The following is a 57,671-nucleotide window of genomic DNA, read 5'->3' as shown; positions in this document are numbered from 1 at the left end:
TATCATGAAATTACCGACCATAAAGATGCACTCATCCCAAGTTATGCAGTAACAGCACAACAATTCAGCGAGCACATCGATTGGTTACAAAATAATGGCTATCACTTTATCAATGTCGATCAACTGATTAAAGCACATCAGGGCAAATATACTTTACCCACTAAACCTGTGTTATTGACAGTAGATGATGGTTATCAGTCTTTTTATCAAAATGCTTATCCAATTGTACGTGCGAAAAAAATTCCAGTTGTATTAGCAGTTGTCGGTTCTTGGTTAGAGCCAAAAGCTAATCAGAAAGTGGACTTTGGTGGGGAAGAGATTACGCGCAATAAAATTTTGAGTTGGAATGAACTCAAAGAAATGCAAAATAGTGGTTTTGTTGAAATTGCGAGCCATAGCTATCATTTGCATCGAGGAGTAAACGCAAACCCTCAAGGTAATTCAGAACCAGCAGCGATTACTCGAATCTATGATTCAAATACGAAAACCTATGAAAGCGATGCAAATTATCAAGCACGTGTTTATCAAGATTTAAAGAAAAATAATGAATTATTGCAGGCACATGGTTTGCGTTCACCACGTGTTATGGTTTGGCCTTATGGTCGCTACAATATGCAATTAGTTCAAATTTCTAAACAATTGGGTATGCCGATTACCATTACTTTGGATGATGGTGCTGATCATGCCAAACAATCGATCCAAAATATGGGGCGTATTTTAATTCAAGGAAATATGTCAACCAATGCCTTGGCACAAGAAATTAAGAACCGCGAACTGAATTTGAACGATAATAATCGTCCGCAAAAGATCATGCATGTGGATTTAGATTACATCTATGATCCAGACCCACAACAACAGGAACGCAATTTAGGTAATCTGTTAGATCGTATCAATGCAATGGGAGTCAAGACTGTTTATTTACAAGCATTTTCTGATCCTGATGCAAATGGTTCTGCTGATATGGTGTATTTCCCAAATCGTCATATTCCAATGCGTACGGATTTATTTAACCGAGTAGCTTGGCAAATTCAAACACGTACGCCAGTACAGCGTTTGTATGCTTGGATGCCTTTACTTGCATGGGAATTACCTAAATCAGACCCAGTGTCAAAGGATTTAGTTGTCACGCAACAAGCAAAAGCAGGCGAGCATTTGAATATGGGGTATATCCGCTTAAGCCCATATTCACCAAAAGCAAGACAAACCATTAAAGAGATTTATCAAGATCTTGCAAAATCAACGCCATTTGATGGCCTGTTATTTCATGATGATGTGACATTATCTGATTATGAAGATGCAAGCCCTCAAGCACTAGCAGCCTATGCGAAACAAGGTTTGCCAACGGATCTGGCCAAAATACGAAATAATGACGACAAGTTACAGAAATGGACTGCTTATAAAACGCGTACCCTAGATGATTTTGCAATGGAGCTCGCAGGTGAGGTGCGTCAATATCAGCCTTATTTGATGACTGCACGTAATTTGTATGCGCAAGTTGCCCTTAACCCGTACGCCGAAAATTGGTATGCACAGTCTTTAGAAGAGTCATTAAGACGTTATGATTTCACTGCAATAATGGCAATGCCGTATATGGAGCAATCGGATCATCCCGAAAAATTTTATACGGATATTATGAATCGGGTGAAACAATATCCCAACGGGATTAAAAAGACAGTGATGGAGTTACAAGCGATTAACTGGCGTAATGATCAGAAGATTCCTTCTGAAGAAATGGCAGCAACAATTAAGTCACTTTATCAACAAGGTGCGATGCACATTGCATATTATCCTGACGATCCGATTAAAGAACACCCAGATGTGGAAACGATGCGTAAGGCTTTTGCTTTAAAATCATCACAATTAGTACCATAACGGAGTAATGTGTCGATGAGTATAATTGCTTTATTATGGGCTTATGCCATTAAGTTTGTTTTCTATTATCCATTATTTATGTCGTATTTATGGATGGTTGGGGCAATTATTTTTTATTGGAAAGAACGCCAAGATCCTCCATATCAGCAGCCAGCAACTTTGCCTGAATATCCTAAAGTTGCTGTACTCGTTCCTTGTTTTAACGAGGGAGATAACGCAGAAGAAACCATTAGTCATGCTTTGCAATTAGATTATCCAAACTTTGAAGTGATTGCGATTAATGATGGTAGTTCTGATAACACGGGCGAAGTGCTGGATCGTCTCGCGATGCAGCATGAAAAATTACGTGTGGTACATCTTGCTCAAAACCAAGGTAAAGCTATGGGACTGCAAGCGGGCAGTTTAATGACTGATGCTGAGTTCTTGATTGGTATTGATGGTGATGCGTTACTAGATCCTCATGCTGCTAAATGGATGATGCGTCATTTTCTAGAAGACTCAACAGTTGCAGCAGTCACAGGTAATCCACGTATTCGTACACGTTCAACTTTATTGGGACGTATACAGGTCGGTGAGTTCTCTTCAATTGTTGGCATGATTAAACGTGCACAACGTACTTTTGGCCGTTTATTCACAGTCTCAGGTGTGATTACTGCATTTCGTAAAAGTGCCGTACATCAAGTTGATTATTGGTCTCCAAATATGTTGACTGAAGATATTGATATCACTTGGAAATTACAACGCGCAGGTTGGGATGTTCGTTTTGAACCAAATGCTTTGGTTTGGATTTTGATGCCAGAGACTTTTAATGGTTTATGGAAGCAACGTTTGCGTTGGGCGATGGGTGGGGCACAAGTTCTGATTAAGAATATTGATGTGTTCTTTAAACCAAAACTTAATTTTCTTTGGCCTTTAATGTTGGAGCTTTGCTTAACATTAGTATGGTCATATTTGATGTTGATTATGGCTGTCATGTGGCTGTTACATTTTGTATTTACAATCCCAGCCCTTGCTATCGTTAGTTCACCATTTTTACCATACGGTAGTGGAATTTTATTAGGTGCGACCTGTTTAATTCAGTTTGCTTTAAGCAAATGGATGGATAGTCGTTATGAGCCAAGCCTAGGGAAAAATTATTATTGGATGATTTGGTACCCATTTGTGTTTTGGTTAATTACGATTACTGCTACAATCGTCGCCTTTCCAAAGGTACTGTTGCGTGGTGATGAAAAACGCGCCCGTTGGATTAGCCCAGATCGTGGAATTCGCTGAGTCGCAAGATTCATTTTGCTGAGACTAGAAATGAAAGCAAATAGTTTGATTATCGATGTTCGTCGCCAACTCCCATGGCATAAGCGTTATTTTTCTACGACCACAACAGCAATGATGTGGGCAGGTTGGCTGCTATTATGGCGACCATTTATTTTGGTTTGGGTGTTAATTGAACTGCAAAAAACGCATCTTGCACAACGTTTAATGGCTGCATTCAGTCAAGGTCTTGAGCACGGAATTACAGCACTTTTCATGTGTGCGGTAGCATTATTATTATGGGGGCTTTTACCTTCAAAACGCGTACATAAAAAACATGCAATTGAAAAAGCACTACCTGATTATGCACGTTATTTTGAGTTGCCTGAACAAGAAATTCAAGCTGGTCGCCAACAAAAAGTAACCACGCTGCATCATGATGAAAATGGTAAGATTATTAGAGTTGAATAAAATTTATTCGATTGAGAAGTATAAATGCCTTAATTTTAATTAAGGCATTTTTTTATGCTTGTCTTAAATTTTAGACATAAAAAAACCAGCTTAGGCTGGATTTTTATTTGCACCATATTTCACTAGTTGAAAAATGGTGCCCGAGGCCAGACTCGAACTGGCACGCTTTGTGGGCGGGGGATTTTAAATCCCCTGTGTCTACCGATTTCACCACTCGGGCATGTGCGCAATAATAGAGGAGACTTTAAAACTTGGCAAGAGTAAAAAGTATTAATTGCTTTCTTTTCAATCAATTCATGTGTTTATCAGATAAAAATTAAGCATTGTCATATAATTTTCATGATTATTTCATCAAACTGAGATCAAACTTTCATTTAAGCAACTTAGTTTTAATTATTTAAAGTAATAAAATTAAGGTAGCTATCCAAATGACAGCAAAAATTTCACGACGGGAACTCATTCAAAAAAGTTTATTCGGTTTTGGGGCATTCTCTTTATCTGCGGGATTTACAGGATGTAATGACAGTTCAGATCAAGAAACAGCGACATTACAAGTTAATTTTGAACATGGCGTTGCCAGCGGTGATCCACTACAGGATCGCGTGATTTTGTGGACACGCTTAACACCAAGTGATAGCAGTGCACGGTTGCAAGTCACTTGGGAAATTGCGTTAGATCAGCAATTCAAGCAAATTATTAAAACCGATAAAGTCACTACCGCTGCTGCACAAGACTTTACTGTAAAGGTAGATGCAATTGGATTAAAACCAAATCAAACCTATTTTTATCGTTTTGTTTTCGGTGATAAAATTTCGCCAGTAGGTCAGACTAAAACCTTGCCGACCAGTACATCAAAGGTTAGTTTTGCTGTGTGCTCGTGTTCTAATTATCCAGCAGGCTATTTTTATGTTTACCGTGAAATGGCAAGACAAAATGTAGATGTCGTGATTCATCTAGGCGATTATATTTATGAATATGGCGCTGATGGTTATGCGACAGAAGATGCAGCGAAATTAGGGCGTACGCTTCCTGCGAATAATGATAAAGAAATTATTAAACTGGATGACTATCGCAAACGCTATGCTTTATATCGTAAAGATAAAGACTTACAAGCTTTACATCATCGCCATCCTTTTATTGTGATTTGGGATGATCATGAATTAGCAAATGATGCATGGCGAGAAGGTGCTGAAAATCATACTGAAGAAACAGCAAATGCAAAAAATGAAGGTAAATTCTCTGAAAGAAAATTAGCAGCATTGCAAGCTTATTTTGAATGGATGCCGATTCGTCCAATTGATGATCAGCATATCAAGATTTATCGACAGTTTGATTTTGGTAATCTCGTTCAGCTTACTATGTTGGATACACGTATTATCGCGCGTGATCAGCAATTAGATTATGTAGATTATATGACCGCAAATGGTTTGAATGCTGCAAAATTCCAAGCGGACTTAACCAACCCTGCACGTACTTTAATGGGATATACCCAACGGGATTGGCTACTCGGAAAACTTCAACAATCTAATGCAACATGGAATGTTTTAGGTCAACAAATATTAATGGCGAAAATGCTGATTCCTGCTGAGTTGTTACTTTCTTTGGCTGAAATAACTTCAGGCAATCCAACTGCCGACACCTTAAATAAAATGAATACGCAAATTACTGAGCTAGTCACCTTAAAGATGCGTTTAAAGCAAGGTGATCCGAGCTTAACCAGTCAGGAAAAAGCTCGTATCCTCACCGTTGCACCTTATAACTTAGATGCCTGGGATGGTTATTTTGCTGAACGTGAGATTCTGTATGGCACTTTGGCACAATTAAAGAAAAAAGTTGTTGTACTTGCAGGCGATACCCATAATGCATGGTCTTCTAATTTATATAGTAAAGATGGTGCATTTGTAGGTGTGGAATTGGCAACCAGTTCAGTTTCTTCACCAGGTCTGGAAAAATATTTAAATATTCCATTGGCTCAGCTACAGCAGTTTGAATTTGCATTTACCACCTTGATTGATGAGCTGAACTATTGCAACTTAAACCAACGAGGTTATCTCATGGTTCAGTTTGATGAAACTCAGGTACAGTCACAGTGGGTTTATCTGGATTCAATCAAAAAATCTGAATATAGCATTGATACAGCCAGACAATATCAGCTCAGTTTTGATAAGAATTTGTTGCCAGTGAAAGCAGGGCAGCAAGTAGCGTAAACGATTGATATATCGAGCCAAACGTTAATGTTTGGCTTTTTATTCTTAAATTTCAAACATAAAAAAACCAGCTTACGCTGGATTTTTATTTGCACCAAATTTCATTAGTTGAAAAATGGTGCCCGAGGCCAGACTCGAACTGGCACGCTTTGTGGGCGGGGGATTTTAAATCCCCTGTGTCTACCGATTTCACCACTCGGGCTTTAAAACCAAATTTGGAGGCGGGGGTCGGAATCGAACCGGCGTACACGGAGTTGCAGTCCGCTGCATGACCATTCTGCCACCCCGCCATCATTTGGTGATGCACATATTAGCAACCTTTAGAAAAAAAACAATAGTGTTTGCCGTGAATATGCACATAAAAACAACATCTAAAAGAATATTGGTCAAATTATCATGTATTATTTACGCAATTGATTCATACCCACTTTGGAGATGCGCTGTGGCATTGGTTTTAGACGGTCGTGCGTTGGCAACACAAATCGAAGCTGATTTGTTGGTTCGTGTAGAAGCATTAAAAGCAAAAACGGGACGTACCCCAATTTTGGCAACAATTTTGGTTGGTGATGATGGTGCATCGGCAACGTATGTGCGTATGAAAGGCAACGCTTGCCGCCGTGTCGGTATGGATTCATTGAAAGTTGAGCTTTCTAAAGAAACAACTACAGAACAATTGCTTGCTGAAATTCAAAAATTAAATGCGAATCCTGATGTACACGGTATTTTGTTGCAGCACCCAGTGCCTGAACAAATTGATGAAAGAGCATGTTTTGATGCCATTTCATTAGCTAAAGATGTGGATGGCGTGACTTGTCTAGGTTTTGGTCGTATGGCTATGGGGGAAGCGGCCTATGGTTCTGCGACACCTGCGGGTATTATGACAATCTTGCAAGAAAACAAGATTGAGATCGCGGGTAAACATGCAGTTGTGGTCGGTCGCTCAGCGATTTTAGGCAAACCAATGGCAATGATGTTATTACAGGCGAATGCGACAGTGACCATTTGCCACTCGCGTACTCAGAATTTAGCTGAGTTGGTAAAACAAGCAGATATTATTGTCGGTGCGGTAGGTAAAGCTGAGTTGATTCAAAAAGACTGGATCAAGCAAGGTGCAGTTGTTGTAGATGCAGGTTTCCACCCGCGTGATGGCGGTGGTGTCGGTGATATTCAATTAATGGGAATTGAAGAGATTGCTTCTGCTTATACACCAGTTCCAGGTGGTGTGGGGCCAATGACGATTACGACTTTGATTCGTCAAACTGTTGAAGCCGCTGAAAAAGCCTTAGTTTAAAGATTAATAGCCCCTCGATAAGAGGGGTTTTTTAGAATTAAAGATATATGAGTTGTACATTTCAATTTGCGAAAGCCCCTGAACAATTGCTTCAAGCATTACATGAAGTCATCCCTAATACGGATCTACTAGCACAGCAGCTTCCTGAAACACCTATATCGTTATGGTTGATTCCACCAGTTTTTCCAACGGATCGTTTGGATGATGAGGTGATTCGTCGTATTTGGAATGAGACACCGTATTGGATTTTCTGTTGGGCATCTGGTTTAGCGATGGCACAGTGGTTACTCGCTGAGCCACATCATGTTAAAGATAAAGTGGTCTTGGATTTTGGTGCAGGTTCGGGCGTAGTTGCAATTGCTGCAAAAATGGCAGGTGCGAAACGTGTGATCTGTTGTGATATTGATCCAATAAGTCTTGCGTCATGTCGTGAAAATGCTTTGTTGAATGATGTTGAACTTGAATATTTGGATGATTTATATAAAGCCGAGCAGGTGGATGTATTGCTCGCTGCGGACGTGCTGTATGACCAATGCAATCGTTTCTTCTTAGATGAGTTTCTTAAGTTCTCACCTGAAGTTTGGGTTGCCGATAGCCGAGTTAAAAACTTTAGTCACCCTCAATATATGAAAATTGATGAACGTAGTGCAACGACTTGGCCTGATTTGGATGAATCCAAAGAGTTTAGAAATGTGAGTTTCTACTGCACAAAATAAATAATGTTTAATCTAAAAATAATCAGTGTTGAGACTATCAAATCTCAACACTATTTCCTTCTTACTCATGCTAAAACATTCAGTTGAAATAGAAATAATCTTCAAAAGGAAAGAAAATGAATATTCAACAGGTTGATGATAATAAACATGGAATATTTAAGCTGTTTAACGGTGAAACAGTAGCTGGTGAAATGGCTTACACATGGGCTGGGATACTTGTTAATTATTGATCATACTGATGTGAATGATCAATTTCGAGGGCAAGGATTAGGTCGAAAACTTTTAAATGAGTTAGTTACTTTTGCAAGAGGTCGCAACATTAAAGTCATTCCTTTATGCCCATTTGCAAAGTCGGTTTTCGATAAAGACCTATCAATTCTTGATGTCTTGCAGATATAAAATATATAGGATGTATAAACCTAAAGAAAAACTTATACATCCATGATTATTATTTATTCAGAACAAGTATAGCGAATGACTTTAAGTGTAGTCGGGCGTGCTTCAAGTGCTTGGCGTGTTGCATATCCTTCACTGTTATTGAAATCAGGTGAATTAGAAAGTCCAAAAGTTGCACGACTATTTCCAAGTTTTACGCCGTATTGTTCTTGTTGTGTAGGATTCATAATTTCATTCACACTGAGTATTGAAATTTTATAAGTTTTTCCTACGCCTAAAACTTGGTTGCATGCATGTTGTAATTTCTTTTGATCTAAATCTTGATTGGTACGTGCTGCAAGGGTGTAAGCAATCGTGGCTGAAGTTGTTGTTTTATTTTCTATTTGATAGCCCGTCACGCCGTTAAATTTGTGTGGTGTACTTTGACATGCAGTGATCACAAGTGCACTTGTAACGATAATGAATAAATTGGTTTTTTTCATATCTATGATCCTATTATTTCCACAATTAGTATGGCATAAAATAAGGTTGTTATTGTGAGTAATCTTTGAAATTGGCGCTATTCATCGTATTGAGGTTCAAAGCTAAAGAAAGAATTTTCGTTTTCGAACAATTTTGCATATAATCTGCCAAGTTTTTTATTTAATACAGAAGTCGTTGCTTTATTGCAGTATTTTTGCCCGTTTTAACGGGCATTTAGTTTACTGGTCTGCTATAAGGCAAGTCTGGATAGGTGTGTCATGATCTCTACAGATAGTCAAAAAAAATATGTGGTTGCGTTTGACCAAGGTACAACAAGTTCACGAGCAATCGTGTTGGATCATGATGCAAATGTTATTAGTATTGCTCAGCGCGAGTTCACGCAAATCTACCCACAACCAGGTTGGGTTGAGCATGATCCTATGGAAATATGGGCAACTCAAAGTGCAGTTTGGGTTGAGGCGCTAGCACAAGCGGGTATTTCAAGTGACCAAATTGCTGCAATCGGGATTACTAACCAACGTGAAACCACGATCATTTGGGATAAGAAAACTGGTAAGCCGATTTATAATGCTATTGTTTGGCAAAGCCGTCAAAGCAATGAAATTTGTAATCAGTTACATCAAGATGGTTGGGATGATTATGTTCGAAAAGTAACGGGCCTAGTCATCGATCCATATTTTTCAGCAACAAAAATAAAATGGATTCTTGATCGTGTTGAAGGAAGTCGTGAGCGTGCAGAGCGCGGTGAGCTTTTGTTTGGTACGGTGGATACGTGGTTGATTTGGAAATTGACCAATGGTCAAGTTCATGTGACTGACTATACCAATGCTTCACGTACCATGCTGTTTAATATAGAAACCTTAGAATGGGATGATAAGTTACTTCAAGCTTTAAACATTCCAAAAGTAATGTTACCAACTGTGCGTAGCTCATCTGAGGTCTATGGATACACACATACCATTAGCGGTCAGGAAGTTGGAATTCCAATTGCAGGTATTGCGGGGGATCAACAAGCTGCATTATTTGGACAAATGTGTGTAGAAGTCGGGCAGGCCAAGAATACCTATGGGACAGGTTGTTTCTTATTGATGAATACAGGGAAGCGTATAGTTCAATCTGAACATGGTTTGTTGACTACCATTGCATGTGGTGCAAAAGGTGAAGTGAATTATGCTCTAGAAGGTGCTGTGTTTAATGGTGGATCATGTGTGCAATGGTTGCGTGATGAACTCAAAGCGATTAATGATTCGTATGATTCTGAATATTACGCCACCAAAGTGAAAGATAGTAATGGCGTATATGTTGTTCCTGCATTTACAGGTTTGGGTGCGCCGTATTGGGACCCAACCGCACGTGGTGCGATCTTGGGTATTACACGTGGTGTGAGTATTGAGCATATTATTCGTGCGACCTTAGAGTCAATTGCTTATCAAACACGCGATGTATTAGATGCAATGCAACAAGACTCTGGCGAAAAGTTGCGGACACTCCGCGTAGATGGTGGTGTAACAGCGAATAACTTCTTGATGCAATTCCAAGCGGATATTCTTTCGACTTCAGTTGAACGTCCAGCAATGAAAGAAACGACAGGGATGGGAGCCGCATTTTTGGCTGGTTTAGCTGTCGGTTTCTGGTCTGATTTAAATGAATTGAAGAGTAGAATGTCGATCGAACGAACCTTTATACCTGAATGCAGTCAGGATCAAACTGAAAAATTGTATAAAGGTTGGTTAAAAGCTGTCGGACGTACTCGAGATTGGGCAGAAGATTAAGCTAAAATAGCTGGATATAATATGCCGTAAATAACACAGGATTGATGAGCATGAGCTTGATACTACGCCAACAAAAAACCCTCGAATTAGTACGAGAGCGTGGTTATATTAGTATTGAAGAACTTGCTCAACATTTCGATGTTACACCTCAAACGATTCGTCGTGATATTAATCAATTAGCGGATGAAGGGCTTTTGCGCCGTTATCATGGCGGCGCTGCGCATGATTCAAGTGTTGAAAATACAGAATATACGATGCGTGTCGGGCATATGCTTGAGCAAAAAAGAACAATTGCTGAAGCTGTTGCTGCTGCCGTTCCAAATCACGCTTCTTTATTTATTAATATTGGCACCACAACCGAAGCGATTGCTCATGCACTACTGAATCACACGGGCTTAAAAGTCATTACTAATAACCTGAATGTTGCAAAGACCCTGAGCACAAAAGAGGATTTTGAAGTTCTGATTGCCAGTGGTCGTGTTCGTCCAGATGGTGGTGTCATTGGTCAAGCAACCGCTGATTTTTTCAAACAGTTTAAAGCAGATTATGCGCTTATCGGGATTAGTGGAATTGAAGAAGATGGCACATTGCTTGATTTTGATTTTCAGGAAGTGTGTGTCTCTCAAGAAATTCTTTCAAGTGCACGCCAAGTTTTTTTAGCCGCGGATAGCAGTAAATTTGGGCGTAATGCGATGATTCGATTAGGTTCACTTAAGCAAGTGGATTGTATTTTTACTGATCAACAGCCAAATGAGCAATTTATAAAAACCATCCGAGAGTTAGATGTTGGTTTGATTGTTGCAAAATAAATATTCATTTTCGAAAAATTGTTACTTTTCTTGAGTTAATCAATTTAACTCAAGATATATTCAATAAAAATTATATTTTTCTTATAAATAAATGCGGTTACCGTGTTTCTGAACTGTTAGTTTCTCCATCGAATTTTACCATTTATCTAAAAGTGTCGAAAGATTGGCATTTTTTGATCTATCTTTTATTGTTTATTTTCGATTTATATGTTTAAATTTTCATTATCGAAAAATAATGAAAAATTTGTGGTGATCTATGCAAACTTCTCCTCAGACAAATGAAAAAATCTATGACCTTGCGGTCATTGGTGGTGGTATCAATGGTGTTGGTATTGCGGCTGATGCTTCAGGACGCGGTTTATCGGTATTCTTGTGTGAAAAAGATGATTTAGCCAGTCATACTTCGTCTGCAAGCAGTAAGCTCATTCATGGTGGTTTACGGTATTTAGAACACAAAGAATTTCGTTTAGTACGTGAAGCGTTAGCTGAGCGTGAAGTGCTATTGGCTAAAGCTCCACATATTATTCGCCCAATGCGTTTTATTATGCCGCATCGCCCACATCTTCGCCCTGCATGGTTGATTCGCACGGGTTTGTTCTTCTATGACCATTTAGGTAAGCGTGAGAAATTATTGGGTTCAAATAATGTCTATTTTAAAGAAGATAGCCCTTTAAACTCTGCGATAACACGTGGTTTTGAATATTCTGACTGTGCTGTTGATGATGCTCGTTTGGTTGTACTCAATGCGATGCATGCCCGTGAAAAGGGTGCTGATATTGTAACTCGTACTCGTTGTTTGTCTGCACGAAGAGATGGGCAGTATTGGATTGTTGATTTAGAAAATGAAAATTGTCAATTCCAAATTAAAGCAAAGGCACTGGTCAATGCTGCTGGCCCTTGGGTCGCAAAATTCATCAAACAAGATTTAGAGCTCAAATCACCTTACGGTATTCGCTTGATTCAAGGTAGTCATATTGTTGTGCCAAAACTCTATGAAGGTGATAAAGCCTTTATTATGCAAAATGATGACCGCCGTATTGTGTTCGCAATTCCGTATTTAGATCAATACACCATGATTGGCACCACAGACCGTGAATATCAAGGTGATCCTGCGCAAGTGCAAATTACTCAAGCAGAAACAGATTATTTGCTTGAAGTGAGCAATGCACATTTCAAAAAACAGCTTACTCAAGCGGATGTTATTTGGACATTTGCTGGGGTACGTCCACTCTGTGATGATGAATCAGATAATCCTTCTGCAATTACGCGTGACTATACTTTAGCTTTATCTAAAGAGAACGACGAACAAGCTCCATTGCTTTCAGTATTTGGTGGAAAGTTAACGACTTATCGAAAATTAGCTGAGTCGGCTATGCAGCAGTTAAAAGCATTCTTCCCTGAAATGAAGGGGAGTTGGACTGCAACAGAAGCTTTACCTGGTGGCGAAAATATGGAGTCTGTTGAACAGTTGATGCGAGAAATTCGTGCACAAGTCACCGATGCGTCTGAAGCATTGGCAAAACGTTGGGCTACTGCTTACGGTTCACGTATTTGGAATATTTTAGGCGAGAAAAGTTCGGTTGAGCAACTTGGGCAGCATTTCGGTCAAGGCTTATATGCCAAAGAAGTCGATTATTTATGTCAGGTTGAATGGGCGACGACCAGCCAAGATATTTTATGGCGCCGTTCCAAATTGGGCTTGAGTTTTACACAAATTGAAATGAATCAATTGGATACTTATTTAGTATCCAAACAGCAAGAGCCGCATGCCGCTTAAAAAATCGTATAGCCGGACTGTTTTTAAAAAGCTTTTTATCTAACGCCTGAGTTAAGCCGCGAAGCGGCTTGGGCTTGAATGAATTGTTAGGCTACGTCTCGCCCGTGCGACCAATGTAAACCTCTTGGCCAATACTGTATTGAGATATACGTCTAGCCCATTCTCATGCCGAAGATATTTGAGACTCTTATCACTGTGCTCTATTGGCGCGAAGCCATACGAGTGAGTCAGGGAGCCGTCAAATTTCCACGTAGGTGGAGTGACCACTTGCATGGAGTTGCTCCCAACAAGGCGACAGACCGCGATGCGTTGTTTTGGGTTGTTGCCGAGATTTGCATGGCCAAACTCAAGCCATGAACAGTGCGAGGCTAAGCCGTGAATTTGATCTGCAACCGCCAAGTCAATGGCGTGCCCATCTTGGAGGTGTGTGAGGCCAGAGTGGGTAAGTAGCTTGACGAATGATTCCGTATCTTGCAGCGACATGAAGCCAACGCGCACGATCTCGTTGTCAGCGCACATGGTTTCGTTTGGAAGATGTGACTTGAAGCCGTCCCATCCGCCGGGGAATTTGCGGAGCAATGAATCTGCGCGAATAACCACAGAAATTGCTTCTATCAAAACAGCCATAGACTCCCCTTAGTAGCCTAACGCTTGGGCTCAGGAGTCCGCAGCGAAGCGGAGCGTCGCTTGGAGTCCATTGTTAGGGGATGTTTATTCCTTATCATCTTGTTCTGCGACTTTGCGTAATGGTGATACTAAGGTATCAAAGAAATCACCCGTGGCTATTTTAAATCCGATGATCCCGCCACCGATTAACCCTAACCAAACCCCAATACTGTCTTTTCCCATAATTTGCGCGCCAATATATGCACCTAAAACTGGAAACCCTACTATAAACACCAGCATTAAAAGGTACACAAGCAACATACCAAGTGCTGTGAACGGTGAAACGATTAAACCGAACCCAAGTAAAAATCCCCAAATGGGGCTATCAAGACCTCGGTAATCACCACCTATGTGCATTAGCTGAAAAATAATGACAATTACGCCAAGAATTGGCAGTAGAGCTCGAAATTGGTTTCTCATCATTCTCCCTAACTACTCTTATGCGGCAGAGGTGACACATAAGAGGCTAAAACTTGCTGCATAAGACGCCTATTTAATGAAGTATTAAACAAAATAATATTGATTTATTTTGACTTAAAACCATCATTAAATCATAAAAATAACAAGGATAATAAAATACCAGTTCATTAGCCTAAATTATTTGATTTAGTTAGGCAGCATATCCGTTATAAGCATATTAGTTATAGGGTTGGGTGGGTCTGTTATTGAAGATATCTCTAGCCGTTGTGAAACCAAGGTTTTCGATTTTCGACGTGTCACTACGTTGATGGTTTGTGGCGTTTCTTTGGTTGGGGTGTTTAATTTTGCACCACAATTGTTTTGGTAACTACTTATAAATGTGTTGCACATCGTTACTTGATTAGCCAAATAAAAAGGCCACCGAAGTGACCTTTTAAATCTCCCTGAACCCCTCTTTAATCAAGAGGGAAACTAGAGTGATTAAGCAGATTTAACAGCTGCTAATAATTCATTTTGACGATCTTTAAGTGCTTGTGGTAAGCGGTCACCAAGTTTAGTGAATAACTCAGTATGGCTTTCAAGCTCTTTGATCCATTGGTCTTTGTCTTGTGCTGTAACAGTTTCGAATTGTTCTTTAGAGAAGTCGATACCTGTCCAGTTCAACTGTTCGTATGTTGGAACATAACCGATTGGTGTTTCAGTCGCTTCAGCACGACCTTCACAACGATCAATAATCCACTCAAGAACACGCATGTTTTGACCGAAACCAGGCCACACGAAGTTGCCTTCAGCATCGCGACGGAACCAGTTTACATTGAAGATTTTTGGTAATTTGTTACCAGCAGCTTCTGCTTTAGCGCCAACTTCTTGACCAAGTTGTAACCAGTGACCGAAGTAATCAGCCATGTTATAACCAGCGAAAGGAAGCATTGCAAATGGGTCACGGCGAACAATACCTTGTTGACCAACAGCAGCAGCAGTTGTTTCTGAACCCATTGTTGCAGCTTTATAAACGCCATCAACCCAGTCAAAAGCTTCAGTTACTAAAGGTACTGTATCTGCACGACGACCACCGAAGATGAATGCAGAGATTGGTACACCTGCTGGATTTTCCCAGTCAGCATCGATAGAAGGGCATTGACCAGCTGAAACTGTAAAGCGAGCATTTGGATGAGCCGCTTTTTCACCTTCAACGTGGGGCTGACCTTTCCAGTTGGTTAAGTTTGCTGGAACTTCTTTAGAAAGACCTTCCCACCAAATTTCACCGTTATCTGTTACAGCAACGTTCGTATAGATAACATCTTTAGTTAATGTCGCCATACAGTTAGGGTTGGTTTTGGTATTTGTACCAGGTGCAACACCGAAGAAACCCGCTTCTGGATTGATTGCATATAAACGACCATCTTCACCTGGTTTGATCCAAGCAATATCGTCACCTACAGTTTCAATCTTCCAACCTTCATAACCTGCTGGTGGAATCAACATAGCAAAGTTGGTTTTACCACACGCAGAAGGGAATGCCGCAGCGATGTAGTGTTTCTCACCTTGTGGATTGGTTACGCCTAAAATAAGCATGTGCTCAGCTAACCAACCTTGCTCACGACCCATTGCAGAAGCAATACGTAAAGCTAGGCATTTTTTACCAAGTAAAGCATTACCACCATAACCAGAACCGTAAGACCAGATTTCACGAGTTTCTGGGTAATGCACGATATATTTTTCATTGTTACATGGCCAAGCGACATCTTTTTGACCATCTTTCAATGGAGCAGCAACCGTATGAACACATGGGATAAACTCACCATCTGTACCTAATACGTCATAAACTGCTTTACCCATACGCGCCATTTTTGTCATGCTGACAGCAACGTAAGGTGAATCTGTTAATTCGATACCGATGTGTGCAATATGGCTTCCTAAAGGACCCATAGAGAAAGGAACGACGTACATGGTACGACCTTCCATTGCGCCATCAAATAAGCCGTTTAATTTCGCACGCATTTCAGCAGGCGCAACCCAGTTGTTTGTTGCACCAGCATCTTCTTGATTTTCAGAGCAGATATATGTGCGATCTTCAACACGAGCAACATCAGAAGGGTCAGAATTTGCAAGATAAGAACCAGGATGTTTTTCTTGGTTAAGTTGTTGCATGGTGCCGTTAGCGATCATCAAGTCGATCAGACGTTGATATTCTTCCGCGCTTCCGTCACACCATTCGATTTTTGCTGGTTTGGTTAATTTTGCAATTTCTTCCACCCATGCAATAAGCTTAGGGTGACGAACGAATTCTGGTGCGTTCACTTGGGTCATGGTGATGCCTTTTTAAAGTGTGTACGACGTACAATTCTATTCATTGGATGACAATGAAAATAGATGAAGTAAAAAAAGTGGCTGTATTAAAGCATAAAATCGTAAAAAAAATAAGACTACCGTGCTTAATAGAGTCTTAATCTAAGAGTGTATATTTATGGGTAACGTATTGTTTTTGCGTAAATTGAGTATTTTTTAGTTCTATATGTAATTTTTTTATGTGTATTATTTTTATTTTAAATTATTATTAAAAACAATTAGATAGATTTGTTTATTTTTTTTGAGAATTATTATTGATAAATTGAATAATGCTCATCCAAAATTTACATAAACAAACTTTTAATTGTTGATTTTATAAACAAAAATACTGGTGATTTATCTTTAAGGCTGTTAGGTATGATTCAGAATTTACGGCCCTTGTCCATAATTTACAATCAAAAATCTGGCTTTCATGCAGCACAGCAAGAAGACCAGTATGAAGCTCTTATGGCTTTTTGGAGTCAGAAAGGATTTGAAATTCAGGTGTTTGAATTAAATTCGCACATGAATTTTGATGAAATGATGAATAATGTTTTATCTCGACATCAACAGGAACATGCGCGTGGGGTAGTTGTTGCTGCAGGTGGTGATGGTACATTACATGCCGTAGCAAAAAAGTTAATGCATACCAATATTCCAATGGGAATAATGCCCTTAGGTACGTTTAATTATGTTGCCCGCGCCCTGAATATCCCCATTGATCTTGGTCTGGCTGCCGAGGTGATTGCCACAGGCATTGAACATAAGGTTCATGTGGCCACCCTGAATAACCAGATTTACCTGAATAATGCCAGTCTGGGTTTATATCCTTTATTTATAAAAAAACGTGAATTATATAACCAGCATTTTGGCCGCTTCCCACTGAATGCCTATACATCAGCTTTGGATGTGCTGCTACGTGAACATAAATCACTAAAACTGGCGGTCACTGTAGATGGCCAAAAATATCCTGTTGCTACGCCGCTGGTTTTCTTTGGCAATAACCAGCTTCAACTTAGCGACATGAAGCTGAGGATTGCAGAATGTGCTGCCAATGGAAAGCTGGCAGGGGTAGTGGTGGCTAAAAGTGATCGGCTAAGCTTGCTGAAAATGTTATGGAAACTGATTCAGGGGAAAATTGATCAGGCTTCCGATGTTTATTCATTCTGTGCTGAACAGATTCAGGTGGAGTGTAAAAAGAAAAAGCTCACTGTGGCGGTGGATGGTGAACTGATGGAAATACAGACACCGCTAAAATTTTCAGTTGAAAAATCTGCCTTGAAAGTGATGGTTCCAAATGTTGTTACACCTATCTGATCTACATTTTGGTACTGAACGTGAAGAATGTATTCAAGCGATACGACTGTTTTGCCAACAAAAACGCCCAGAGGCAATTGTAATCAGTGGCGATTTAACCCAGCGTGCGCGTTTCAAGCAATTTTATGATTGCCGTCAATTTTTAGATTCTTTACATATCCCATATCTTGTTGTGCCGGGTAATCATGATATTCCGCTTTATCATGTCTGGAATCGCTTCTTCTCTCCATTTGTACGTTACCAAGCATTTTTTGGCCGTTTAGAGTCCACTTTAGAAACGGAGCATTTTTATATTGTTGGCATGAATAGTATTCGTCGGAGATACCATACCCGAGGGCATATTTCCCTTGAGCAAATTCATGAAACGGATACCAAGCTAAAAAATGCACCCAAAAATAAAATAAAATTGGTCACTTTCCATCAGCCTTTTTATACCTTCCCAAATGAGCATGGAGATAAGGATTGTCCTGTGCTTGCTAAAATTGCATTAGAACGTTGGGGTGAGACAGGGTTGTTTGGTTTATTACATGGGCATCTACACAAAGTTGCTGTTCATGATTTAAATCAAATTTTTCAATTGGGATTTAACCATCCTATTTTTGATATTCATGCTGGAACAGCAACTTCAAATCGTTTGCGTTTTGGGTTTTCAAATAGTTTTAACGTGATTTTAGATGACGGAACAATTGAGCATTACTGGTTTGATGAAAAACAGAAAATCTTTCTTCGAGCATGAAATGCTGCTTAATTCGGCAAGATCATGTGATTGTGTTGAAAAAAACATCTTTAAATAGATTTTTTTTTAATTTCCCCCTTGAAGCCATTTTTTTTAACCCCACAAAAGTGGCATATCAAAATTTTATATGTGTTGCCATGAACTGGCGACACACATTAATCAATAAGACTAAGTCTGATGGAGTTAAATATGAGCAACATTCGTCCATTACATGATCGTGTTGTGATTCGTCGCGTAGAAGAAGAAACTAAAACGGCTGGTGGTATTTTACTTCCAGGTTCTGCTGCTGAGAAACCTTCTCAAGGTGAAATCATTGCAGTGGGTAATGGTCAGATCACTGACAATGGCGTTCGTGCTTTAGACGTTAAAGTTGGTGACAAAGTATTGTTCGGTACTTATGCAGGTACAACAGTAAAAGTAAGTGGTGAAGAACTCTTAATTATGAAAGAGTCGGACATCTTAGCTGTGCTTGAAGGCTAACTCGACACATAACTCAAATTTATTTTCAGATTCAGTATTTAAAAAGATTCGGAGTTTAACATGTCAGCTAAAGACGTAAAATTTGGTGATTCAGCTCGCTCAAAAATGATCGCAGGCGTTAACGTGCTTGCAGATGCAGTAAAAGTAACTTTAGGTCCTAAAGGCCGTAATGTTGTCATCGACCGTTCTTTCGGTGCACCACACATTACTAAAGATGGTGTAACAGTTGCGAAAGAAATTTCTTTAAAAGACAAGTTTGAAAACATGGGTGCTCAACTTGTTCGTGAAGTTTCTTCTAAAACCAACGACATCGCGGGTGACGGTACAACAACGGCAACTGTACTTGCTCAAGCAATTTTAAATGAAGGGATCAAATCTGTAACTGCAGGTATGAACCCAATGGATTTAAAACGTGGTATCGATATCGCAGTAAAAACGGTTGTTGAAAATATCCGCACCAATGCAAAACCTGCTGATGATTTCAAAGCAATTGAACAAGTGGGTTCAATCTCTGCAAACTCTGACACCACTGTGGGTAAATTGATTGCACAAGCAATGGAAAAAGTGGGTAAAGAAGGTGTTATCACTGTAGAAGAAGGTTCTGGCTTCGAAGATGCTTTAGACGTTGTAGAAGGTATGCAGTTCGACCGTGGTTATATCTCTCCATACTTCGCGAACAAGCAAGATACTTTAACTGCTGAACTTGAAAATCCGTTCATTCTTCTTGTTGATAAAAAAATCAGCAACATCCGTGAATTGATTTCTGTTTTAGAAGCAGTTGCTAAAACTGGTAAACCTCTTCTTATCATCGCGGAAGATGTTGAAGGCGAAGCGCTTGCAACTCTTGTTGTGAACAACATGCGCGGTATTATCAAAGTATGTGCAGTTAAAGCACCTGGTTTTGGTGATCGTCGTAAAGCGATGCTTCAAGATATCGCAATCTTGACTGGCGCAACTGTAATCTCTGAAGAAGTAGGCATGTCTTTAGAACAAGCTTCTCTTCAAGATTTAGGTACTGCTCATAAAATCACAGTGTCTAAAGAAAATACAGTGATTGTTGATGGTGCGGGTAATGCTGCACAAATCGCGGAACGTGTTCAACAGATCCGTGCGCAAATCGAAGAATCTACTTCTGAATATGACAAAGAAAAACTTCAAGAACGCGTTGCTAAATTAGCTGGCGGTGTTGCAGTTATCAAAATTGGTGCAGCAACTGAAGTTGAAATGAAAGAGAAGAAAGATCGTGTTGACGATGCACTTCATGCAACTCGTGCAGCAGTTGAAGAAGGTGTTGTAGCAGGTGGTGGTGTTGCACTGGTACGTGCTGTAAACGTATTGGATGGCTTAAAAGGTGCAAACGAAGATCAAACTGCGGGTATCAACATTTTACGCCGTGCGATTGAAGCGCCACTTCGTCAAATCGTTTCGAATGCTGGTGATGAGCCATCAGTTGTCATCAATGCAGTTAAAGCGGGTGAAGGTAACTTCGGTTATAACGCTGCAACTGGTGAATATGGCGATATGTTAGAAATGGGTATTCTTGACCCTGCTAAAGTAACGCGTTCTGCACTTGAGCACGCAGCTTCTGTTGCTGGTTTAATGTTGACAACTGAATGCATGATTACTGACATTCCAGAAGACAAACCAGCTGGTCCAGATATGGGCGGTATGGGTGGTATGGGCGGAATGATGTAATTACATCTTCTTCCTAGATTAAAAAAAATCCCTGCTAATGCAGGGATTTTTATTTCTTAATAATAAAATGACATTTTTTGACATACCTCATTTGGGGTATAGAAATTTTTACAAAAAAGTATAATAATCTACACATTATTTTATTCACGAGAAATTTTAACTATTTTGAAATAAAAGTAAAACTTCTATTTGTATTCATAGAGTTGTAAAGTTGTTAAACAAGGAGGAGTATCTTGTTAAAAACTAAATTAAAAAATGAAAATATAGGTTACGCACTTTATCCAGTAAAAGAAGTGCAAAACCTTTATTCTTGTAAAATTAGATATGAATCTTTACTAAAAGAATTGGAGCAATTGCAAAAGGAAAATTGGCATTTAAAACAATTACTATTAAGAACGAGTAAATAAATTTTTACTCGTTCTGTGATAAAAATTCATTTACGATTTCATAAATTATTTGTTTTTGCTTTGGACATAATAATCCAATTTTTTTAGGTAGATCATCTAAGTAAAACTGAATTTTTTTATGATCATTTTTTGTGCATTTTTTTGAGGTAGGACTTACTTCTCCGAAACGTAACCATTGCGTGGAAATGTCTAGCCACGCAGCCAAAATTTGTAATTTATCTTGGTTAGGTATTGCTGTACCTGATAACCAGTTACTCGCAGTTTGCACACTAATAGAATGACCGTTATAGCGTATGTTGAACTCTCGAGCCAACCAAGTTGGGCTGTTAACAGGCCAGTTCTGCTCTAAAAGCTGTTGTTTCAGTCGTTGACTAAAAGCCTTTTTCTCGTTGATTTCCTGCATCTTAAGAGCTTTTCTCACCATAACGTATTGATAAATTATCATATCATTTTATGAATCAAATTTTGATTTATAAAATTAACCCAATGATAAATTTTATATGGATATTTTGTCCTAATCGTAATTTTTTATTACTTTGATTTAATTATTAGTAAAAAGTATGAAGAAAAATGAAATTTTAAATCAAATATTGATTGATAAAAATTTAAAGTGAAATTAGAATCCGAGACAAGGGGTGTTTAGAGTATGAGCAGTTACTTTTTCATCAACATGAAAAGCTCTGTCTTTAGACCATTAACTTAAAAAGTTAAGCAGAATTAACACTAAAAGATTTCTTAGCCTAAACTCCAGATCAATGGTTAAGTACCTTTTAGTGTTACTACAAGTTTATGCTTCAAAAATAGGATGTCTTTTTAATGAAAAAATCTTTTCAATTATCAGCAGTAGCAATTGCAATTGCTGCATCTAGTTCAGTTATGGCTGATCAAATTAATGTATTGTCTTTTGACGATGTATACGGATGGACCCCAACAACATCTTTTAATACGGATGCATTTAATACAGTAACAGCGGCGCAAAGTGTTACAACACCATTGGTTGATTTAGGATCAAATATCACAGGTCAATATACACCAAATTCTTCAAATCCAACCAATATGCCTGTTCAACAATTGCAAGCAGGTGATGGTACGTATTATTACGAAATTCAGGATGGTCTAGGTAATAATGCAACTAATAATGCATCTTTACCATCTGCATATACTGTTGTGGGAGGTGTTTTGACTCCATATGTTAATAATACAGGCAGTTCGACATTTATTTATGGCGGCACGGCAGCTGATCTTACGAAAGGCACTTTTGATATTACGCAATCTGTAAAGAAATTATCTGAAGATAATTTGACATATAGTGATGCTGTTACTAAGTATGACTCAATTCAAACTGATCTTGCTGTAACAGACGCACAAGGTAATGCTACAACTTTTAATAATGCAACAGTGCAATCAGGAGATTATACTGAGCAATCGGATGCTGTGGTAACTGGAACATTTACTAAAAATGGCAATAAAGTTTATGGTTTGAATGCAACAACTAAACAAGGTTCTTATAAGGCAGATGGTTCACTTAAATCTGGTTGGGATAAAGAAACTTTATTAACAAGCGATGGCTTGGTTGTTACCGCTAAGAGTAAGGATGTTGATGGTACTGAGAGAAATGATACTACAAAAGTTCAAGGAGTAGGTATTTCGACAACTGGTACATTAAATGTGGGTGGCGATACAACGCTTAATACAGCGACAGTAAGTGGTCTGTTGAATGCAAATGGCGGTGCAAATGTACGAGGTGGTTTGACTGCTGATACAGCGACAGTAACTGGTGCATTAACTGCTGGTGCATCAACACTTGATTCATTGACTGTAACAAATGCAGCAACTGTTAATGGTTTGTTCAGTGCAAATGCTGGTGCAAATGTACGTGGTGGTTTGACTACTGATACAGCAACAATAACTGGTCTGTTGAATGCAAATGGTGGTGCAAATGTACGTGGTGGTTTGACTGCTGACACTGCAACGATTACAGGCTTATTATCAACTGATAATATCTTAAACAATACTTTAGCTTCAAATCGTATCCAAGCTCCTGTGATTGTATTTGCTAATCGTGATGTACTAAGTGCTGCTGATGGTAGTATTGTAAAACAAAACGATTTTACATCTAACGGTACAAGTGGCAACCAGTTGATTGGTAAATATAATGTTAGTGGTAATGATATTTATCAGTTACATGTTTTTGAGAATGGTGTAGCAACTGAAAAGTTTTATGTTAGTAATGCTGGTCAGCTTGTTGAATATACAGGTGACGTGTCTGGCATTAAAAATGGTACAGTTGCTCCTGTTGCTGGTGGTACAAGTCGTATTACAAGTGGAACATTAACTACTGGTACTGTTAAAAATGTAGCAACTGATAAAAATATTACATATTCAGAGCAAGTGACTACTCAAGATGCAACAAATATTGATGCAACATTTGACCGTGGTCATCCAGCCCTTAATACTGCTGTTGGTACAGGGATTCCAAAAAGTGTAGAACAATCTGTTGTAAACGGTATTATTGCTACGAATAATGGTGAAAATATTTATGGTGTAGAAGTTTCGAAAACTGATGCAAATGGAACTGCTAAAACAACAGTAACAGCTGGTGCCGTTAAGACGGGTACTGTAACTGCTGATACAATTATTGTTGGTGGTACAAATGTTAAAGATACATTAGATGCACACACAACTGCGATTGCAGGTTTGGATACTCGTGTGACAGCTAACGAAACAGCGATTACTAATCTTGATAACCGTGTAACAACAGAAGTTGGTCGTTTAGATGGACGTGTTGATGCAGTTGATGCTCGTGTAACAGCGAATGAAACAGCGATCACAACCCTTGATGGACGTGTAACAACAGAAGTTAATCGTTTAGATGGTCGTATTGATACGGTTGCAGCAGATACTTTAGCTACTGCTAACACTTATACAGATACTAAAGTTGGAGCTGAAAAAACTGCTCGTGAAGCAGCTGATACTCAGATTCGTACTGACTTTGCAGCAGCAGATGTAGCGACTTTAACATCAGCAAATGGTTACACTGATACTAAAGCAGCAGCAACTTTAACATCAGCAAATGGTTACACTGATACTAAAGCAGCAGCAACTTTAGCATCAGCAAATGGTTACACTGATACTAAATCTGCGGCAACTTTAACATCAGCAAATACTTATACAGATACTAAAGCGGCAGCGACTTTGGTATCAGCTAATGCTTATACTGATGGTCGTGCAAATCAATTAAATACTCGTATTGATGATGTGCAAAAAACTGCTTACCGTGGTATTGCAATTGCGTTAGCTGCACAACAAGCTGTACCTAACATTGCTCCAGGTCAAGTTGCTGTATTTGGTGGTGTAGGTCATTATGAAGGTGAAACTGCTGGTTCTATCGGTGTAGTAACATCTTTTACTGATCGTATCTCTGCAAGTGGTGCATTTGGTTTCGCTGGTGGTAATGAGTTTGGTGGTCGTGTAGGTGTTGCTTACGTTTTTGGCGGTAAGTAATCTTGAACGATTAGTCAAATAAAAGTAATAAAGTAAAGAGCTGGGAAGTCTAGCATCCCAGCTCTTTGTTATTAGGTTTTCACCTTTTAGGTTATTCTTTTCAGCATGAAGAATAGCCTTTTTTGTGTTTATTAAATCCAAAAATCATTTTATAAATTGCCAATTTAGGTCTCGCTAAGGATAATAAGCACATACAAATCGATGGAAAGAATTGCATGAAAATTATCGCAGATGAAAATTTGGCATTTACCGATTATTTTTTTGCAGATTTTGCTGAAATACAGCATAAAGCAGGGCGCACCCTGACTCATAATGATGTCCAAGATGCCGATGCACTTTTGGTTCGCTCGGTGACTAAAGTGAATCATGCCTTAATTGATCAGACCAAGCTTCAATTTGTCGGCAGTGCGACAATTGGTACAGATCATCTTGATATTCAAGCTTTGGAACAGCAGCATATTGCATGGAGTAATGCTGCGGGCTGCAATGCGCAAGCCGTTGCTGAATATGTTATTACTGCTTTATTGCATTTGAATATCGACTTATTAGAACAAGAGAGAGCTTTTACATTAGCAATTGTTGGCTTAGGCAATGTAGGGAGTCGACTCGCAGTGATGGCTCAATTGTTGGGCTGGAATGTGATTGGCTATGACCCTTATGTGCAACTCGCTGGCATTGAAAATGTATCCTTTCAGGAGTTGTTAAAACAGGCTGATGCGATTTCAATTCATGTCCCTTTAACCTTAGCTGGTGATTATCCAACACAACATTTGTTCAACGATGCTTCATTTGCTGCAATGAAAGCATCCGCAATTTTGATTAATAGTGCGCGTGGTCCAGTGATTCAACAATCTGCATTGATGAACGATATTAAAAAAAACAACCGTAAAGTTGTCTTGGATGTCTTTGAGTTTGAACCAGAGATTCCAGCGCAATTGCTGAATTTATTGGCTTTAGCCACCCCGCATATTGCAGGGTATAGCCTTGAAGGCAAAGCGAGAGGAACGCAGATGATTTATGAGGCATTTTGCGATAAATTTTCTTATGAAGCCTCAAAGCGTTTTGAGAGTCAATTGCCTCAGGTGGAACAATATTTCGGGCAGCAGGATTTAAAAGCTGTGCTTAAACAACATCTTACTCAGATTTACGATATTGCTGAAGATGATAAACAATTAAGAGCTTGTGTTCAAAATGCTAAAGTTGAACAGAAAGCATTTGATTTACTTCGTAAAAATTATCCTTTACGCCGTGAATGGGCGGCACACGGTGGACCAAAAGCATGAGCCAAGATATGAAATCCTATCAACCGACTTGTTCTATTGAGGCATTAAAAGCACGTGCAGAGATGTATCAAAAGATTCGTCAGTTTTTTGCGGAGCGTAAGGTATTAGAGGTTGAAACGCCTGTTTTGTCTCAAGCTGCTGTAACCGATGTTCATTTGGCATCTGTACAAGTGCAACGTCATATTCATGGCAAATTAAATACTCAATACTTACAGACTTCACCTGAATTTCCAATGAAACGTTTATTGGCCAGTGGTAGTGGAGCAATTTATCAAATCTGTAAAGTATTCCGTGATGATGAGCATGGGCGTAAGCATAATAGTGAATTTACCATGCTGGAATGGTATCGACCTGGTTTAGATTTAAAAGGTTTAATGCATGAAACAGCAGATTTACTAGAAGTGTGTTTGGCACATCGTTTGGGTGAAGTCCGTCCGTATATTTTGAGTTATAAGCATGCTTTTCAAGATCGTTTAGATATTAATCCTTTACAAGCGACTTTAAAGCAACTTAAAGAAACTGCGAATCGTGTAGGACTCAATCTTGATTTAGGAAATGATCGCTTGGGTTATATGGATTTATTGTTTTCGCATTTCGTTGAACCAAGTTTAGGCTTTGATGCACCTGTATTTTTAACTGATTTTCCGCCTGAAATGGCATCGTTGGCTAAGGTGAAAACAGATGAGGATGGTGAATTAGTCGCAGCACGCTTCGAGGTATACATTGAGGGTTTAGAGCTTGCCAATGCCTATGATGAGCTTTTAGATGCCAAAGTTTTAGCTGAACGTTTTGACGCCGATAATATCGAGCGTGCTCAACAAGGATTACCTGTTATTCCAATGGATCAACACTTGTTAGCAGCTTTACCCCACATGCCAGAATGCTCAGGGATTGCACTTGGAATTGATCGTTTACTGATGGTTGCGATGAATAAGATGAAAATTGATCAAGTGATTACTTTCCCAGCGGAGATTGCTTAGAAACTTTCATCTTTACATGCTTATAAAAACTGCATCAATAATTGAATTAACTCACTTTGTCGATGCGTTTTAGTTTTCTTGAAAATCGCTTGTAGATGTTTTTTGACAGTATCAGCCTGAATATCGTGTGAGAGAGCAATTTCTTTGGTGGTTTTACCCTCAAGTAATTGCTCACATATTTTGTGTTCTACAGGTGTGAACATAAAAAGCTGAGTACATATTTCTCGTTGATATTTAGGTTTATGTTTTAAACCAGAAAATGTGGCGAGTAAAACTGGACGTAGACCAAAAATCTTGTGTGTTTTTTCTGGACTTAATAAATCTAGTGTTAAGAATAAATGATCATCAATCATCATAATTTTACTGCGTTCAGCGTAGCTTAAGTCATGATGGCGTTTATGTAGGCGTTCTAGCTCAATCAGGTTTAACTCAAATTGTTGTTGGCTACTTTCATTGAATGCAAAACGACGTTGTTTGATTTGGATCAGTTTACTATTTTCCAATAGCTGTTTTGCTTCTGTATTCAATTCAAGAATATCGCCATTCAAATTAATAATCGCAATGGGCTGATTCATTTTTTGAATTAATTGGGACCCGAGTAAGGTCATTGTCGAGTATTCAAAATGATGTCGATATTGTTGAATTTTCTGCTGTAGTATCGGTAATAATTCATAAATCGGTTGTAATTCAGAACAACTCAAAGCACCTCGTTCGGGGCTAGTCAAAAATGAAAGTATGATACAAACTTTATGATCATAAAGAATTTGTATTGCTGAACAAAAACGTAAATTTAGAGGTTTTAATACTTGTTGATAGACTTGAGTTTGAAGAATTTCATCTTCTGTGAAATGTTGAAAACAATGCATCCAACCTTGCATTGGAGCCACTAACATTTTGTTTAAGCGAGGATCATCATCTATATCTAAACGAATTTGTTTTAGTGCGGCTTGTTCAAGTTGATGTTCATCAAAATCAACGCCATGATGAACACTAAAAGATAGCGCTTGTACTTCAAGATCAACGGCGAGTAGTTGAGAGGCTTGTAGATTAAAATGTTGATTCAGTTGTTCTAATAAAATAATCCAATCATCTGCATGCTGCACCTTATTCAAGATTTCCATGACAGTGCTTTGTTGGCTTAGATCCATTCAAAAATCCCATTAAAATAAATAGAATACATTTCCATGTAGTTTATATGGGTTTTGATGAAATGAAATCAGTAACTGAAATATATTCTAGTTTTATTTATACAATTTGATGAGATGAATTATTTGAAAGAAAAAATTGAATAAACTTTATCATTTGATGAAAATGCCTAAGCCCTATCAAAGCCTAGGCGAGATTGAATTTAACAACGTCCTTTTTTAGCCTGTCCTGGAGGACAAAAATCACTATGACCATCATGGTGGTTGTCTGGATCAACAATCACACTGCCATGAGGGGTATGTACGGCACAGGCCGATAAGCTAAATGTGATTAAAGTACTGAAGCAAAGCAGTATTATTTTCATCATTGCATCCTCTTTTTATTGCTTTCTCATTTACTTTAAATTGATCCTCACTTTTCGACTAGCGTAATGACGCATGTTTTTAATAGAGATTTGTATCATTCGACTGTACGTAAAATAGTTCTAAATCCCACATGGGTTGCTGCCAAATCAAATTCTTGTGGATAACGACTACTGTTTCGATAGCGTGCGCAAAAGTTGGAGGCACAAAGAAAAGAACCGCCTTTAAGTACATATTGCGTTGCGGTGCTGTTTTGTTGACGAAGTTCCGCATAATTGCCCATGTGCTGATCATGTGCGCCGTGATAAGCAGAAGAGGTCCATTCCCAGACATTGCCAATCATATCGAATAACTTAAAAGCATTGGAAGCATAACAGCCGACAGGCGCCACACTTTGGAAATGATCTTCAACCCTATTATCGAAAGGAAATTCACCTTGCCAATAATTGGCTTGTGGATGTTGATGCGTATCTTGTGGCGCTTGGTGTAAAGGAGTATCACTTTTCGAACCTGCTTTGGCGGCATATTCCCATTCTTGCTCTGTAGGTAAGTCCCGACCTAACCAAACGGCATAGTGTTCAGCATCATTTTTAGTGACATAGCGAACAGGTTCAGACGGTAATGGAGGCTGACCCTGAGCACCATTCGGCGTTTTCCATGTGTAATCTGATTTCAACTGCCACCATTGTTTTGGGTTGTCCACATTCGGTGAAAATACTGCAGCCTGTTTCTGCTTTTCTGCATCAGTGATATAGCCTGTGGCTTTGACAAAATTGGAGAATTGAGCAACTGTCACCTCAGTTTGATCGATCCAAAAACCTGTTACTTGGCGTTGTGCTTGGCCAAAATTCAATTCATCAGGGTAGGCTAAGTTTGAACCCAGTTGAAATGAACCTTCAGGAATCCAGACCATACCTGCAGTTTTACTGTTTTGCCATGCCTCAGGTAAGCCCGAATACTGTTGGCATTGCTGTAATGAGCCCAATGGAGCCAAGGTGCTGTTTTGTCTATGTGATTGAGTGGCAGCAGGCTTAACTTTGCTACAGCCTGTCACGAGGGACAGACTGATCAGTGAAACTAAAATGCATACCCATTTCATTTAAGGAAATATTCCTTAACCCCATTTTGCTGGGTATATTGATTATATACATTTATCAGCTCTTGTAATTTGGCCGGATTATCTTGAGCAAGGTTTTGCGTTTCGCCTCGATCATTTTTGAGGTTATACAATTCCCATGCACCTGTTCCGAGTTCTGATTTACCTTGTAATGCAATTTTCCAGTCCCCTTGACGGGCATATTTACTGCCATGTAATTCATCGGCAAAGCTAAAGTTAACGGGGCGGATCGCTTGCGCTTTATTGTCGAGTACAGGTTTCCATGAATAGCCGCTTGGCGTATTGATTTGACGGCCTTTGTATTGACCTTGTGGGACGGCAATATTTGCGTAGTCGAGCACGGTTGGGAACACATCCAAGACTGAGGCAAAACCATGATGTATGGCTTCGGCTTTGCTTTGATAAGGGAGCTTCACAATTGCAGGTGCGGTGGTTGCACCTTCACCTGCAGTATCTTTCCATAGATGGAATGGCGCAGCACTGACTTCCGCCCAACGTGGTCCAACATAGTGATAAGAGCTTGATGTCCCCACGTTATTCACGCCGTTATCAAAACCTGATTCAGCACCGTAATTGCCACGGATAAAGCCTTCTGCACCATTGTCTGAGACAAAGAAGATTAATGTATTGTCATATAGATTATTGCGTTTTAAATATTGAATCACCCGACCGATATTGGCATCCAGATTTTCGACCATACCTGCATAGATTTCCATTCTGCGTGCTTCTAGCATTTTTTGCTCGGTTGAAAGTTCATTCCACTTGCCATATTTTTGCGGTGCATTTTGCGTGGCAATTGGTTCAGCCGCAGTAAAATTCGTTGGAATTAAGCCAAGCTGTTTTTGACGGGCAATTCGCGCATCGCGAATCACATCATAGCCTGCGTCATAAACACCGCGATAACGATCGCGATATTCAGCGGGTGCTTGTAAAGGCCAATGCGGCGCGGTGTAAGCAGCATAGGCAAAGAATGGCTTGCCTGAGTTTTTACCTGACTCAATATAACTGATCAATTTGTCTGTGAAGTAATTGGTAGAGAAGAAATCATCGGGTAAGGATGAAATCGGAACTTGTTTGCCGTCTTCCGTATACGTCGCATTACGCTTATAGGCACTCGGTGCTTGTTTAAAATGTAGGTCTAAGCCTTGCAATAACGTAAATGAGTGATCGAATCCTTTAGCATGTGCGTTGGTTGCATCGGTCAAGCCTAAGTGCCATTTACCGCTGATATAAGTTCGATAGCCATTGTCTTTGAGGACTTCTGCAATAGAGAGTGAACGTTCATTTAAATAGCCCTCATAACCAGGTTGACCTTTTAGATGCTCAGGTGTGAGTTCAGCCATTGCACCAATCCCCGCTAGATGATGGTCAGTTCCCGAAATCAATTGTGAGCGTGTCGGTGAGCAGGTCGGGGCAGTATGATAGTCCGTTAAAATACGACCTGCTCGGGTTAGTTCATCAATATTGGGTGTATGAATTTCCCCACCAAAAGCGCCTAAGTCTGAATAGCCTAAGTCATCAGCCATAATGAATAAAATGTTGGGTTGCTTCTTGGTTTCAACCACAGTATTTGAATGATCAGAATCATTGCTGCAAGCTGAAATTGACAAGCTAAATAATGCAATAGAAAGTGTGCTAAAGAGACTATTATGAGACATTAGAATCGACTTAATTTTATAGAAGAATTATGACGAGTTTAGAGCGATGATTTTTATGATAAAAATAATTAAAATTTGATTGTTAATCTTAAAAAAAGAAAAGCCCCAAAAAAGGGGCGTGTATGATAAAAATTAAAATGGTATTTGAGTGAGTTGATTTAAAAAGTGCGGCAGCACTTTAGGTTCTAATAAAATTGTCATGACCACACCATACGCTGCTCCCCATAAGTGAGCACTATGGTTGATATTTGTGTTGCCTCTTTTGCCAGACCAAATACTGTAAGCGACATATAAAATGGCAAAAATAATGGCTGGAACGGGAATAAAGAAAACGAAAATGAGCTTCCATGGTTGAAACAGAATATAAGCAAATAATACTGCAGAAACAGCACCAGACGCACCTAAACTTGCCCAACGAATATCATGTCGATGTTTTAAATAGCTTGGTAAAATTGCTGCAATTAATCCACCTAGATAAAATAAGACAAAGCCTGTGTCATAAAAAAACTGACGATAAAAGCTTTCAATAATATTGCCAAAGAAGAACAGCGTGATCATGTTAAAGAGTAAATGAGTACCATCAGCATGAACAAAACCATGTGTAATAAAGCGGTCATACTGCCCACGTTGCAGTGCAGGTGGCCAAAAAATTAAACGATTCATCACCGTTTGATTTGAGAAGGCTAACAAGGAAATGGCAACTGTAATGATGATCAGTGTCACAGTATGACTAAAGGGTAGATGTAACATAAATGTTTTAAAATTGATCAGTGTCTCAGCAATAATGCCATTAAAAACTTAATAAACAATGATCTTGCATAGAATTCCTACAAAAATGGTTGATTTTTTTTTATTACACTCCATCTTCGGTTAAGATAACGACATCAGCTTGAGGAATATTGTTATGTCGACTGAGAACACCAATACTGCCATTGCAGAAGAAATCCCAAACCTTTTGATTACTCCATCTGCGCAAGAGTATTTAAGTGATTTATTATCAAAGCAAAATACTCCAGGGATTGGCGTTCGTGTTTTTGTAGAACATCCAGGTACACCGCGTGCAGAATGTTGTATGGCATATAGCGCACCTGATGAAGTAGTACCAACAGACTACAAACAGGAATATCCTGATTTTCCGGCTTATGTTGATGCACCATCCATTCCATATTTATTAGATGCTGTCATTGACTACAACAAAGACCGTTTTGGTGGTCAATTAACTTTCCGTGCACCAAATTCGAAAGTGCCGCGTGTTGGCCCAGATGCGTCAATTGAAGAACGAATTACCTACATTTTACAATCTGAGATCAATCCAGGTTTAGAGGGTCATGGCGGTAATTGTAGTTTAGTCGAAGTGAAAGATGATCCAGAGCATGGTCTTACTGCTGTATTGAAATTTGGTGGTGGTTGCCAAGGTTGCTCAGCAATTGATGTTACCCTTAAACAAGGTGTTGAAACGACTTTACAACAGCATGTCCCAGAATTAAAGCGTGTGGTTGACCAAACTGATCACTCTCAATCAGAAGGTGCCTACTTCAAGTAATAAAACTTGAAATTTATTGCATTATAAAAGCCCTGAATAGGGCTTTTTTTATTATTCATTTAATCAAATTTTATTTCATCATTATGTTCAGGAATGTCTGAGCTAAATAAAATAATGAAAATATAAATAATAACAATTATCATTTATATTGAGTTTTATTGTTTCTTTGTTAGAATCTAGCCTAGTTTTTTAGCAAATCTTATGATTTATCTTAATTAGGTGGGAATATGTCTAATAAAATAGCACGCCATACATTACTCGCGACTTCAATTCTGAGTGGCATGATGACGTTTGCATATGCAGCAGAAACTACAGTTAATCAAAGTGGGTTGGTTGAAAAATCAAATGAAAACGATGTTGTTAAACTGGAGACAATTGTTCTAACAGCAGAGGAACAAATTAAACAATCTCTCGGAGTTTCTAAGATCACTGCCGAAGATTTAGAAAAAATTCCAGTACGTAATGATATTTCTGAATACGTTCGTCGTATGCCAGGCGTTAACTTAACAGGGAATAGTGCAACAGGTCAGCGTGGAAATAATCGTCAAATTGATATTCGTGGTATGGGACCTGAGAATACACTCATTTTGATTGATGGAAAGCCTGTGTCCTCACGTAACTCTGTACGCTATGGTTGGAAAGGAGAGCGTGACACACGGGGAGATTCAAATTGGGTGCCAGTAGAAGCAATCGAGTCTATTGAGGTTTTACGAGGTCCAGCAGCAGCTCGTTATGGTTCTGGAGCGGCGGGTGGTGTAGTCAATATTATTACTAAGAAAGTAACGAATGAGACACATGGTTCCGTTGAGCTATATACCAATCAACCTGAAGATTCCAAAGAAGGCGATTCTACTCGAGCAAGTTTCAATCTTAGTGGTCCAATCATTAAAGACATTTTATCTTATCGTTTATATGGTAATTACAATAAAACTGATGCAGATGCAGTAGATATTAATAAATCAATTGGCAGTCAGGCTGCTGGTCGAGAAGGGGTTAAAAATAAAGATATTGCTGGGCGCTTAGCTTGGCAAGCAAATGATGAGCAGACGGTATTACTTGATATTTCTTCTGGTCGCCAAGGCAATATTTATTCTGGAGACTCTCAATTAAATTCAAATGCAGAAACCGACCCAATTCTTTCTCAACTTATTGGGAAAGAAACCAATACCATGTATCGAGATAGCTTGGCGCTAACTCATGAGGGAGATTGGGATTGGGGCAAAAGTAAATTGGTTGCGCAGTACGATAAAACACGTAATAAAAGACTTCCAGAAGGTTTAGCAGGAAGTGTTGAAGGGAAAATTAATAATTTAAATGATCGTGTTACATCTAAACTAGACACGTTAAGATTAAATGGCGAGCTAAATATTCCACTTGAATATTATCTGCCACAAGCATTGACCTTGGGTGTCGAGTGGGTGGAAGACAAATTCACTGATCAGACCTCTACAACACAAGGTAAGGATCAAAGTGGTGCTGGCTATGGCGATCAGCTTGCTAAAGGTGATCGTAGTAAAATGGAATCACGAATTGCATCGGCATATATTGAAGATAATTTCAAAGTTACAGATATGACCGATGTTGTGGTCGGTTTACGTTTTGATGATCATAGTAAATCAGGCTCAAACTGGAGTCCAAGTTTAAACATAACGCAAAAATTAAATGATCATTTTACTTTGAAAGGGGGGATTGCCAAAGCCTATAAAGCCCCGAATATGTACCAAAATGCTGAAGGTTATTTATTAAGTACCAATGGTAATGGTTGTCCTGCAAATATTGCTTCGCGCTGTTTATTACAAGGTAATGGCGATTTAAAACCAGAAACTTCAATCAACAAAGAAATTGGGATTCAATTCCAAAAAGATGTTGTGAATGCCAGCTTAGCTTGGTTCCGTAATGATTATAAAAATAAGATTGTTGCTGGAACAGACATTGTTGGGACTGTGAATGGTTCAAGTACAAATGCAAACGGAGGGGTTACGCAAACGACTTGGAATATTCTTCGTTGGGATAATACACCAGCGGCATTGATTCTAGGGTTTGAAGGGAGTTTAGGGCTAGATTATGGCGATATCCACTGGACCAACAATTTCACTTATATGATGGACTCTAAGGATAAGAAAACAGGAAATCCTTTGTCACTTGTTCCAAAGTATACGATTAACTCAATTTTCGATTATGACATCACGGATCAATTGGATGTGAATTTTGTTTACACTCAATATGGTCGTCAAAAATCACGTCAATTCGCAGAAAATAGGATTGAAGCAGGTGTGGGTTCAGGTGGTACAAGTAGTGCGATTAAGCCAAGTGATGTAAAAAGTTATAGCTTAGTCGGTTTAAATATGGGCTATAAATTTAACAGCCAATTCAGCACTCGTCTTGGTGTAAGTAATTTATTTGATAAACAAATTTTAAGAGATAGTAATTCAATCAGTCAAACATACAACGAACCAGGTCGGGCTTATTATGCAAGTTTAAAATATTCATTCTAAGCAAACGACGATAAAACAAGGCACTTTAAGTGCCTTGTTTTTTTAGTATTTCATGGACTTGTTCTGAGTAATAAAATTTTTCTAGATGTGCGCGTGCTCGTTGTCTTAAATACCCAGTTTGAATCACTTGCTGTAGCACGGGTGTAAGTAAATTATTCAATTCATTCTGAATTAAATCTTCATCAATATTTAGATCACGCAGTAACAAATCGAAAGTTCTCTCTTGGTTTCTTGCGTACCACGCATAGACCCCATCATGAACCTGCTGTTTTAAGTAAGGCGTTTGGCGAATATGATCCCAAATTTCATGACCTAATCCCACAGTTTGAGGTAGGTCTTGGACTTCAAAGTAATTTCGTAATACTGAAATCGGCATCAGTTTGATTTTATGCCAAAGATTTGCTTGGAAGTGATAGAGCTTGTCATCATTAAAATGTTGATTCAAAACTTTTTCACTCATTTGGCTAATTTTTAAAATATTCTTTTGCAGATAATGACCAATCGTTTCATTCAGGTTGGAATCCGTAACGGTTTCTAAAACGGATTTTCCCATTTTCATGAAATGTCCTACGCCAGGAACGCGTTTAGACATGACCGAATTATCTAAGTAATCTTGGATGGAGTGTTGTATAAGCTGCGTAATCAAGGCTGAAAAAGCTGGATTATTGACGATAGTTTGAATTAAACGTTGCCGATGTTCAGCTTTTCCTGCGACGTATTGTGCAATTGAGTCGATGGTTAATACAGGAATAACCTCTTCAATTGTGGTGCTATCGTTCAGCGGATGAATCAATGCAAAACGAATATGCTCAGCAATTTGCTCAATGAGAAATGGACTGGCGGGCGTTGTTAGAATTTGCTTTTCGATCAGTTTAAAAATCTGTTCAAATGACCAAATATGTTGTAGCTGTTGCAACCGTAACCAATGATAGAATTGCTTAAACTCATATTGAATGGTTTCTGATTGTGAAAACTCTTGATCTAAAAAATCAAGTTGTGCATCAATTAGCTGTTCTATCATTGGATGTTTAGACATAAAACCTCAAATTCTTACTAAACTTATGGAGATGGTGCAGTTGCAGGCTTTTGTGTCTGGATTTTGCTCAGGAAAGGTAGATATTGTTGAACCACCAATTGATCTGCTTCCAAAATTGGCATATGTCCCACATTATCTAAAATCACAGGTGCTTGCGCATTTTTCAATAATGATTTTAACTCAGGTGCCACTTCGACATTAATAATTTTATCTTGCTTGCCCCATAAAATCAGGGTGGGCGCATCAATTGATTTTGCAAGCAGAGCAAAAGAATCAGGAGTAAACAGTTTATTGAGTGCGATCACTTGATCCACCATTTTTTGAGTTTGCTCAACTTTACCAATCATCATTTTTTCCTGTGCTTGAGCAATTTCTTTTGGAATAAATGGCGGAGCATACATCGCCTGTTGCATCAAGAAATTAAAGTCACCTTTTTTACTGACGATCATGTTTTTCAAATGTTTCGGATCTTTTAGGTAAGGCGTTGTTGCTGCTTTGTACACACCAGCAGCATCGACCAAGAACAGGCTTTTCGTTTCAAAAGGATATTGACCTGCATAAAGCATTGCAATCGATCCACCAAGTGAGTGACCTGCAATATGAGCTGGACCTGTCAAATTTGCGGCTTCGATAAAACGACGTAATTTTTCAGTCACATTCGGAACTGAATAATCAAAGTCTTTAGGAACTTGTGTTTCGCCACTCGCTGGTAAGTCAGGGATAATAACATGGTAATTTGCGGTTAATGCATGTGCGACACGATTCCAGTTATCACGACTACCTGCTAAACCATGAATTAAAATAACAATAGGTTTTCCTGCTTGACCACCTTCACTATATGACCAACTAATATCTCCTACTTTTAAAGTCTTGGTCTGTAAGCCAGCCCAAGCACGTTCTTGTTGTAATACATTTTGGAAACTCATTTCTATTTCAGCAGCTTGAGTAGAACTTACAGCAATTGTTGCTAAGCTGAATGAGAGCAAAGTGGCAGTGATCGTTTTTCGGAATGATGTTGAAAACAGTGTTTTGGTCATGATTGTTCTATCCTTGATTCATTTTTAAACCAATTGATTATTGTAGAAGTTTGGAATGCAGTCATTTGCATAATCTACAGATGTATGGAAATTCTTGCCAATGAAATGATTATTTTTCCATTATTTTTCTTGATATCAGGACACTCAATTATCTAAGAGTTTTTATTTTTGTCAGTGACAATCTAGCATACCCACATTAAACTAGTTTTTCATGTCAATCATAGATGGATGTACGCATGCTCACCGCTCAAGAAGCCTTAGAACGTTTAAAATCTGGTAATGCTCGTTTTGTTAAAGGGGAAACGACCCAGCAAAAATTGCTCACTCACCAACAGCGTGCTGAAATGGCAAGTGAACAAAATCCTTTTGCTATCGTCTTAGGATGTTCTGATTCTCGAGTGCCTGCGGAAATGGTATTTGATCAGGGGTTAGGTGACTTGTTTGTTATCCGAGTTGCTGGAAATATTGTTGCACCCTCTCAGGTTGGTAGTGTTGAATTTGCTGCTGAACGTTATGATTGTGCTGTGGTTGTTGTATTAGGACATAGTCATTGCGGTGCGATTCAAGCAACGATTGATACACTCAAACATCCGGATCAAGCACCATCTTCAAACTTGATGTCAATCGTAAATCGTGTACGCCCATCTGTTGAAATCTTAATGCAAACTGAGTTAAAGGATGATTTGAAAAAATTGTCTGCGCATGCAGTACGTTCAAATGTATTTGCTTCAGTGAATCAGCTACGTCATGGCTCAGCCGTATTAGAGGGTTTGATTGAAAAAGGCAAAATGATTGTTGTTGGCGCAGAATACTCGCTTGAGACAGGTGAAGTCACTTTTTTTGATTTCTAATAATTAGAATCTGATTCATAAAGGGTGCCTATAGGGCACCTTTTATGAATGGATAAGCTAAATTTAATAGAATAGGTTGGGCTTTAGCATTTGGGTGAATTTGATCGTTTTGAATTAAATTTTTATGTCCAGCGATCCCTTCTAAAAAGAAAGGCAATAACTTGACCTTATATTGCTGGCTTACAACTTTATAATTTTTTTCAAAAGCGCTGCTATACGCCGTCCCATAATTGGGTGGTATTTTCATGCCAAATAGTAAAACAGAAGCTTTCTGCTTTTGGCTGAGTTGTACCAATTGTGCTAAATTTTTTTGAATCATTTGAGGGGGTTGACCTCGTAAGCCATCATTTCCACCTAACTCAATTACAACAATTTCAGGCTGATAAGTTTGTAATAATTTAGGCAATCTTGCCAAAGCACCACTTGTAGTTTCACCACTGACGCTTGCATTGACCACTTTATGCTGTTTCGGATACTGTTGATCTAAACGCTGTTGTAATAGGTTTACCCAGCCTTGTTTGGCATCTATGCCATAACCTGCACTGAGACTGTCACCCAAAATTAAAATAGTCTTTGCTGATGCGAAAGCGGGTAATGAGCAAATCGTGATGATTCCAAATGTTTTGGATAGCGAAAATAAAACTTTAGATATTTGCATTGCACTTTAAATTTGTCCTAAAGGATACGTGACATGATGCCACAGCCGATTATTTCTGCCCAAAAAGTTACACAAAATATCCACATTAATCAGCAAACATTAACCATCTTAAAAAATATCGATTTAGATATTTATCAGGGGGAACAGATTGCGATTACAGGTCGTTCAGGTTCTGGAAAATCCACTCTATTAGGTATTCTAGCAACACTTGATCGACCAAGTATGGGGGAATTGTGGGTCTGTGGACAAGCGGTGCATACTTTAACTGAAGAGCAGCGTGCTCAGGTCCGTTTAGAAAATATTGGTTTCGTGTTTCAATCTTTTCAGCTTTTACCACAACTCAGTGCACTCGAAAATGTGATGTTACCCTTACGTCTTCAGCCTGATTTCAATTTTAGGCAAGCTGAAAATAAGGCATTGCAATGGCTAGAGCGTGTTGGATTAGTTCGCCAAGCACAGCAAACGCCTAAAGTTTTATCGGGTGGTGAGCAACAACGTGTTGCGATTGCTCGAGCCTTAATTGCTGAGCCTAAGATTATTTTTGCAGATGAACCGACAGGTAATCTGGACGGGCAAACCGCAGCAGAAATTGAGCAACTGTTATTTGATTTAAACAAAGAACTCGGAACAACTTTAATCCTTGTAACGCATGATCAAAATTTGGCAGCCTTGTGTCAACGGCATGTCAAATTGCTTGATGGTCAAATCCAAGAAATTGTAAAAGTGCAGGAGGGTGTATGAGTTCAGTTCTCAAACCACTACTTTTGCAAAGTTTCCGCACAGGAGGGTTATATTTACTGATTATTGCCCTGTCTTTAGCTATAAGTGCCACCACCGCATTAAAATTTAGTAATACTCAAGTTCAAAATGCCGTTTCATTGCAAGCTGCCGAAATGCTGGGTGCAGATTTAGTTTTGTCTGATAATGACCCTATCCAATCAAAGTGGGTACAAAATGCCCAACAACTTCATCTAAAACAGACACCTGTCACTTTGTTTGGATCAATGGCACATACCCAAGACCAATTTGTGATGGTCAATGTCAAAGCTGTCGATGAGCATTTTCCACTGCGTGGTAAATTAGAGATTCAACCGAGAGCGAAATCTATTCAACAAGGTGAAGTTTGGTTAAGTCCAAGAGCAATTGATCTGTTAAAAGTAAAACTGGGGGATCAGGTTGCCATTGCTGATGGAAAATTTAAAGTAACAGGCATTATTGAGCATGACTCTAATCAGGAGTTGGGCTTTTCAGGTTTTTCACCAACCGTGATTATTCATCAAGCAGATATTGCGAAAACAAATGCTATTCAGGTTGGGAGTCGGATTGATTATCGATTATTAATGGCAGGTGAGCCAAAACAAGTTGAAACATTTAAGACCATCTTTAAACAAGAAACCAAGCTTGAAGCTGATCCACATAATCAACAAGCAGAGAATAGTGAACAAAGCACACTGAAACTACGTGATGCGAGTCAGTCCAATACCCGTTTGATGAAACCTATTGAAAATCTGGATACCTTTCTACAGCTTGCCAACCTCTTAACCATTCTACTGTGTGGGATTGCAATTGCTTTAACCAGCCAACGTTATGTGCAACAAAATCAGGATCATATTGCTTTGATGCGTTGTCTCGGTGCGAGTAAACGACAGATATTAGTCGCTTATATGATATTGCTTGCGATTGTCAGTGCCTTATCAATTGTGATTGGAAGCTTAATCGGAATCGCGTTGGGATATGGTTTGTTGCAATTGATGTTGCAACTGATTCCACAATTGCAACTCAGCTTTGCCATTGCTGATTTGCTTATGGCATTACCCATTGCAATTTTTACCAGTGTCATGGTGCTGATTGGTTTCATTTTGCCAAGTATTTGGGAATTATTGAATACGCCACCGATTCGTGTCATTCGTCAGCAAGAGCGTTCACGTAAGTCCTACATGATGATGTTTAGTGTCGGTATTGTGAGTTTGGTCATCTTTAGTTTGGTGCTGAGTGATAATTTAAAATTAAGTTTATTGGTCTTATCTGCCATATTAGTACTTTGTGTGACTCTATTTGCTGTGATTTGGTCATTACTGAGAGTAATTAAGCAGTTGAAACATCCCTTATCTGCTTATGTTCGAATCCCACATCAGACAGCCTTGCAAATCACAGCGCTTGCATTAGGTCTCAGCTTAATAACAGTTCTAAGTGTTTTAAGAACGGATTTATTAGAGCGTTGGCAGCAGCAATTGCCTGAAGGTACACCGAATCAGTTTGTCTACGGTCTGCCACCATTTGATATGCCACAGTTCAAACAACAGCTTGAGCAGAATAATTGGCAATCAACACCTCTATATCCCAATATTCGGGGACGCTTGATTGCTAAAAACGGTCAGGCTTTCAGTACTGAACTGATTCAACAAAATAATTCCTTACGCCGTGAACTGAATCTGACTCAAGCGGAGCTTTATCCAAAAGATAATCTGATTACTCAAGGGAACCCAAAGTTCACCCAAGTTGGGCAAGTGTCGGTAGAAGAAAAATTGGCTACTGAGTTAGGGATCAAAGTCGGGGATCAGCTGAGCTTTAGCTTACCTGAAGGATCATTGGATGCCAAAGTGATTAACCTACGTTCAGTTGAGTGGGAGAGTTTTAGTCCTAATTTTTTCTTTATTTTTTCGCCCAAAACCATGGATGAAAATGCAGGAAGTTATTTAGGCAGTTTTTATGTCCCTACTGCGGATCAGCCAAAAATGGTGCGATTGATTGAACAATTTACCAATACTGTATTTATTGATGTTGGGCGTGTTTTAGATGAAGTGAAACGTTTAATGAATATATTGGTTCAGGTAGTGACAGTACTGGCAATATTGGTTGGTTTGTCAGGTATCTTGGTTTTAATTGCATGTTTGAATGTTTTAATGGATGAGCGCCGTAAAGAAGTGGCGTTATTACGATCTTTTGGTGTCGCAAAAAATAAATTAAAACAGATGCTCAGTTTAGAAATTGGTTTTATTGGCTTGGTGGCAGGAATTGTAGCATGTCTTTTTGCTGAAGTGATTAGTGCGATTGCCAGTTACAAGATGCAAATGGCAATCCAATTTCATCCTGAAATTTGGTTAATTTTACCGCTCAGTATGATGCTGGTATGTATGTTGATTGGTCGATATCGACTCAGTTATTTATGTGATATTCCACCGTTACAAAGTCTGAGAGAGATGAACCAATCTTAAAAGCTTAACTGGTTTTGACGCAGGATTTCATTCCATAGAGAATTAAGTCCTGTGCTTAACTCATTACAGTAAACATAAAATCCGAGCGTTAATAAACTAGCTAAAACCAGTGCAATGATTTGTAAGAAAACTGGATGTTGAGTTTTATGACTGAAATACCAAGAGCCTGCAAGTAAAGCACCCATGATCATTCCACCGATATGTGCTGCATTATTAATACCTGAAACAGTAAAGCCAAAGGCAAGGTTGATGCCCATAATTAATAATAATGACTTTTTATCTAACCAAAAACGTTGTTGGGGTAAAGGTGGAAATAAAGAAACAGTTGTGAGCGCAGCACCTAAACCCATCACTGCGCCAGATGCACCAGCACTGATATGTGGCAGTAATTTGGGATCAAAATGTTGTAATAATTCATAGCCGTCACGAATACTGAGATAACTGGAAAGAACGCTACCCATTAAACCCGCGAGAAAATACAGCGCAATATAATAACGACGACCAAAAAGTGGTTCAGCAACACTCCCGAAAATATACAGTGCCCACATATTCAGCATTAAATGGATCAGACCGAAATGGAAAAACATACTGCTAAACAGACGTTCGGGCTGTCCAGAGAAGGTGAGTGGTGTGAAATCTGCTCCCCAAGTAATTGCATCCATAGGGGAAGGGTCGGTAATATTCACACCTGAAAGAATTTGCCAGCCAAATAAACCAACATTGATGGCAATGAATAATGCTGTAAACCACCATATCTGTATTTGCAACTTTTGAGTAATTTGTGGTGGAGTGGTTTCAGTCATATGTTTATGCAAGTTATTACGATATAAAAATAGCTTAGCATGAATTTGTTGCCCAAGGAGTGATGCGCTTTAATGAAAGCCTTTTTAGCACGTGCAGTGATGTTGATTATCGGTATCATTCTTCTCATTCAGCTTTGGATTTTTAGTAGCTTGGTATGGTGGAGAACGCAACCCGTTGAAACAACGATGTTTATGCGTTGGGATTACCTGACTGACTTTAAGCCAATTCAACAAGACTGGCGTGATTATGATGATATTAGTGATAACTTTAAGCATGCAATTCTAGCTGCTGAAGATGCTAAATTTATTCATCATCATGGTTTCGATTGGGCTGGGATTCAGTTTGCATTAGAGCGTAATAATGAAAAAGGGGAAGTCGTTGCAGGCGGTTCCACGATTTCTCAACAGCTAGCAAAAAACTTATTCCTTTATAATCAGCGTTCATTTATTCGTAAGGGGCAGGAAGCTGTTGCTACATGGATGATGGAACGTATGTGGTCAAAACGTCGAATTTTAGAGGTTTATATGAATTCGGTCGAGTTTGGTCAAAATATCTATGGTGTTGAAGCTGCCGCACAATTTTATTATGGTAAGAGCTCGAAAAGTTTAACGCGTGAACAAGCTGCTTTTTTAGCTGCTTTACTACCAAATCCTAAGTATTATCAAGATCATCGCAATGATCATAAGTTACAGTTTCGTAAGCGTGTGATTTTAAGGTATATGAATAGTACACAAATTCCACAATAATTCAGATAAATTAAAAAAAGCTCAATATTTTTGGGCTTTTTTACCAAATTGACATAATTTTGCAGCATACTTAAACCGTGTTTTGATGAATGATAAAGCGACAAGGTTCAGTATGAATACTGCAGTGACGACAACAACGCCAACAGAATATACTTATAATGATCGATATATAAATCGTGAACTTTCTATTCTCGATTTTCATTTACGCGTACTTGAGCAAGCAGTTGATCCTCTCCACCCATTGTTAGAAAGAATGAATTTCCTGCTTATTTTTTCAAGAAATTTAGATGAATTTTTTGAAATTCGTGTTGCAGGAATGATGGAGCAATTAACTTTAGGTAATGAAAGTCGTACACCAGATGGTTTGACCCCTAAGCAAGTGCTCGATCAAATTTCTAAAACAGCACATGCTGCGATTGAACGACAATATCGTATTTTAAATGAACAAATTTTACCAAAATTGCGTGAGGAAGATATTTGCTTCTTACGCCGTGGCGAATTGACCCCAGCACAATCTGCATGGATTAAAAAATACTTCCAAGAACAAGTTGCGCCCGTTTTAACACCGATTAGTCTTGATCCAGCACATCCATTTCCACGTTTAGTCAATAAAAGTTTGAACTTTATTGTCACGCTGGAAGGTAAAGATGCTTTTGGTCGTCAGATTGATCTTGCTGTAGTGCCCGCGCCTCGCTCTTTACCTCGTGTGGTTCGTTTACCCGATGAGCTTACGGATGGTAAAGAACATCATGTCATGTTATCTGCAATTATCCATGAACATGTTTCAGATCTATTCCCAGGTATGACGGCAACAGGTTGTTATCAATTCCGTGTGACGCGTAATGCCGATTTAGCCTTAAATGAAGATGTTGAAGATTTAGCAAAAGCTTTAAAAGGTGAGTTAAGTTCACGTCGTTTTGGACGTGCCGTTCGTTTAGAAGTTACGCATAATTGTCCAAAGCATATTTATGAATATTTATTGGATGAATTTGATTTAGAAGAAGAACAGCTTTATCGCGTAGACGGTCCTGTAAATTTGGCTCGATTACTTTCTAATTTTAAACGTCCACATTTACGCTATGACTCGCATACGCCAGTGGTTCCAAAAGTATTCAAGAAGACTGAAAGTATTTTTGCCGCGATGCAAAAGCAAGACATTTTATTGCATCATCCATTTGAATCATTTGCGCCTGTAATTCAATTATTGCGTGAAGCAGCACGTGATCCGCAAGTTTTGGCAATTAAACAAACACTTTATCGTAGTGGTGCAGACTCAGAAATTGTTCAAGTTCTTGCCGAAGCGGCGCGCAATGGTAAAGAAGTCACTGCTGTGATTGAGTTACGTGCTCGTTTTGATGAAGAATCAAATATTGAAGTTGCAAATGTATTGCAAGAAGCGGGTGCCGTAGTTGTTTATGGGATCGTTGGTTATAAAACACATGCCAAAATGATTTTAGTGGTACGCCGTGAGAATAATAAATTAGTACGTTATGTACATTTGGGTACAGGGAACTACCATGCCACGAATGCACGTATCTACACCGATTATGGTCTAATGACTACAGATAAAGATTTGTGTGAAGATGTACATCGGATTTTCCAAGAGCTTACGGGCATGGGGAAAATGGCAAAACCGAAAAAGTTATTGCATGCACCATTTACATTACATGCTCAACTAATCAACTATATTGATGAAGAAATTGCGAATGCCAAAGAGGGTAAGTCGGCGCAGATTATTGTAAAAGTGAATGCATTAACCGAAGTCCAACTGATCAATAAGTTATATGAAGCATCGCAAGCAGGCGTACAAATTGACTTAATTATTCGTTCAATTTGTTGCTTACGTCCAGGGCTTCCGAATTTGTCAGAGAATATTCGTGTTCGCTCAATTGTGGGAAGATTCTTGGAACATACACGAGTTTATTATTTTAGTAATAATGGTAATCCTCGTATTTATTGTTCAAGTGCAGATTGGATGGATCGTAATTTATTTAATCGTGTAGAAGCATGTTTCCCGATTGAAGATCCTGCATTGAAAAAGCGTATTTATCAATTAGGTTTAATGAATTACTTAAAAGACAATCAGCAAGCTTGGTTATTACAAGGTGATGGTGTCTGGGATCGCGCCAAACCCGCTCAGGGTGAGGAACCGCACAACGCGCAACACAAATTACTTGATGCGATTAAATAAATCTAAAAAACCGACCTTAGGGTCGGTTTTTTGTAGATATGGATTAGTTGGTTTTAATTTCTAAGACCAACTGATTGACTAAATCGGCAGCTTCCAACTCTCTAATTTGTGCCACATTGCTCCCTGCCCAAAATGCACTATAACTAAAATCTCGGTGGGTATTTGCAATACTCATGAGTTGTTTAGCTAGATCATAAGTATAAGGATAGGCTGGCGTTTGAGGTCGATTTGGTGAGTCAAGCAGTGTGTGCCAAGTCCCCACTAAACCACGTGCTGGACGACCTGATAAGCTTGAACTGATTTGTGTAATAGATTGACTGAATAAAGCTTTTCGATAGGCTGCATTCGCATTCGAACTTTTACATTGCACAAATGCCGTACCCAATTGAACAGCAGCAGCACCTAATTTCAACATCGATTTTGCTTGATCACCATTCATAATACCGCCAGCAGCTACGACAGGTAATTTACAATGTGTTGAGATCAGTTGCACAAGATCACTGGTTTTAATGGCTGCATCAAAAGTTTGATTAAAAATGCCTCGGTGTCCTCCAGCTTCAATGCCTTGAGCAATAATAATATCAATACCCGCCGCTTCGATTGCCTGAGCCTCAATGAGATTGGTTGCAGAAACCATGGTGATAATTCCAGCTTGTTTTAAGGCTTCAATTTGATGAGGGTGTGGAATTCCAAAATGAAAACTCACAGCTTTGGGGCGAGTTTCAAGTACAACGTTCAGGAAATCATCATTATCTAAAAAGCTTGGGTAGATACAATCCAATTCAGTCGGAGGTTCTGCTCCGAATTTTTCAAATTCAGGACGAATATAATTAATCCACTGTTGAGCAACTTCTGGATCGAGTTGTTCTGATTGATGGCAGAAAAAATTAACTTGAAAAGGGTGGTCAGTCAGTTCTTGAGTTTTAATAATTTGTTGTTTTGCTGTCTCTGCTGAATTTGCCCCAAGTCCCAAAGAACCTAAAGCACCTTGATTAGAAACTTCAGCAGCAAGCTCTGGTGTTGATACACCAGCCATTGGAGCAAGGAAAATAGGATGTTTTATTTCTAATAATTCTAAAATTGACATGATTTATATACTCTTTAGCTTTTCTATCACCATAACGTAAAAACAAAAAGCCCTGCAAATAATAATCAGTATTTAATTATTGAATACCAATCTTTTAAAATACCGAGTCACACAGAAATTAAATGCCAGTCACATGGAACAATGAGCCGACCCAACTCGAAAATGCCATGGCTAAAATGCCCCATAAGGTAATACGTAGACTACCTTTTAGCATTGATGTTCGAGCAAAATAACTGGATAACGCTCCCAATAATGCGAGTGAGACGATACCTGTAATTAAAACTGAGCGAGCGACCCATGAACTTGGGCTGAGTAAAATGGCAAGCATAGGAAGTACAGCACCACATGAAAAGGAAGCAGCAGAAGAGAGCGCTGCTTGAATCGGATTCGCAGCAGTATTTTCATGTATGCCAATTTCATCACGGGCATGTGCCCCAAGTGCATCATGTTCTGTGAGTTGTGTGGCAACTTCATGTGCCAATTCAGGTTTTAGACCTCTCGAAATATAAATTTCAGTCAGTTCTTTTAATTCTGCATGCGGATTTTTTTCAAGTTCAGTTGCTTCAAATTTTAAGTCTGATTTTTCAATATCTTCTTGAGATTTTACCGAAATATATTCTCCAGCCGCCATCGAGGTTGCACCTGAGATCAGTCCAGCAATACAGGTGACCAAGAGTGTTTGCGAACTCGCACCACTGGCTGCCATCCCCATAATTAAACTTGTGACAGAAATAATGCCATCATTTGCGCCAAGCACGGCAGCACGCAGCCATCCTGAGCGTTGTATGACATGAAGTTCTTGATGGTATGACAAAGACATAATGGCTCTCTTTTTATATATGTAAACGTAATTATAGGGGCAAATAGATGAATCATTTTTATTTTAACGAATTCTTTTCTGATTAACTTAACACCATATTAATCTGGTTTTTGATTGTTTTATGTTGTTGGTTTGATGAACTGTTTATTTGTGCGATTAAAAAATGATTACTCAGCAAATTTATAGCCTTGGTGAAGGCTATAAATATGATTTGAAAGCTTCGATCGCGCGTGCTCGGCTAGTTTTAAGATCAACAATTGGTTTCGGATAATTGAGATTTTTTGATACATCTTTTGCATAAGGTTCATGTATGATTTGTGCATCCAAATGCGCTAGTTCTGGTACCCATTTACGAATATAGTCTCCATTGGAATCAAATTTTTGTGATTGACTAATTGGATTAAATACTCGGAAATAAGGGGCAGCATCTGTGCCTGTAGATGCACACCATTGCCATCCACCATTATTTGCCGCTAAGTCACCATCGATTAAATGTTGCATAAACCATTGTTCGCCAATGCGCCAATCAATCAATAGATTTTTAGTTAAAAACATAGCGCAAATCATACGAACTCGATTATGCATCCAACCTGTTGCGAGTAGCTGACGCATACCAGCATCTACAATTGGAATACCTGTTTGCCCTTGTTGCCATTTTTCTAGATTAACTGGATCATCGCGCCAAGTGATATTTTGGGTTGCTGCTTTGAAGGGTAAGTGTTTGGAGACTTGTGGAAAATCAAACAGAATATGTTGATAAAATTCACGCCATAACAGTTCATCTAGCCACGTTTGTTGACCTTCAGATTGAATAACAAAATCCCCGTGCTGTTGTCGAAACAATGCTTGGATACATTGGCGAATGGAAAGTATGCCAATATTTAAATAGGTAGAAAGCTGGCTTGTGCCTGATATTGAAGGCAGATCACGAGATATTTTGTAGTCCGTTAGATTTTGATCGATGAAATGATCCAATAAATTATGTGCGTGTGACTCACCGACATTCCAAAGAGCAGTCATTGCTGGTTTTATTTTCTCTGTATATTCGACTTGTAATTGATGAATATCTGTTTGAGCTAAAGCAGATAAATCCAACTCAATTGGTTGTTGAATATTGGGCATCGGATAGCATTGAGGTAAAGTATGTTGTAAACGTTGGTAGCATGCTTTTTTAAATGCGCCAAAAACTTGGTAGGGCAGGTTCGATTGATTACGGATAGATGCAAAAGGAAACAGAGTTCGATCATGTAAAAGTACGAGTTCTTTTTGATGCTGATTTAAAAGCTTTTGAACATTTGCATCACGTTGAAGTTCATGAACACCGACTTCAATATTCGCATAAATATTTTGAAAACTAATATGTTCTAATAAGCGAATAAAGAATTGGGGAATATCGTTCCATAAAGGAATGGTTTGAACGATTAATGGGATATTCAGGCTATCCAGTTGTTTTTTTAGTTCTTGTAATTGACGCAGATAAAATTCAATTTTAATCGGCGCATCGTCATGGCGTTGCCATTGTTCAGGCGATAATAGAACGATTGCGATACATGCACCTGTTTGAGTCGCATGCCATAAAGCAGCATGATCATGGATTCTTAAATCTTGACGAAACCAAATCAATTGATAGACATGAGACATAAGCTAACAACCATTACATTTATTAGAAAGAAATTAAATATAATTATGATTTTATCTATGTCTATGTGAAGAAAAAGCAAAGCCGAAGCTTTGCTTTTTTATCTAATTCAAAAATGAATTAGTGGTGGTGACCACCTGCACCGTGAACATGACCGTGATCTAATTCTTCTTGACTAGCATCACGGATTTCTACGATTTCAACTTCGAAAGTTAAGTCTTGACCAGCAAGAGGGAAGTTTGCATCAACAATAACGTTTTCGCCTTCAACTGCTTTAACAGTTACGATTTGAACGCCATCATCAGTTTGAGCTTGGAATTGCATACCCGCTTGGATATTGTCTACACCTTGGAACATTTGAGCTGGAACTTCTTGTACGAGGTCTGGGTTATATTCGCCGTAACCTTCAGCAGCTGGAACAGTTACAGTAAATTTTTCGCCTACTGTTTTACCAAGAAGTGCATTTTCTAAACCTGGAATGATGTTGCCCGCGCCGTGCAAATATGCAAGTGGTTCACCTTGAGATTGATCAAGTGTTTCACCCTCAGCGTTTGTTAAAGTGTAGTGGAATGAAACCACGTGGTTATTTGCAATAGCAGTCATGTTGTTTGATCCATTCAATCAATTTAGGTGTACATCATAAAGTGAAAAATAGATTTTGTTGACTATTTTCCACTTTTTGAAACTATTTCGTTATAAATGGGAACGAAATAGAAAATTTCAACTCAATAAAGTTTAATTTTTGGACGTACACGACGTGTCAGAAAATCTTTCATGGTCAGCATTCCTGCTTGGGTATAACCATGAATATTGGCTTGATGTAATCGATACAAAGACACATACATTGTTTTGGCAATAAAACCTTGTACGCTTACATCACCGAGTAATTCTCCAACAGCCTGATTACGGCTTAATGAAACCAAAGAGCCTTTATCACTGAAATTAAACATAGGTTGAGGTGAACTAGATAAACGAGCGGTCATGGCATCTGCCAAGAATGTCGCTTGTTGGCTTGCGACCTGTGCACGTGGTCCTAATGGAGGTTGACGTGCATCAAGCTGACAATTTGCACAATCTCCAAAGGCAAATACATTTGGATCTGAATACGTTTGTAATGTCGCATAGACCATTAAACGATTAATTTTATCGCGTTTAAAATCTGTAAATGATTCTAAAACTTTGGGCGCTTTGACACCTGCCGCCCATACGGTAATGTCTGAATGCAAAACATGACCGTTGCTAAAATAGACATTTGATTCATCGACTTTTTGCACTTTATGTTGCGTCAGAATGTCGATGCCCATTTTTTGTAATTGTTTCGCGCTATGTGCAGCTGTTTTTTCATTGAGCGCAGGCAAGATACGATCTGAGGCTTCGATCAAAGTAATTTTAACTTGCTTTGGATTAATTTTCTTTAACCCATAACGATAAAAATTCTTCGTGGTTTCAATCAGTTCAGCCGCTAATTCAACACCTGTTGCACCCGCACCCACGATACCAATATTCAAGGCACGTTCAGTTGCTTGGTTTTGCGCTTCAATATAAAGATGGAATAAGTCCTGTTGGAAAATATCGGCTTGTTTGCGACTATCTAAGAAATGACAATTTTCACGTACACCTTCAGTTCCGAAGTCATTTGAAACTGAACCAACAGCTAATATCAGTGTGTCGTAGCTAAGACTCTGAATAACAGGAGTATGTTCTTTAGAAAGTTGAGGAGGTGAAATCGTAATTTGTTTTTGATCTTTATTTACGTTGATTAAGGTTCCAAGGATGAACTCAAAATCATGTTTTTCTGCGTGAGCAAAATAATTGGTTTGTTCTTCGTGAGGATTTAGTGAGCCAGCGGCAATTTCGTGTAGGAGAGGCTTCCATATATGCGTGAGATTTTGGTCGATTAGGGTAATTTTGGCTTTCTTTTTCCTGCCAAAACGTTCACCTAATTGTGTTGCAAGCTCTAAACCACCTGCGCCACCACCCACAATCACGATATGATGTAAGGTTTTGCTCATGATTAACCTAATTATTTTTGTGAAAGGATGGTTGGATTATGCCATCCTTTTTTCAACATTGTATGGTTAATCTTGATAAAAATAGTAGGTTTTTTTTATACTTGATTTAAAGGATAAATTTTGGCAGCTTTGACATCATTTGTTGAAAAAAACGAGAATAAGTTTGCAAACCAAATCATAATTTTTTGAAAAATATTCGCTTCCTCAATTTCCACGTTATTTTCAATTTGTAGGCTACGAATTAACTGATTATTTTGATAAACCGTCACTGTGGCCAAATTCATGACTTGCGTCAATGGCGCTGTTAAATGCTGTTGATTGAGTTTGATATTGACGTGTGTTTTTGTCGTTTCAAGTGGTTCAATGGTTTTGATTTGCTGGTTTGTATCAAGCAAATGTATACGTTGTGTGAGTAAATCAAAACTATTTAAATCAATTGGTGTCGCTTGATCGTATAAAGATGTTGTTACGATAGTGGGTTGTTGAGTTTCAACTTTGAAAATTTTTAAAGTTGATTTGATTACAGGAAGTTCAGCAATTAGCTTTTGTTTTGGAATCACTTCTTCATCGCGTGTGTATGTATACGCTAAATTCATTAATTTATGCGCGACTTCAGCCCGTTTTACCGCACTTGGTGTTCCAAGTACCACTACAATCAAACGACGCTTATCAACATGTGGATTTAGAGTAGGGCGCTCAGCGGTTAAAGCCAAGTTGTAACCTGCTGCCTTGGTATAACCTGTTTTTAAACCATCTGCTGTTGGATCCATTTTTAATGCAAGATTTGTTGCACGATGGAAACGTTGGTTATAGCTAAAACTTGGCATTTTTGAATAATGTAAATATTCAGGTGTCTCTTTTACGATCGCTTTTGCTAATAAACTCAAATCTGCTGAAGTTGAGTAATGATCTGTCATGGTGATACCCGCAGGATTACTAAAATGGGTATCTTTCATTCCTAAGGCTTGGGCTTCTTTATTCATTCGTGCAACGAACTGTGGAACACCACCTGAAATTTTTTCAGCAAGCGTAACTGCTGCATCATTGGCAGACATGACAATCAATCCTGCTAAAAGTTGATCAACAGAAATTTGTTCACCAGCTTTTAAATACATTTGGGATTCATCCCACATGACAGTGCTCACCACAGGTGTTGCGGTTAATACCTCTTCCTTACGTAATTTACCAGCTTCGATTTCTTTCAAAGCAATATAAGCCACCATCATTTTGGTGAGCGATGCAGGCGAACGTTGAACATGACTATTATGTTCAGCAATGATTTGACCTGATTGAGCATCTACGATCGACCAAGCTTGCGCTTCAACCGTTTCAGGAGCGATATTAAGTAAATTGGCATGTACTAAATTGGCACATAACAGACTAAACAACGTAAAGAGCGAGAGGAGAAATTTCAAGAGAACACCTAGTGCAGCCGATCCAATGGCATGGAAAGCGAAAAAAGCATGCTATGACTTTTTTGTTGCAGAATCCAGCAACTTTTGCCAACAATTAAGACATCTACGCATGACTTTGTAAAAAAATGCTAAGCTGTGTGAAACTGTTCCTATTTTTATGATCTAAAACTATGTTGCACTATCAAATTGAGTTTGACGATTATCGCCAACATCTTATTCATGTCACACTTCGTTTCCTTGCTAATCCGAACCAAGAACTTTGGTTGCCGACATGGATTCCTGGCAGTTATTTGATTCGAGAGTTTTCAAAACATATTGAATCAGTAAAAGCATCTGATGAAGCAGGGCGGTTACTTAGTATTAAGAAAACGGAAAAGAACCGTTGGCAATTATTCAATACAGATCATGAATTGATTACGGTTGAATATGATGTCTACGCTTATGATTTGTCGGTACGAGGCGCATATGTTGATCAAACTCGCCTATATGTAAACCCTGCTTGTGTTTGTTTAGGTTTAATCGATCAAGAACAATCACCATGTGAAGTTGAAATTTTCTTACCGCATGAATTAAAACATTTTCAAATTGCAACAGGTTTAACTGCTAAGAGTTTGGTGAAAGGACGCTATACTTTAAAGGCAGATAACTACGATCAGTTGATTGATAGTCCATTTGAGTTGGCAGAGCAAAGCCGTTTTAGCTTTGAAGCAAATGGTATTCCGCATGAGTTTGTGATTTCAGGTAAACACAATACAAATCTAGAGCGCTTACAAACTGATATTCAGCAAATCTGTCAGACTGAAATTAAGATGTTCGGTTCTGCACCGTTTCAAACCTATACCTTTATGACTATGGCAACGGGCAATAGTTATGGCGGTCTAGAGCATTGTAATAGCACCAGTTTGATCACACCACGTGATGATTTGCCGAAAGTAGATGAAGCTGAAGAACCGTCTAAAGATTATCAGCGTTTCTTAGGCTTATGTAGCCATGAATACTTTCATTCATGGTTAGTTAAATTTATCCGTCCTGAAAACTTTACGAATTATGATCTACATAAAGAAGGATATACGAGCTTATTGTGGATTTTTGAAGGCTTTACTTCTTATTATGATGATTTAATTTTATTACGCAGCGGCGTTATTTCTCAAAAATCCTATCTGGATTTACTTAAAGCACAGATTGAGCGTTATTTACAAAATCCAGGGCGCTTTATTCAGTCTGTGTCAGAATCGAGTTTTGATGCATGGATTAAATTCTATCGTCAGGATGAAAACTCAAATAATGCAGGAACAAGTTATTACAACAAAGGTAGCTTAGTTGCGCTTTGCTTAGACTTGGGCTTGCGTTTACGTGGTTCAAACTTAGATGCCTTGATGCGCCGTTTGTATGAAAATACCCAAAAGGGCATTCAAGTCAATGAACGCACGATTTTTGAATTGTGTAATGAATTGACTGGGGATAACTGGATTGAACAAATTAATCATTTGATCAATACCACTGATGAATTGCCATTGGATCAACTATTCCCAGAGTTTGGTTTGAGCTATATCGTTAAAAATAACAAAGCATTACCTTTTGGCTTAAAAGTGCTAGATAAAGCGGAAGGTGTCATCGTGCAAAATGTTCGCCGTGATAGTGCTGCTGCGCAAGCAGGTTTGTCTGCTAACGATGTCATTATTGCGATTGATGGTATCAAAGCATCAGAAAAGTTGTTGGCGAAGTATGCAAAACAAAAAGGCTCATTTATAGTTTATGCATTCCGTCGCGATGAGCTCCTACAGTTTGAACTTCATGCTGGAGAGAATCCTCTGAATTCGGTTGAGTTAAAAGTTGAAGATCAAACCAAATTAGAGGTTTGGTTGAAAGGTTGATGCAATTGATAGCGTTGTACGCACCGTTAGCATAAATTATTGTGTGAATGAGGGAACAGATTCAGTTTCCCTCATTTGTATATCAAAATTTTAATTAAGATTTTTGAAAATAATTAGTTACCACGATAAGTTGAGTATCCATAAGGACTTATCAAAAGTGGAATATGATAATGTTCAAGATTGCCATCCACAGAGAAAATTACAGGAACTTCTGGGAAAAATGAGCTTTGCTTATTCTTTTGGAAGCATTCATCTGTTTTAAAAGTGTAAATGAAACTTGAGTCGAATATTCGTACGGACTTAAACAATTTATTATGGTTAAGCATTTTATAAAATATTTGGCAGAAATGAATTGGCAAATAAAATTTTAAAAAATGTAGGGTTTAATCGTACGGAAGTACTCAAGCATTGGTATTTCGTAGCGAAATGTCAATATCACGATATATTACATTGACTGAGAAGTAATCAACGCTGATACTCTCATGTTTTATTTAAGCTAACCGGTTCCTTGGTCACAAAGCGTAAGCTTTATACCATTATTTCGTAGCGAAATGTCAATATCACAAGATATTGCGTTGACTGAGATACGTTGAGGACTGATACTCTCAGACCTTAATCAAGCAAACCGGTTTTAATGGACTGGGCCAAAAGCTCGTTCATGAAAAACTCAACCAAACACAAGGGGCTATATATGGCTGGTGGAAAGTCAAAAATCATTTATACACTGACTGATGAGGCGCCATTGTTGGCGACCTATTCGCTACTGCCGATCATTGAGACCTTTACTAAGCCAGCTGGCATAGAAATTGTCAAGAGTGACATTTCTGTTGCAGCACGTGTGCTTGCGGAATTTTCGGAATACTTAAGCGATGAGCAGAAGGTAAGCAATAACCTTGCTGAGCTTGGTCGCCTTACTCAAGATCCAGATACAAATATCATTAAACTGCCAAATATCAGTGCTTCAGTTGCTCAGTTAACAGCATGTATCAAAGAATTGCAGTCTAAAGGATATGCAATTCCTGATTATCCAGAAAATCCAACAACGGATGAAGAGAAAGAACTTAAGACACGTTACGGTAAATGTCTTGGTTCTGCTGTAAACCCAGTATTACGTGAAGGTAATTCAGATCGTCGTGCGCCTGCTGCTGTAAAAAATTATGCGAAAAAGCATCCTCATTCAATGAGTGAGTGGAAACAATGGTCACAAACGCACGTTTCGCATATGGAAGAAGGTGACTTCTACCATGGCGAGAAATCAATGACACTTGATCGTGCGCGTAATGTGAAGATGGAGTTAATCACGAAGAGCGGTGAGACAATCGTTCTCAAGTCTAAAGTTGAGCTTCAAGATGGTGAAGTGATTGACTCAATGTTCATGAGCAAAAAGGCATTGTGTGACTTCTATGAGAAGCAACTTGATGACTGCCGTGAAGCTGGTATTTTATTTTCATTACACGTAAAAGCGACCATGATGAAAGTTTCACACCCGATCGTTTTCGGTCACTGTGTGAAAATTTACTATAAGGATGCTTTTGAAAAACACAGTAAGTTATTTGATCAGTTAGGTATTAATGTCAACAATGGTATGGCAGGTCTTTATGAAAAGATCGCAACTTTACCAACTTCACTCCGTGAAGAAATCATTGAAGATTTACATGCTTGCCAAGAACATCGCCCAGCATTAGCTATGGTTGATTCAGCGAAAGGGATTGATAACTTCCATTCTCCAAATGACGTGATTGTAGATGCATCTATGCCAGCAATGATTCGTGGTGGTGGTAAAATGTGGGGTGCCGATGGTAAACCTTACGATTGTAAAGCTGTTATGCCTGAATCAACTTTTGCACGTATCTACCAAGAAATGATCAATTTCTGTAAGTGGAATGGTAACTTTGACCCACGTACGATGGGTACTGTACCGAACGTTGGTTTGATGGCGCAAAAAGCTGAAGAATACGGTTCACACGACAAAACTTTTGAAATTCCTGAAGCGGGTATTGCGAACATTACCGATTTAGACACTGGTGAAGTGTTGATGTCTCAGAATGTAGAAGAAGGCGATATCTGGCGTATGTGTCAGGTGAAAGATGCACCAATTCGTGACTGGGTAAAACTTGCGGTAAGTCGTGCGCGTAACTCTGGTATGCCTGCGATTTTCTGGCTTGACCCATATCGTCCACACGAAAATGAGTTGATCAAGAAAGTTGAAAAGTATCTAGAAGAACATGATACAGAGGGTCTTGATATTCAAATCATGTCACAAGTGCGTGCAATGCGTTATACGCTTGAACGTGTAGCACGTGGTTTAGACACAATCTCTGTGACTGGTAACATCTTACGTGATTATTTAACTGACTTGTTCCCGATCATGGAATTGGGTACTTCAGCGAAAATGTTATCAATCGTTCCGTTAATGGCGGGCGGTGGTATGTATGAAACAGGTGCAGGTGGTTCAGCGCCGAAGCATGTTCAGCAGTTAGTTGAAGAAAACCATTTGCGTTGGGATTCGCTTGGTGAGTTTCTTGCGCTTGCAGTATCTTTAGAAGAGCTTGGTCTTAAAGAAGATAATGCACGTGCGAAGTTACTTGCAGAAACTCTTGATCAAGCAACGGGTAAATTGTTAGATAACGATAAATCTCCATCTCGTCGTACGGGTGAGCTAGATAACCGCGGTAGCCACTTCTATTTAGCAATGTATTGGGCTGAAGCGCTTGCTGCTCAAAACGAAGATGCTGAATTGAAAGCGAAGTTTGCTCCTCTTGCAAAAGCCTTGGTTGAAAATGAACAAAAAATTCTTGCTGAATTAAGTGAAGTACAGGGTAAAGCAGCTGATATTGGTGGTTACTACGCTGTGGATCCAGTAAAAGTAAATGCAGTAATGCGTCCAAGTTCAACGCTTAATGCTACGCTTGAAATGATTTAAGTTTTAATGTAGAACTAACAAACCTGTTGGTAATGTAAAAATACCGATGCGAAAGCATCGGTATTTTTTTATTTATAATAGACTTCCTTCATAAATCATTTTTCAATCGTAAGCGTCCGCTGAACACACCTTATGAATTCATCCTATAAGCCTTAATTTAGTCCCCACTTAAAAACAAGTGGGG

47 protein-coding genes, 3 tRNA genes and 1 pseudogene (1 of these 51 running past the window's edge) are annotated in these 57,671 nt (G+C 38.8%); 27 read left to right on the top strand and 24 right to left on the bottom strand.

What is annotated here, in order from left to right; translation table 11 throughout:
* The 3 genes in view from pgaB to pgaD are tightly spaced (at most 30 nt apart) and all read left to right on the top strand, a layout consistent with a single transcriptional unit that may run on beyond the window.
* On the top strand, positions 1-1,872 hold the 3' portion of the coding sequence (gene pgaB / locus NO346_RS07165; RefSeq protein ID WP_256414736.1) for a poly-beta-1,6-N-acetyl-D-glucosamine N-deacetylase PgaB. Its footprint begins 126 nt before the window's first position; the window shows 1,872 of its 1,998 coding nt (coding positions 127-1,998); the start codon falls outside the window, past its left edge; its stop codon occupies positions 1,870-1,872.
* 15 nt (positions 1,873-1,887) lie between these two features.
* Entirely contained in the window at positions 1,888-3,144 is a 1,257-nt protein-coding gene (gene pgaC, locus NO346_RS07160; protein WP_005158135.1) for a poly-beta-1,6-N-acetyl-D-glucosamine synthase, read from the top strand.
* 30 nt (positions 3,145-3,174) lie between these two features.
* Entirely contained in the window at positions 3,175-3,591 is a 417-nt protein-coding gene (gene pgaD, locus NO346_RS07155; protein ID WP_005158127.1) for a poly-beta-1,6-N-acetyl-D-glucosamine biosynthesis protein PgaD, read from the top strand.
* A 134-nt stretch (positions 3,592-3,725) separates the two neighbouring features.
* Here pgaD and NO346_RS07150 read toward each other — a convergent pair.
* Positions 3,726-3,811, bottom strand: a tRNA-Leu gene (locus NO346_RS07150).
* A 208-nt stretch (positions 3,812-4,019) separates the two neighbouring features.
* Between NO346_RS07150 and NO346_RS07145 the strand changes: the two genes are divergently transcribed.
* Positions 4,020-5,798 carry an alkaline phosphatase gene (locus NO346_RS07145; RefSeq protein WP_256414735.1) on the top strand — a complete coding sequence of 593 codons (1,779 nt, stop codon included), beginning with the start codon at positions 4,020-4,022 and terminating at the stop codon, positions 5,796-5,798.
* 116 nt (positions 5,799-5,914) lie between these two features.
* Here the strand turns inward: NO346_RS07145 and NO346_RS07140 are convergent.
* Both NO346_RS07140 and NO346_RS07135 read right to left on the bottom strand, forming a co-directional pair.
* A tRNA-Leu gene (locus NO346_RS07140) sits at positions 5,915-6,000 on the bottom strand.
* A 14-nt stretch (positions 6,001-6,014) separates the two neighbouring features.
* A tRNA-Cys gene (locus NO346_RS07135) sits at positions 6,015-6,088 on the bottom strand.
* Between the two features lie 152 nt (positions 6,089-6,240).
* Between NO346_RS07135 and folD the strand changes: the two genes are divergently transcribed.
* The 3 genes and pseudogenes from folD (at position 6,241) to NO346_RS07120 (ending at position 8,204) form a co-directional block, all read left to right on the top strand.
* Entirely contained in the window at positions 6,241-7,089 is an 849-nt protein-coding gene (folD, locus tag NO346_RS07130) for a bifunctional methylenetetrahydrofolate dehydrogenase/methenyltetrahydrofolate cyclohydrolase FolD (RefSeq protein ID WP_256414734.1), read from the top strand.
* 47 nt (positions 7,090-7,136) lie between these two features.
* The gene (locus NO346_RS07125; protein ID WP_256414733.1) at positions 7,137-7,805 is read left to right on the top strand and encodes a methyltransferase; all 669 of its coding nucleotides are present in this window, start codon (positions 7,137-7,139) and stop codon (positions 7,803-7,805) included.
* Between the two features lie 116 nt (positions 7,806-7,921).
* Positions 7,922-8,204, top strand: a pseudogene (locus tag NO346_RS07120) (GNAT family N-acetyltransferase).
* A 53-nt stretch (positions 8,205-8,257) separates the two neighbouring features.
* Here NO346_RS07120 and NO346_RS07115 read toward each other — a convergent pair.
* Positions 8,258-8,683 (bottom strand): hypothetical protein, encoded by a 426-nt coding sequence (locus tag NO346_RS07115; RefSeq protein ID WP_005217773.1) that lies wholly within the window; start codon positions 8,681-8,683, stop codon positions 8,258-8,260.
* A gap of 258 nt (positions 8,684-8,941) precedes the next feature.
* Here NO346_RS07115 and glpK point away from each other — a divergent pair, with 258 nt between their 5' ends.
* From glpK to glpD, 3 genes are all read left to right on the top strand, one after another.
* Positions 8,942-10,456: a glycerol kinase GlpK gene (glpK, locus tag NO346_RS07110; protein ID WP_087536979.1), complete on the top strand. Its 1,515-nt coding sequence runs from the start codon at positions 8,942-8,944 to the stop codon at positions 10,454-10,456.
* A 50-nt stretch (positions 10,457-10,506) separates the two neighbouring features.
* Entirely contained in the window at positions 10,507-11,265 is a 759-nt protein-coding gene (locus NO346_RS07105) for a DeoR/GlpR family DNA-binding transcription regulator (RefSeq protein WP_005158113.1), read from the top strand.
* 256 nt (positions 11,266-11,521) lie between these two features.
* Positions 11,522-13,042 carry a glycerol-3-phosphate dehydrogenase gene (gene glpD, locus NO346_RS07100; protein WP_256414732.1) on the top strand — a complete coding sequence of 507 codons (1,521 nt, stop codon included), beginning with the start codon at positions 11,522-11,524 and terminating at the stop codon, positions 13,040-13,042.
* A gap of 51 nt (positions 13,043-13,093) precedes the next feature.
* Here the strand turns inward: glpD and NO346_RS07095 are convergent, their stop codons facing one another.
* From NO346_RS07095 to NO346_RS07085, 3 genes are all read right to left on the bottom strand, one after another.
* The gene (locus tag NO346_RS07095) at positions 13,094-13,669 is read right to left on the bottom strand and encodes a hypothetical protein (protein ID WP_256414731.1); all 576 of its coding nucleotides are present in this window, start codon (positions 13,667-13,669) and stop codon (positions 13,094-13,096) included.
* Between the two features lie 84 nt (positions 13,670-13,753).
* On the bottom strand, positions 13,754-14,131 hold the full coding sequence (locus tag NO346_RS07090; RefSeq protein ID WP_256414730.1) for a hypothetical protein: 378 nt from the start codon (positions 14,129-14,131) through the stop codon (positions 13,754-13,756).
* A 477-nt stretch (positions 14,132-14,608) separates the two neighbouring features.
* Positions 14,609-16,438 (bottom strand): phosphoenolpyruvate carboxykinase (GTP), encoded by a 1,830-nt coding sequence (locus tag NO346_RS07085; RefSeq protein ID WP_005158109.1) that lies wholly within the window; start codon positions 16,436-16,438, stop codon positions 14,609-14,611.
* Between the two features lie 396 nt (positions 16,439-16,834).
* Between NO346_RS07085 and NO346_RS07080 the strand changes: the two genes are divergently transcribed.
* From NO346_RS07080 to NO346_RS07060, 5 genes are all read left to right on the top strand, one after another.
* Positions 16,835-17,773, top strand: coding sequence for a diacylglycerol kinase family protein (locus NO346_RS07080; protein ID WP_256414729.1), 939 nt, complete (start codon positions 16,835-16,837; stop codon positions 17,771-17,773).
* Positions 17,754-18,509, top strand: a complete 756-nt coding sequence (locus tag NO346_RS07075) for a metallophosphoesterase (RefSeq protein WP_256414728.1) — start codon at positions 17,754-17,756, stop codon at positions 18,507-18,509. Before NO346_RS07080 ends, NO346_RS07075 begins: the two co-directional genes overlap by 20 nt.
* Before the next feature lie 189 nt (positions 18,510-18,698).
* Positions 18,699-18,989, top strand: coding sequence for a co-chaperone GroES (gene groES / locus NO346_RS07070; RefSeq protein WP_005144860.1), 291 nt, complete (start codon positions 18,699-18,701; stop codon positions 18,987-18,989).
* 60 nt (positions 18,990-19,049) lie between these two features.
* Positions 19,050-20,684, top strand: a complete 1,635-nt coding sequence (gene groL, locus NO346_RS07065) for a chaperonin GroEL (RefSeq protein ID WP_256414727.1) — start codon at positions 19,050-19,052, stop codon at positions 20,682-20,684.
* A 233-nt stretch (positions 20,685-20,917) separates the two neighbouring features.
* A complete protein-coding gene (locus NO346_RS07060; protein ID WP_155757122.1) occupies positions 20,918-21,091 on the top strand; it encodes a hypothetical protein in 174 nt (57 codons plus the stop codon).
* A 4-nt stretch (positions 21,092-21,095) separates the two neighbouring features.
* Here NO346_RS07060 and NO346_RS07055 read toward each other — a convergent pair whose 3' ends face one another.
* Entirely contained in the window at positions 21,096-21,515 is a 420-nt protein-coding gene (locus NO346_RS07055) for a hypothetical protein (RefSeq protein WP_256414726.1), read from the bottom strand.
* 392 nt (positions 21,516-21,907) lie between these two features.
* Between NO346_RS07055 and NO346_RS07050 the strand changes: the two genes are divergently transcribed.
* The 3 genes from NO346_RS07050 to epmA all read left to right on the top strand — a co-directional run bounded on the left by NO346_RS07050 (position 21,908) and on the right by epmA (position 26,858).
* Positions 21,908-24,595, top strand: coding sequence for a YadA-like family protein (locus tag NO346_RS07050; RefSeq protein WP_256414725.1), 2,688 nt, complete (start codon positions 21,908-21,910; stop codon positions 24,593-24,595).
* A gap of 215 nt (positions 24,596-24,810) precedes the next feature.
* Positions 24,811-25,878, top strand: a complete 1,068-nt coding sequence (locus tag NO346_RS07045; protein ID WP_256414724.1) for a 4-phosphoerythronate dehydrogenase — start codon at positions 24,811-24,813, stop codon at positions 25,876-25,878.
* Positions 25,875-26,858 (top strand): EF-P lysine aminoacylase EpmA, encoded by a 984-nt coding sequence (gene epmA, locus NO346_RS07040; protein WP_256414723.1) that lies wholly within the window; start codon positions 25,875-25,877, stop codon positions 26,856-26,858. The genes NO346_RS07045 and epmA overlap by 4 nt, the downstream gene beginning before the upstream one ends.
* 20 nt (positions 26,859-26,878) lie before the next feature.
* On the opposite strand, the gene NO346_RS07035 is transcribed toward epmA, so the two are convergent.
* From NO346_RS07035 to NO346_RS07015, 5 genes are all read right to left on the bottom strand, one after another.
* Positions 26,879-28,006: a helix-turn-helix transcriptional regulator gene (locus NO346_RS07035; RefSeq protein WP_005158079.1), complete on the bottom strand. Its 1,128-nt coding sequence runs from the start codon at positions 28,004-28,006 to the stop codon at positions 26,879-26,881.
* 200 nt (positions 28,007-28,206) lie between these two features.
* A complete protein-coding gene (locus NO346_RS07030; RefSeq protein WP_087536989.1) occupies positions 28,207-28,368 on the bottom strand; it encodes a hypothetical protein in 162 nt (53 codons plus the stop codon).
* Positions 28,369-28,463: 95 nt separating this feature from the next.
* On the bottom strand, positions 28,464-29,465 hold the full coding sequence (locus NO346_RS07025; RefSeq protein WP_256414722.1) for an SUMF1/EgtB/PvdO family nonheme iron enzyme: 1,002 nt from the start codon (positions 29,463-29,465) through the stop codon (positions 28,464-28,466).
* The gene (locus NO346_RS07020; protein WP_256414721.1) at positions 29,462-31,141 is read right to left on the bottom strand and encodes an arylsulfatase; all 1,680 of its coding nucleotides are present in this window, start codon (positions 31,139-31,141) and stop codon (positions 29,462-29,464) included. Before NO346_RS07020 ends, NO346_RS07025 begins: the two co-directional genes overlap by 4 nt.
* A gap of 132 nt (positions 31,142-31,273) precedes the next feature.
* Entirely contained in the window at positions 31,274-31,891 is a 618-nt protein-coding gene (locus tag NO346_RS07015; RefSeq protein ID WP_004663327.1) for a rhomboid family intramembrane serine protease, read from the bottom strand.
* Between the two features lie 154 nt (positions 31,892-32,045).
* Between NO346_RS07015 and nfuA the strand changes: the two genes are divergently transcribed.
* Together nfuA and NO346_RS07005 are read left to right on the top strand one after the other, a co-directional pair.
* Positions 32,046-32,684 carry a Fe-S biogenesis protein NfuA gene (gene nfuA / locus NO346_RS07010; protein WP_004663326.1) on the top strand — a complete coding sequence of 213 codons (639 nt, stop codon included), beginning with the start codon at positions 32,046-32,048 and terminating at the stop codon, positions 32,682-32,684.
* A 227-nt stretch (positions 32,685-32,911) separates the two neighbouring features.
* A complete protein-coding gene (locus tag NO346_RS07005) occupies positions 32,912-35,179 on the top strand; it encodes a TonB-dependent siderophore receptor (RefSeq protein WP_256414720.1) in 2,268 nt (755 codons plus the stop codon).
* Between the two features lie 25 nt (positions 35,180-35,204).
* Here the strand turns inward: NO346_RS07005 and NO346_RS07000 are convergent, their stop codons facing one another.
* Positions 35,205-36,215 (bottom strand): hypothetical protein, encoded by a 1,011-nt coding sequence (locus NO346_RS07000; RefSeq protein ID WP_256414719.1) that lies wholly within the window; start codon positions 36,213-36,215, stop codon positions 35,205-35,207.
* Between the two features lie 23 nt (positions 36,216-36,238).
* The gene (locus NO346_RS06995) at positions 36,239-37,252 is read right to left on the bottom strand and encodes an alpha/beta fold hydrolase (protein WP_256414718.1); all 1,014 of its coding nucleotides are present in this window, start codon (positions 37,250-37,252) and stop codon (positions 36,239-36,241) included.
* Positions 37,253-37,488: 236 nt separating this feature from the next.
* Between NO346_RS06995 and NO346_RS06990 the strand changes: the two genes are divergently transcribed.
* A complete protein-coding gene (locus NO346_RS06990; protein WP_256414717.1) occupies positions 37,489-38,103 on the top strand; it encodes a carbonic anhydrase in 615 nt (204 codons plus the stop codon).
* Positions 38,104-38,131: 28 nt separating this feature from the next.
* Here the strand turns inward: NO346_RS06990 and NO346_RS06985 are convergent, their stop codons facing one another.
* Complete coding sequence (locus tag NO346_RS06985) at positions 38,132-38,761, bottom strand: arylesterase (RefSeq protein ID WP_208727942.1); 630 nt, start codon at positions 38,759-38,761, stop codon at positions 38,132-38,134.
* Between the two features lie 36 nt (positions 38,762-38,797).
* Here NO346_RS06985 and NO346_RS06980 point away from each other — a divergent pair, with 36 nt between their 5' ends.
* Complete coding sequence (locus tag NO346_RS06980) at positions 38,798-39,502, top strand: ABC transporter ATP-binding protein (protein WP_087537016.1); 705 nt, start codon at positions 38,798-38,800, stop codon at positions 39,500-39,502.
* The gene (locus NO346_RS06975) at positions 39,499-41,976 is read left to right on the top strand and encodes an ABC transporter permease (RefSeq protein WP_256414716.1); all 2,478 of its coding nucleotides are present in this window, start codon (positions 39,499-39,501) and stop codon (positions 41,974-41,976) included. The genes NO346_RS06980 and NO346_RS06975 overlap by 4 nt, the downstream gene beginning before the upstream one ends.
* Here the strand turns inward: NO346_RS06975 and NO346_RS06970 are convergent.
* Positions 41,973-42,779 carry a rhomboid family intramembrane serine protease gene (locus tag NO346_RS06970; RefSeq protein WP_256414715.1) on the bottom strand — a complete coding sequence of 269 codons (807 nt, stop codon included), beginning with the start codon at positions 42,777-42,779 and terminating at the stop codon, positions 41,973-41,975. The genes NO346_RS06975 and NO346_RS06970 overlap by 4 nt on opposite strands.
* 72 nt (positions 42,780-42,851) lie before the next feature.
* Here NO346_RS06970 and mtgA point away from each other — a divergent pair, with 72 nt between their 5' ends.
* Positions 42,852-43,526 (top strand): monofunctional biosynthetic peptidoglycan transglycosylase, encoded by a 675-nt coding sequence (gene mtgA, locus NO346_RS06965; protein WP_004663315.1) that lies wholly within the window; start codon positions 42,852-42,854, stop codon positions 43,524-43,526.
* 112 nt (positions 43,527-43,638) lie between these two features.
* On the top strand, positions 43,639-45,717 hold the full coding sequence (ppk1, locus tag NO346_RS06960) for a polyphosphate kinase 1 (protein ID WP_087545502.1): 2,079 nt from the start codon (positions 43,639-43,641) through the stop codon (positions 45,715-45,717).
* 43 nt (positions 45,718-45,760) lie between these two features.
* Here ppk1 and NO346_RS06955 read toward each other — a convergent pair whose 3' ends face one another.
* From NO346_RS06955 to NO346_RS06930, 6 genes are all read right to left on the bottom strand, one after another.
* The gene (locus NO346_RS06955) at positions 45,761-46,804 is read right to left on the bottom strand and encodes a nitronate monooxygenase family protein (protein ID WP_256414714.1); all 1,044 of its coding nucleotides are present in this window, start codon (positions 46,802-46,804) and stop codon (positions 45,761-45,763) included.
* A gap of 118 nt (positions 46,805-46,922) precedes the next feature.
* Complete coding sequence (locus NO346_RS06950; protein ID WP_208727938.1) at positions 46,923-47,624, bottom strand: VIT family protein; 702 nt, start codon at positions 47,622-47,624, stop codon at positions 46,923-46,925.
* Positions 47,625-47,822: 198 nt separating this feature from the next.
* The gene (locus NO346_RS06945; protein ID WP_256414713.1) at positions 47,823-49,265 is read right to left on the bottom strand and encodes a deoxyribodipyrimidine photo-lyase; all 1,443 of its coding nucleotides are present in this window, start codon (positions 49,263-49,265) and stop codon (positions 47,823-47,825) included.
* A gap of 118 nt (positions 49,266-49,383) precedes the next feature.
* Positions 49,384-49,866 carry a peptidylprolyl isomerase gene (locus NO346_RS06940; RefSeq protein WP_004663295.1) on the bottom strand — a complete coding sequence of 161 codons (483 nt, stop codon included), beginning with the start codon at positions 49,864-49,866 and terminating at the stop codon, positions 49,384-49,386.
* A gap of 122 nt (positions 49,867-49,988) precedes the next feature.
* Complete coding sequence (locus tag NO346_RS06935) at positions 49,989-51,275, bottom strand: NAD(P)/FAD-dependent oxidoreductase (protein WP_256414712.1); 1,287 nt, start codon at positions 51,273-51,275, stop codon at positions 49,989-49,991.
* A 95-nt stretch (positions 51,276-51,370) separates the two neighbouring features.
* Positions 51,371-52,690 (bottom strand): D-alanyl-D-alanine carboxypeptidase PBP6B, encoded by a 1,320-nt coding sequence (locus tag NO346_RS06930; RefSeq protein WP_256414711.1) that lies wholly within the window; start codon positions 52,688-52,690, stop codon positions 51,371-51,373.
* 170 nt (positions 52,691-52,860) lie between these two features.
* On the opposite strand from NO346_RS06930, the gene NO346_RS06925 reads away from it, so the two are divergent.
* The gene (locus NO346_RS06925) at positions 52,861-54,564 is read left to right on the top strand and encodes a M61 family metallopeptidase (RefSeq protein WP_256414710.1); all 1,704 of its coding nucleotides are present in this window, start codon (positions 52,861-52,863) and stop codon (positions 54,562-54,564) included.
* A 113-nt stretch (positions 54,565-54,677) separates the two neighbouring features.
* Here the strand turns inward: NO346_RS06925 and NO346_RS06920 are convergent, their stop codons facing one another.
* Positions 54,678-54,890 (bottom strand): hydroxyisourate hydrolase, encoded by a 213-nt coding sequence (locus NO346_RS06920; RefSeq protein ID WP_371924531.1) that lies wholly within the window; start codon positions 54,888-54,890, stop codon positions 54,678-54,680.
* Between the two features lie 365 nt (positions 54,891-55,255).
* Here NO346_RS06920 and NO346_RS06915 point away from each other — a divergent pair, with 365 nt between their 5' ends.
* Positions 55,256-57,487, top strand: coding sequence for an NADP-dependent isocitrate dehydrogenase (locus NO346_RS06915; protein ID WP_087548175.1), 2,232 nt, complete (start codon positions 55,256-55,258; stop codon positions 57,485-57,487).
* The last annotated feature ends 184 nt before the right edge of the window (positions 57,488-57,671 follow it).

The sequence above is a fragment of the Acinetobacter sp. 5862 genome (assembly GCF_024494585.1).
Classification (GTDB): Bacteria; Pseudomonadota; Gammaproteobacteria; order Pseudomonadales; family Moraxellaceae; genus Acinetobacter.
Note: the sequence above shows the minus strand (reverse complement) of the source record. Positions and strands in the feature narration are given on the sequence as shown.

Excerpts from the sequence above, each read along its gene's own strand:
- pgaC (WP_005158135.1), top strand. The coding sequence starts at position 1,888 with ATGAGTATAATTGCTTTATTATGGGCTTATGCCATTAAGTTTGTTTTC.
- pgaD (WP_005158127.1), top strand. The coding sequence starts at position 3,175 with ATGAAAGCAAATAGTTTGATTATCGATGTTCGTCGCCAACTCCCATGG.
- NO346_RS07145 (WP_256414735.1), top strand. The coding sequence starts at position 4,020 with ATGACAGCAAAAATTTCACGACGGGAACTCATTCAAAAAAGTTTATTC.
- NO346_RS07125 (WP_256414733.1), top strand. The coding sequence starts at position 7,137 with ATGAGTTGTACATTTCAATTTGCGAAAGCCCCTGAACAATTGCTTCAA.
- NO346_RS07115 (WP_005217773.1), bottom strand. The coding sequence starts at position 8,683 with ATGAAAAAAACCAATTTATTCATTATCGTTACAAGTGCACTTGTGATC.
- glpK (WP_087536979.1), top strand. The coding sequence starts at position 8,942 with ATGATCTCTACAGATAGTCAAAAAAAATATGTGGTTGCGTTTGACCAA.
- NO346_RS07105 (WP_005158113.1), top strand. The coding sequence starts at position 10,507 with ATGAGCTTGATACTACGCCAACAAAAAACCCTCGAATTAGTACGAGAG.
- glpD (WP_256414732.1), top strand. The coding sequence starts at position 11,522 with ATGCAAACTTCTCCTCAGACAAATGAAAAAATCTATGACCTTGCGGTC.
- NO346_RS07095 (WP_256414731.1), bottom strand. The coding sequence starts at position 13,669 with ATGGCTGTTTTGATAGAAGCAATTTCTGTGGTTATTCGCGCAGATTCA.
- NO346_RS07090 (WP_256414730.1), bottom strand. The coding sequence starts at position 14,131 with ATGATGAGAAACCAATTTCGAGCTCTACTGCCAATTCTTGGCGTAATT.
- NO346_RS07085 (WP_005158109.1), bottom strand. The coding sequence starts at position 16,438 with ATGACCCAAGTGAACGCACCAGAATTCGTTCGTCACCCTAAGCTTATT.
- NO346_RS07080 (WP_256414729.1), top strand. The coding sequence starts at position 16,835 with ATGATTCAGAATTTACGGCCCTTGTCCATAATTTACAATCAAAAATCT.
- NO346_RS07075 (WP_256414728.1), top strand. The coding sequence starts at position 17,754 with ATGTTGTTACACCTATCTGATCTACATTTTGGTACTGAACGTGAAGAA.
- groES (WP_005144860.1), top strand. The coding sequence starts at position 18,699 with ATGAGCAACATTCGTCCATTACATGATCGTGTTGTGATTCGTCGCGTA.
- groL (WP_256414727.1), top strand. The coding sequence starts at position 19,050 with ATGTCAGCTAAAGACGTAAAATTTGGTGATTCAGCTCGCTCAAAAATG.
- NO346_RS07055 (WP_256414726.1), bottom strand. The coding sequence starts at position 21,515 with ATGGTGAGAAAAGCTCTTAAGATGCAGGAAATCAACGAGAAAAAGGCT.
- NO346_RS07050 (WP_256414725.1), top strand. The coding sequence starts at position 21,908 with ATGAAAAAATCTTTTCAATTATCAGCAGTAGCAATTGCAATTGCTGCA.
- NO346_RS07045 (WP_256414724.1), top strand. The coding sequence starts at position 24,811 with ATGAAAATTATCGCAGATGAAAATTTGGCATTTACCGATTATTTTTTT.
- epmA (WP_256414723.1), top strand. The coding sequence starts at position 25,875 with ATGAGCCAAGATATGAAATCCTATCAACCGACTTGTTCTATTGAGGCA.
- NO346_RS07035 (WP_005158079.1), bottom strand. The coding sequence starts at position 28,006 with ATGGATCTAAGCCAACAAAGCACTGTCATGGAAATCTTGAATAAGGTG.
- NO346_RS07030 (WP_087536989.1), bottom strand. The coding sequence starts at position 28,368 with ATGAAAATAATACTGCTTTGCTTCAGTACTTTAATCACATTTAGCTTA.
- NO346_RS07025 (WP_256414722.1), bottom strand. The coding sequence starts at position 29,465 with ATGAAATGGGTATGCATTTTAGTTTCACTGATCAGTCTGTCCCTCGTG.
- NO346_RS07020 (WP_256414721.1), bottom strand. The coding sequence starts at position 31,141 with ATGTCTCATAATAGTCTCTTTAGCACACTTTCTATTGCATTATTTAGC.
- NO346_RS07015 (WP_004663327.1), bottom strand. The coding sequence starts at position 31,891 with ATGTTACATCTACCCTTTAGTCATACTGTGACACTGATCATCATTACA.
- nfuA (WP_004663326.1), top strand. The coding sequence starts at position 32,046 with ATGTCGACTGAGAACACCAATACTGCCATTGCAGAAGAAATCCCAAAC.
- NO346_RS07005 (WP_256414720.1), top strand. The coding sequence starts at position 32,912 with ATGTCTAATAAAATAGCACGCCATACATTACTCGCGACTTCAATTCTG.
- NO346_RS07000 (WP_256414719.1), bottom strand. The coding sequence starts at position 36,215 with ATGTCTAAACATCCAATGATAGAACAGCTAATTGATGCACAACTTGAT.
- NO346_RS06995 (WP_256414718.1), bottom strand. The coding sequence starts at position 37,252 with ATGACCAAAACACTGTTTTCAACATCATTCCGAAAAACGATCACTGCC.
- NO346_RS06990 (WP_256414717.1), top strand. The coding sequence starts at position 37,489 with ATGCTCACCGCTCAAGAAGCCTTAGAACGTTTAAAATCTGGTAATGCT.
- NO346_RS06985 (WP_208727942.1), bottom strand. The coding sequence starts at position 38,761 with ATGCAAATATCTAAAGTTTTATTTTCGCTATCCAAAACATTTGGAATC.
- NO346_RS06980 (WP_087537016.1), top strand. The coding sequence starts at position 38,798 with ATGCCACAGCCGATTATTTCTGCCCAAAAAGTTACACAAAATATCCAC.
- NO346_RS06975 (WP_256414716.1), top strand. The coding sequence starts at position 39,499 with ATGAGTTCAGTTCTCAAACCACTACTTTTGCAAAGTTTCCGCACAGGA.
- NO346_RS06970 (WP_256414715.1), bottom strand. The coding sequence starts at position 42,779 with ATGACTGAAACCACTCCACCACAAATTACTCAAAAGTTGCAAATACAG.
- mtgA (WP_004663315.1), top strand. The coding sequence starts at position 42,852 with ATGAAAGCCTTTTTAGCACGTGCAGTGATGTTGATTATCGGTATCATT.
- ppk1 (WP_087545502.1), top strand. The coding sequence starts at position 43,639 with ATGAATACTGCAGTGACGACAACAACGCCAACAGAATATACTTATAAT.
- NO346_RS06955 (WP_256414714.1), bottom strand. The coding sequence starts at position 46,804 with ATGTCAATTTTAGAATTATTAGAAATAAAACATCCTATTTTCCTTGCT.
- NO346_RS06950 (WP_208727938.1), bottom strand. The coding sequence starts at position 47,624 with ATGTCTTTGTCATACCATCAAGAACTTCATGTCATACAACGCTCAGGA.
- NO346_RS06945 (WP_256414713.1), bottom strand. The coding sequence starts at position 49,265 with ATGTCTCATGTCTATCAATTGATTTGGTTTCGTCAAGATTTAAGAATC.
- NO346_RS06940 (WP_004663295.1), bottom strand. The coding sequence starts at position 49,866 with ATGACTGCTATTGCAAATAACCACGTGGTTTCATTCCACTACACTTTA.
- NO346_RS06935 (WP_256414712.1), bottom strand. The coding sequence starts at position 51,275 with ATGAGCAAAACCTTACATCATATCGTGATTGTGGGTGGTGGCGCAGGT.
- NO346_RS06925 (WP_256414710.1), top strand. The coding sequence starts at position 52,861 with ATGTTGCACTATCAAATTGAGTTTGACGATTATCGCCAACATCTTATT.
- NO346_RS06920 (WP_371924531.1), bottom strand. The coding sequence starts at position 54,890 with ATGCTTAACCATAATAAATTGTTTAAGTCCGTACGAATATTCGACTCA.
- NO346_RS06915 (WP_087548175.1), top strand. The coding sequence starts at position 55,256 with ATGGCTGGTGGAAAGTCAAAAATCATTTATACACTGACTGATGAGGCG.